Origin of the sequence: Actinomadura sp., from assembly GCF_044508335.1 — a bacterium.
Lineage (GTDB): Bacteria > Actinomycetota > Actinomycetes > Streptosporangiales > Streptosporangiaceae > Spirillospora.
In genome coordinates, this window is the sequence record NZ_JBIQHY010000012.1 from 35,995 (window position 1) to 92,741 (window position 56,747).

At 73.4% G+C, this 56,747-nt stretch carries 48 protein-coding genes (1 of these 48 running past the window's edge); 24 read left to right on the top strand and 24 right to left on the bottom strand.

The genetic code is table 11. The features are described from left to right. The 3 genes from ACIWVC_RS07155 to ACIWVC_RS07165 all read right to left on the bottom strand — a co-directional run. The coding region (locus tag ACIWVC_RS07155; protein ID WP_396453930.1) for a hypothetical protein at window positions 1–190 on the bottom strand (190 nt) is incomplete at its 3' end. Between the two features lie 70 nt (window positions 191–260). Further along, the gene (locus tag ACIWVC_RS07160; protein WP_396446510.1) at window positions 261–503 is read right to left on the bottom strand and encodes a hypothetical protein; all 243 of its coding nucleotides are present in this window, start codon (window positions 501–503) and stop codon (window positions 261–263) included. A gap of 141 nt (window positions 504–644) precedes the next feature. Next, window positions 645–1,313 (bottom strand): PaaI family thioesterase, encoded by a 669-nt coding sequence (locus tag ACIWVC_RS07165; RefSeq protein ID WP_396446509.1) that lies wholly within the window; start codon window positions 1,311–1,313, stop codon window positions 645–647. A 104-nt stretch (window positions 1,314–1,417) separates the two neighbouring features. Between ACIWVC_RS07165 and ACIWVC_RS07170 the strand changes: the two genes are divergently transcribed. Both ACIWVC_RS07170 and ACIWVC_RS07175 read left to right on the top strand, forming a co-directional pair. Continuing rightward, a complete protein-coding gene (locus tag ACIWVC_RS07170; RefSeq protein ID WP_396446508.1) occupies window positions 1,418–2,098 on the top strand; it encodes a TetR/AcrR family transcriptional regulator in 681 nt (226 codons plus the stop codon). A 170-nt stretch (window positions 2,099–2,268) separates the two neighbouring features. Then, complete coding sequence (locus ACIWVC_RS07175) at window positions 2,269–3,111, top strand: SAM-dependent methyltransferase (RefSeq protein WP_396446507.1); 843 nt, start codon at window positions 2,269–2,271, stop codon at window positions 3,109–3,111. Window positions 3,112–3,117: 6 nt separating this feature from the next. Here the strand turns inward: ACIWVC_RS07175 and ACIWVC_RS07180 are convergent, their stop codons facing one another. Both ACIWVC_RS07180 and ACIWVC_RS07185 read right to left on the bottom strand, forming a co-directional pair. Continuing rightward, a complete protein-coding gene (locus tag ACIWVC_RS07180; RefSeq protein ID WP_396446506.1) occupies window positions 3,118–4,368 on the bottom strand; it encodes a hypothetical protein in 1,251 nt (416 codons plus the stop codon). A gap of 30 nt (window positions 4,369–4,398) precedes the next feature. Further along, window positions 4,399–5,250, bottom strand: coding sequence for an LLM class F420-dependent oxidoreductase (locus ACIWVC_RS07185; RefSeq protein ID WP_396446505.1), 852 nt, complete (start codon window positions 5,248–5,250; stop codon window positions 4,399–4,401). Window positions 5,251–5,321: 71 nt separating this feature from the next. On the opposite strand from ACIWVC_RS07185, the gene ACIWVC_RS07190 reads away from it, so the two are divergent. Together ACIWVC_RS07190 and ACIWVC_RS07195 are read left to right on the top strand one after the other, a co-directional pair. Further along, a complete protein-coding gene (locus tag ACIWVC_RS07190) occupies window positions 5,322–6,407 on the top strand; it encodes a hypothetical protein (RefSeq protein WP_396446504.1) in 1,086 nt (361 codons plus the stop codon). Between the two features lie 27 nt (window positions 6,408–6,434). Then, complete coding sequence (locus tag ACIWVC_RS07195) at window positions 6,435–7,172, top strand: glucose 1-dehydrogenase (protein WP_396446503.1); 738 nt, start codon at window positions 6,435–6,437, stop codon at window positions 7,170–7,172. Between the two features lie 48 nt (window positions 7,173–7,220). On the opposite strand, the gene ACIWVC_RS07200 is transcribed toward ACIWVC_RS07195, so the two are convergent. The 9 genes from ACIWVC_RS07200 to ACIWVC_RS07240 form a co-directional block, all read right to left on the bottom strand. Beyond that, window positions 7,221–8,765 carry a pectate lyase gene (locus tag ACIWVC_RS07200; protein WP_396446502.1) on the bottom strand — a complete coding sequence of 515 codons (1,545 nt, stop codon included), beginning with the start codon at window positions 8,763–8,765 and terminating at the stop codon, window positions 7,221–7,223. 54 nt (window positions 8,766–8,819) lie between these two features. Continuing rightward, window positions 8,820–10,400: a carbohydrate-binding protein gene (locus ACIWVC_RS07205; RefSeq protein WP_396446501.1), complete on the bottom strand. Its 1,581-nt coding sequence runs from the start codon at window positions 10,398–10,400 to the stop codon at window positions 8,820–8,822. A gap of 309 nt (window positions 10,401–10,709) precedes the next feature. Continuing rightward, entirely contained in the window at window positions 10,710–11,786 is a 1,077-nt protein-coding gene (locus tag ACIWVC_RS07210) for a dienelactone hydrolase family protein (RefSeq protein ID WP_396446500.1), read from the bottom strand. Then, window positions 11,786–13,069 (bottom strand): Gfo/Idh/MocA family protein, encoded by a 1,284-nt coding sequence (locus ACIWVC_RS07215; protein WP_396446499.1) that lies wholly within the window; start codon window positions 13,067–13,069, stop codon window positions 11,786–11,788. The genes ACIWVC_RS07210 and ACIWVC_RS07215 overlap by 1 nt, the downstream gene beginning before the upstream one ends. A 91-nt stretch (window positions 13,070–13,160) precedes the next feature. Continuing rightward, the gene (locus ACIWVC_RS07220; protein WP_396446498.1) at window positions 13,161–14,423 is read right to left on the bottom strand and encodes an ABC transporter substrate-binding protein; all 1,263 of its coding nucleotides are present in this window, start codon (window positions 14,421–14,423) and stop codon (window positions 13,161–13,163) included. A gap of 56 nt (window positions 14,424–14,479) precedes the next feature. After that, a complete protein-coding gene (locus ACIWVC_RS07225) occupies window positions 14,480–15,340 on the bottom strand; it encodes a carbohydrate ABC transporter permease (RefSeq protein ID WP_396446497.1) in 861 nt (286 codons plus the stop codon). Continuing rightward, on the bottom strand, window positions 15,324–16,316 hold the full coding sequence (locus tag ACIWVC_RS07230; RefSeq protein WP_396446496.1) for a carbohydrate ABC transporter permease: 993 nt from the start codon (window positions 16,314–16,316) through the stop codon (window positions 15,324–15,326). Before ACIWVC_RS07230 ends, ACIWVC_RS07225 begins: the two co-directional genes overlap by 17 nt. Window positions 16,317–16,524: 208 nt before the next feature. Continuing rightward, a complete protein-coding gene (locus ACIWVC_RS07235) occupies window positions 16,525–17,487 on the bottom strand; it encodes an aldose epimerase family protein (RefSeq protein ID WP_396446494.1) in 963 nt (320 codons plus the stop codon). After that, window positions 17,484–18,446 carry a LacI family DNA-binding transcriptional regulator gene (locus ACIWVC_RS07240; RefSeq protein WP_396446492.1) on the bottom strand — a complete coding sequence of 321 codons (963 nt, stop codon included), beginning with the start codon at window positions 18,444–18,446 and terminating at the stop codon, window positions 17,484–17,486. Before ACIWVC_RS07240 ends, ACIWVC_RS07235 begins: the two co-directional genes overlap by 4 nt. Before the next feature lie 145 nt (window positions 18,447–18,591). Here ACIWVC_RS07240 and ACIWVC_RS07245 point away from each other — a divergent pair, with 145 nt between their 5' ends. The 3 genes from ACIWVC_RS07245 to ACIWVC_RS07255 are packed head-to-tail and all read left to right on the top strand — an operon-like array spanning window position 18,592 to window position 22,535. Further along, entirely contained in the window at window positions 18,592–19,479 is an 888-nt protein-coding gene (locus ACIWVC_RS07245) for an NAD-dependent epimerase/dehydratase family protein (protein WP_396453931.1), read from the top strand. Window positions 19,480–19,488: 9 nt separating this feature from the next. Beyond that, window positions 19,489–20,535: a mandelate racemase/muconate lactonizing enzyme family protein gene (locus ACIWVC_RS07250; RefSeq protein WP_396446490.1), complete on the top strand. Its 1,047-nt coding sequence runs from the start codon at window positions 19,489–19,491 to the stop codon at window positions 20,533–20,535. Next, a complete protein-coding gene (locus ACIWVC_RS07255; RefSeq protein WP_396453932.1) occupies window positions 20,532–22,535 on the top strand; it encodes a DUF6807 family protein in 2,004 nt (667 codons plus the stop codon). Before ACIWVC_RS07250 ends, ACIWVC_RS07255 begins: the two co-directional genes overlap by 4 nt. Here the strand turns inward: ACIWVC_RS07255 and ACIWVC_RS07260 are convergent. Both ACIWVC_RS07260 and ACIWVC_RS07265 read right to left on the bottom strand, forming a co-directional pair. Next, window positions 22,504–27,969, bottom strand: coding sequence for a carboxyl transferase domain-containing protein (locus tag ACIWVC_RS07260; protein ID WP_396453933.1), 5,466 nt, complete (start codon window positions 27,967–27,969; stop codon window positions 22,504–22,506). The genes ACIWVC_RS07255 and ACIWVC_RS07260 overlap by 32 nt on opposite strands. A 150-nt stretch (window positions 27,970–28,119) precedes the next feature. Continuing rightward, the gene (locus tag ACIWVC_RS07265) at window positions 28,120–30,153 is read right to left on the bottom strand and encodes a SpoIIE family protein phosphatase (RefSeq protein ID WP_396453934.1); all 2,034 of its coding nucleotides are present in this window, start codon (window positions 30,151–30,153) and stop codon (window positions 28,120–28,122) included. Between the two features lie 263 nt (window positions 30,154–30,416). On the opposite strand from ACIWVC_RS07265, the gene ACIWVC_RS07270 reads away from it, so the two are divergent. The 7 genes from ACIWVC_RS07270 to ACIWVC_RS07300 all read left to right on the top strand — a co-directional run bounded on the left by ACIWVC_RS07270 (window position 30,417) and on the right by ACIWVC_RS07300 (window position 40,184). After that, window positions 30,417–33,212 (top strand): LuxR C-terminal-related transcriptional regulator, encoded by a 2,796-nt coding sequence (locus ACIWVC_RS07270; protein WP_396453935.1) that lies wholly within the window; start codon window positions 30,417–30,419, stop codon window positions 33,210–33,212. 208 nt (window positions 33,213–33,420) lie between these two features. Continuing rightward, the gene (locus ACIWVC_RS07275; RefSeq protein WP_396453936.1) at window positions 33,421–35,868 is read left to right on the top strand and encodes a M4 family metallopeptidase; all 2,448 of its coding nucleotides are present in this window, start codon (window positions 33,421–33,423) and stop codon (window positions 35,866–35,868) included. Between the two features lie 80 nt (window positions 35,869–35,948). Beyond that, window positions 35,949–36,473, top strand: a complete 525-nt coding sequence (locus ACIWVC_RS07280) for a DUF488 family protein (RefSeq protein ID WP_396446483.1) — start codon at window positions 35,949–35,951, stop codon at window positions 36,471–36,473. Window positions 36,474–36,664: 191 nt separating this feature from the next. Beyond that, entirely contained in the window at window positions 36,665–37,399 is a 735-nt protein-coding gene (locus tag ACIWVC_RS07285; RefSeq protein WP_396446482.1) for an SDR family oxidoreductase, read from the top strand. Further along, complete coding sequence (locus tag ACIWVC_RS07290) at window positions 37,396–38,157, top strand: class I SAM-dependent methyltransferase (protein ID WP_396446481.1); 762 nt, start codon at window positions 37,396–37,398, stop codon at window positions 38,155–38,157. The genes ACIWVC_RS07285 and ACIWVC_RS07290 overlap by 4 nt, the downstream gene beginning before the upstream one ends. 23 nt (window positions 38,158–38,180) lie before the next feature. After that, a complete protein-coding gene (locus ACIWVC_RS07295) occupies window positions 38,181–39,449 on the top strand; it encodes a low temperature requirement protein A (RefSeq protein ID WP_396446480.1) in 1,269 nt (422 codons plus the stop codon). Between the two features lie 21 nt (window positions 39,450–39,470). Continuing rightward, window positions 39,471–40,184: a TVP38/TMEM64 family protein gene (locus tag ACIWVC_RS07300; protein WP_396453937.1), complete on the top strand. Its 714-nt coding sequence runs from the start codon at window positions 39,471–39,473 to the stop codon at window positions 40,182–40,184. A 76-nt stretch (window positions 40,185–40,260) separates the two neighbouring features. Here ACIWVC_RS07300 and ACIWVC_RS07305 read toward each other — a convergent pair whose 3' ends face one another. From ACIWVC_RS07305 to ACIWVC_RS07315, 3 genes are all read right to left on the bottom strand, one after another. Beyond that, on the bottom strand, window positions 40,261–40,677 hold the full coding sequence (locus tag ACIWVC_RS07305; RefSeq protein ID WP_396446478.1) for a cold shock domain-containing protein: 417 nt from the start codon (window positions 40,675–40,677) through the stop codon (window positions 40,261–40,263). Between the two features lie 106 nt (window positions 40,678–40,783). Beyond that, the gene (locus ACIWVC_RS07310) at window positions 40,784–41,887 is read right to left on the bottom strand and encodes an NAD(P)/FAD-dependent oxidoreductase (protein ID WP_396446477.1); all 1,104 of its coding nucleotides are present in this window, start codon (window positions 41,885–41,887) and stop codon (window positions 40,784–40,786) included. A gap of 31 nt (window positions 41,888–41,918) precedes the next feature. Beyond that, window positions 41,919–42,287, bottom strand: coding sequence for a metal-sulfur cluster assembly factor (locus ACIWVC_RS07315; RefSeq protein WP_396446476.1), 369 nt, complete (start codon window positions 42,285–42,287; stop codon window positions 41,919–41,921). Window positions 42,288–42,442: 155 nt separating this feature from the next. On the opposite strand from ACIWVC_RS07315, the gene ACIWVC_RS07320 reads away from it, so the two are divergent. Continuing rightward, complete coding sequence (locus tag ACIWVC_RS07320) at window positions 42,443–42,916, top strand: hemerythrin domain-containing protein (protein WP_396446474.1); 474 nt, start codon at window positions 42,443–42,445, stop codon at window positions 42,914–42,916. A gap of 44 nt (window positions 42,917–42,960) precedes the next feature. Here ACIWVC_RS07320 and ACIWVC_RS07325 read toward each other — a convergent pair whose 3' ends face one another. Beyond that, window positions 42,961–43,422 (bottom strand): DUF2249 domain-containing protein, encoded by a 462-nt coding sequence (locus ACIWVC_RS07325; protein ID WP_396446473.1) that lies wholly within the window; start codon window positions 43,420–43,422, stop codon window positions 42,961–42,963. Window positions 43,423–43,520: 98 nt separating this feature from the next. Between ACIWVC_RS07325 and fdxA the strand changes: the two genes are divergently transcribed. After that, window positions 43,521–43,862, top strand: a complete 342-nt coding sequence (gene fdxA, locus ACIWVC_RS07330) for a ferredoxin (protein ID WP_396446472.1) — start codon at window positions 43,521–43,523, stop codon at window positions 43,860–43,862. Between the two features lie 137 nt (window positions 43,863–43,999). Here fdxA and ACIWVC_RS07335 read toward each other — a convergent pair whose 3' ends face one another. Further along, on the bottom strand, window positions 44,000–44,431 hold the full coding sequence (locus ACIWVC_RS07335) for an SPW repeat protein (protein WP_396446471.1): 432 nt from the start codon (window positions 44,429–44,431) through the stop codon (window positions 44,000–44,002). Window positions 44,432–44,698: 267 nt separating this feature from the next. Between ACIWVC_RS07335 and ACIWVC_RS07340 the strand changes: the two genes are divergently transcribed. The 4 genes from ACIWVC_RS07340 to ACIWVC_RS07355 all read left to right on the top strand — a co-directional run bounded on the left by ACIWVC_RS07340 (window position 44,699) and on the right by ACIWVC_RS07355 (window position 49,166). Then, window positions 44,699–45,541, top strand: a complete 843-nt coding sequence (locus tag ACIWVC_RS07340; RefSeq protein ID WP_396446470.1) for an SAM-dependent methyltransferase — start codon at window positions 44,699–44,701, stop codon at window positions 45,539–45,541. Window positions 45,542–45,604: 63 nt separating this feature from the next. Continuing rightward, entirely contained in the window at window positions 45,605–48,118 is a 2,514-nt protein-coding gene (locus ACIWVC_RS07345) for a tetratricopeptide repeat protein (RefSeq protein WP_396446469.1), read from the top strand. After that, a complete protein-coding gene (locus ACIWVC_RS07350) occupies window positions 48,115–48,465 on the top strand; it encodes a hypothetical protein (RefSeq protein ID WP_396446468.1) in 351 nt (116 codons plus the stop codon). The genes ACIWVC_RS07345 and ACIWVC_RS07350 overlap by 4 nt, the downstream gene beginning before the upstream one ends. 89 nt (window positions 48,466–48,554) lie before the next feature. Further along, a complete protein-coding gene (locus ACIWVC_RS07355) occupies window positions 48,555–49,166 on the top strand; it encodes a hypothetical protein (protein WP_396446467.1) in 612 nt (203 codons plus the stop codon). A gap of 124 nt (window positions 49,167–49,290) precedes the next feature. Here the strand turns inward: ACIWVC_RS07355 and ACIWVC_RS07360 are convergent, their stop codons facing one another. The 3 genes from ACIWVC_RS07360 to ACIWVC_RS07370 form a co-directional block, all read right to left on the bottom strand. Beyond that, window positions 49,291–50,478, bottom strand: a complete 1,188-nt coding sequence (locus ACIWVC_RS07360) for a hypothetical protein (RefSeq protein ID WP_396446542.1) — start codon at window positions 50,476–50,478, stop codon at window positions 49,291–49,293. Further along, window positions 50,475–51,794, bottom strand: coding sequence for a hypothetical protein (locus ACIWVC_RS07365; protein WP_396446466.1), 1,320 nt, complete (start codon window positions 51,792–51,794; stop codon window positions 50,475–50,477). Before ACIWVC_RS07365 ends, ACIWVC_RS07360 begins: the two co-directional genes overlap by 4 nt. Before the next feature lie 351 nt (window positions 51,795–52,145). Beyond that, window positions 52,146–52,373, bottom strand: a complete 228-nt coding sequence (locus tag ACIWVC_RS07370) for a hypothetical protein (RefSeq protein WP_396446465.1) — start codon at window positions 52,371–52,373, stop codon at window positions 52,146–52,148. A gap of 267 nt (window positions 52,374–52,640) precedes the next feature. On the opposite strand from ACIWVC_RS07370, the gene ACIWVC_RS07375 reads away from it, so the two are divergent. The 4 genes from ACIWVC_RS07375 to ACIWVC_RS07390 form a co-directional block, all read left to right on the top strand. Then, entirely contained in the window at window positions 52,641–52,844 is a 204-nt protein-coding gene (locus ACIWVC_RS07375) for a cold-shock protein (RefSeq protein ID WP_024936225.1), read from the top strand. A 139-nt stretch (window positions 52,845–52,983) separates the two neighbouring features. Continuing rightward, a complete protein-coding gene (locus tag ACIWVC_RS07380; RefSeq protein WP_396453939.1) occupies window positions 52,984–54,375 on the top strand; it encodes a DEAD/DEAH box helicase in 1,392 nt (463 codons plus the stop codon). Window positions 54,376–54,590: 215 nt separating this feature from the next. Next, complete coding sequence (locus ACIWVC_RS07385; RefSeq protein WP_396453940.1) at window positions 54,591–56,339, top strand: ATP-binding protein; 1,749 nt, start codon at window positions 54,591–54,593, stop codon at window positions 56,337–56,339. A 17-nt stretch (window positions 56,340–56,356) separates the two neighbouring features. Beyond that, window positions 56,357–56,747, top strand: partial view of an exonuclease SbcCD subunit D gene (locus ACIWVC_RS07390; RefSeq protein ID WP_396446462.1) — the 5' end (the start) only. It continues 779 nt past the right edge of the window; the window shows 391 of its 1,170 coding nt (coding positions 1–391); its start codon is at window positions 56,357–56,359; the stop codon falls past the right edge of the window.

Sequence of the window (56,747 nt, forward strand, 5' to 3'; positions counted from 1 at the left end):
GGGGCCCGCCATGGGGCCCGCCATGGGGCCCGGCCGCCGCCCCCCGGATCGGCCATGTGCCGTCGGCGGCCGCCCGCAACCGACCCAACTCCGCCGCCGGTGCCTTCGGAACACGGGCGCCGACCAGCCGCATCGCCGCGGCGACCGGCCCGGCCAGCTCTTCGACCACCTCATCGGGAACCTCGACCACAGCACCCCCGCGACCGCCGGCACTTGCAAGACGGACAAGACCCTAGCCGCCGGCCGGGACATGTTCTCCGCTATCCGACGTCCTCGGAGGCTTCGCCGGGGCCGTGGAGGTCGGCGAGCGCGACGTGTTCGGCCACCTCTTCGATGTCGCGGCAGTACGCGACGAGCCGTCCCCGCCGAGTCACCACGAACCATGCCTCGCCTTGCCGTGCGTCGCGATGCTGGGCTTGAGCGAGGGTCAGGTCTCCGTCGTCGAGGGCGACCACTTCGACGCGTATCCCGTCCGGCCCTACCAGGTGCCGCGGATTGGCCATGGCTCGCAGTGTGCACCTGTCGAGGGGCGGGGTCCATAGGTCGCCGTGTGCCGGCGGCAACTGATGGGACGCGGGCGGACCAGGCGGCCGTGAACGTGGGGCATAGCGGGTTCTATGCGATTTTCGGCGCCCGCCGGAGTGTCAGATCTCGGCCGCCGGCGCGCCCGCCGGCTGGATGAACACCCCGTCCGCCTCCACGGTCACGCCTTCGGCGTCGGAGATCGACGCGACCACGAAGACCTTGCGGCCCTCTTCGCGGACGATGCTCGCCTCCAGGTGCAGCGGCCCGAGGGGAGTGCCGCGCCGGTAGCGCATGGTGAGCGTCCCGGTGAAGGTCGTGCGGCGCATCGCGGACGCCGTCACGCCCATGATGTGGTCGAGGAGCATCGCCGACACCCCGCCGTGCACCAGACCCGGCGGCCCCTCGTACGCCGCGCCCAGGACCACGTCGGCGTGGCACCCCGACGAGTCGTGGACGACGTTCAGGGGCGGGGCGATCGCGTTCGCCGCGCCCACGACGGCGTTGCCCCAGTTCCAGGCCCGCAGCTCGCCGTTGTACCTGACGCCGGCGGGGCCGGGCAGCTGGGAGGCCCGCAGCCGGCCGACGAGCGCGGCGACCTCCTCGCGGACCCGGTGGACCTCGTCGTCGTCGACCGTCGTGCGGATCGCCGCGTCGACCAGTTCGCGGACGGTTCCGGCCAGCGACGCCAGCACCGCCTCCCGGCGGTCGACCTCGGGGGTCGGCGTGTCGTCGCGGACGAACCCGCCCACGCCCACCGCGCCTGCATCGGGGAAACGGCCGCTCGTCATGCGCAGACCGTATACCGCGCGGACGCCGGCCGACAAACTTCACATAGATGTTTCTATGTGTCGATCGGGGGTCTCGCCGGGCCGCCCCGACCTACAATCGGCCCGTGACTGAGCCCTCGTCCGCCCGGGGCGCGGAGCCGGAGGACCCGGCCGGCGCCGGCCCCCGGCTGAACGCGCGGGGCGCCCGGCTCAACCGGCGCGGCCTGGAGACCCGCGCCCGCGTCATCGGGACCGCGATCGACATGCTCGCCGACAGCGAGCACGGCGGCGGGGTCAGCGCCAACCTCGTCGCGAAGCGCGCCGGGGTCACCTGGGGCACGGTCCAGCACCAGTTCGGCGGCGTCGACGGGCTCTGGGCCGCCGTCCTCGAAGAGCTGGGGGACCAGGGCGACATGCTGCCGTGGACGGAGGCGGACGACGGCTCCGTCCACGAGCGGATGAGCCGCATCGTCGACGCCCTCTGGTCGGGCCTCGACTCGCCGGCCGGCCGGGCGGTGGCGGCGCTGCGGAGCCTGCTGCCCCGCAACACGGCCGAGTTCACCGAGGCGTACCCGCGGACGGCCGAGCAGCTCGGCCGCTGGGAGCGCCGCTGGCGGCGCGCCTACGCGCGGGCGTTCCGCGGGCTCGTCGTCGACGCGTACCGGCTGGAGCGCGTCCGCCACCTCCTGCCGGCCGCCGTCCACGGCCTCTATCTGGAGCAGCGCCTGAGCACCTGGACCGACATCGACGACGCGCGCGCCGTGCTGGCCGAGTCGATCGCGGGCTACCTCGACCGCCGGGACTGACGGGCCGGGGGCGCCGGGCACACCACCGCCCGCGGCCGCCCCGGTTCGAGGCGCGCCGAAATATGGAGCTTCTTCACGAATTGGTATTGCCGGAGAGTGGAACGGGATAATCTAATGATCTTCGATCCCGCACGATTCGATCCCGCACGATGTCCGGAGACAGGGGCACCATGACCGAACAGCAGCCTCCCGTCCAGATCCCGACGGACGTTCCCGCCTCCGCGCGCATCTACGGATGGACGCTCGGCGGCAAGGACAACTACGAGATCGACCGGCAGTTCGCGCTCCAGCACCTCCCCGCGTTCCCCGAGATCCTGGACATCGCGCGGGAGAACCGCCTGTTCCTCTACCGGGCGGTGCGCTACCTGGCCGAGGAGGCCGGCGTCCGGCAGTTCATCGACATGGGCTGCGGGCTGCCGACGGAGAACAACGTCCACCAGGTCGCCCAGCGGTTCGCGGACGACCCGCGGGTCGTCTACGTCGACATCGACCCGATCGTCCTGGTGCACGGGCGGGCGCTGCTGGCCGACAACGGGACCACGACCGTGATCAACGTGGACATGTGCGACCCCGAGGCGGTGCTCACCCACCCCGACACCCGGCGGCTGATCGACTTCTCCGAGCCGCTCGCGGTGCTCTACCTGTCGGTCGGGCACCACCTGTTCGACCAGGACGACCCGCGCAAGGTGGTGCACAGCGTCTTCGACCGCGCGGTCCCCGGCAGCCATCTGGTCTTCACCCAGATCGTCTCGGACGACCCCGAGCGCAGGGCGGCGATCGACGCCGCCGCGAACGGCGCGGGCATGCCGTGGCGGACCCGCAGCCGCGCGGAGGTCGGCGCGCTGCTGGCCGGCCCGACCCCCGTCGAGCCCGGCCTGGTCGACATCCGGCGGTGGCGGCCCGACCCCGACCAGCCGCCGCTGGCCCCGGTTCCCGCCGAGCTCGCCCAGTTCGTCGGCGCCTCCGAGAAGCACGGCGACCTCTGCGAGTACGGGGGCGTCCTGGTCAAGTGACGCCGGTCAGACGGGCGTGATCGGCAGCGCGCGGCGGGGCTCGAACGCGAAGCCGGCGCCCGTGCTGAACCGCACGACCGCGACCTCGCCGGCCTCCGGGGCCGGCCGGTCGCGGCGGACGACGGCCAGCCGCCATCCCTCGGCGGTGCCCGCGGCCTCGACGTCCAGATGGGCGTCGGCGGCGCGGACGATCGCCTGGAGCGGGGCCGTCCAGCCGGGGCCGCACAGCGAGATCCAGGCGCCGTCCTCGTGCGCGGGGGACGGCCGGACGACGATCTCCGCGCCGTCGGCCTCGGCGTCGACGTAGGCCGCGGGATTGAGGAGCGGGTGGAGCGCCAGCAGCCGGGCCGCCCCCTCCGCGTCGCCGGGCAGGTCCAGCGCGCGGGCGAGCCGTTCGGCGGCGATGCCGGCGATGCCCACCAGCTGCTTGCGGCGGATCCGGAGCAGTTCGTCGGCGCCGGCGGCCCGTTCCGCCACGGCGAGGGCGAAGGCGTGGTCGAGCAGGTGCATCTGCAGGCACACCTCGTCGGCGATCCGGGCCAGCGCGGAGCGGGAGAAGGCGGCGAAGTCCAGATCGGACAGCAGCGGGCCCGAGTAGTCGGCGAGGCCCTCGTCCGCCGGGTCGATCGGGGCCAGGTCGAGGTTCGCGGCCCGGGAGCGCTCGTTGACCGCGAGCAGGGGGATGCCCTTCGCCTCCGGGTGGGACTCGTCGATGGTGACCGTCCAGGCGCAGTGGGGGCGCCGGTCGGCGGGCGTGCGCGGCGGCCGGTGGATCGGCCGCACCCGGGCCTTCGGGTTGGTGGCGACGGCGGTCGCGTCGAAGGTGGGGTCCTCGATGTCGTGGCACATGGACCGGACGTAGTCCTCACCCATCGGCTCGACGTCCATGAGCGCGCCGCAGTGGTCGAGGTGGAACTCGCCGTGCCGCCGGTCGTGGACGGTGTAGCGGAAGTCCATGAACTGGGGCGGCGCCCCGATGTCGAGCTGGAGTCCCTTGAAGATGGTCGGGACGTCGCCCTTGCCCGGCACCTCGGGGGCGTAGCCGAGCGCCCGCTGCATCCGCCGGGTGTAGATCGGGCTCGACGCCGCCCACTCCTGGATCGCGATCCGCGCCATCTCCTCGCGGCCGAACGCGGAGATGCACCACGCCATCCCGGAGCGGTCGATGAGCTGCCCGATCAGCAGCAGTTCGGGCACGAGGACCGCGAGCCGCTCCCGGGGCAGGTCGGCGTAGCGGCTCGGGCGCGGCTGGGGCATCTGCCGGTCTCCTCGGTCGCGGGGGTGCGGTCAGCGGGGGGCCAGGCCGAGCCGTGCGGCCGTCCTGTCGAGGTACTTGAGCACCGTGGCCTCGTCGGCGTCCGGCACCCCCCAGATCAGCTCGGAGGCGCCCGCGGCCTCCCATTCGGCCCGGGCCTCGGGGGTGGGTTTCCTGGTGACCAGGATCCGCACGTCGGGCTCGCCCGCCCGCCCGGCCTCGGACCACTCCTTGCGCAGCAGGTCGGCCCGCGCGGCGATGTCGGTCTCGATCGGGGTGGTCATCCAGCCGTCGGCGTTGCGGGCGATCCACTTCATGGTCTGCGGGCCGCCGCCCGCCCCGATGATCACCGGGATCCGGCCCCGCGGCGGCTTGGGGTAGGCCCAGCTCGGCCCGAACGACACGAACTCGCCGTCGTAGGACGCCTCCTCCTGCGTCCACAGGGCGCGCATGGCCTCCAGGTACTCCTTGAGGACGGTGCGGCGCCGGTCGCCGGGGACGTGGTGGTCGGCCAGCTCGTCGGTGTTCCAACCGAAGCCCGCGCCGACCGTCACCCGGCCGCCCGACAGATGGTCCAGGGTCGCGAGCGTCTTGGCGAGGGTGATCGGGTCGGACTCCACCGGCAGCGCGACCGCGGTGGCCAGGCCGATCCGCCGGGTCACCGCGGCGGCGGTCGCCAGCGACACCCACGGGTCGAGGGTGCGCAGGTAGCGGTCGTCGGGCAGGTCCTTGCCGCCGGTGGGGTGCGAGGCGTCCCGGCGGACCGGGATGTGGGTGTGCTCGGGGACGTAGAAGGTGTCGAAGCCGCGCTCTTCGGCGGCCTTGGCGAGGGCGGCGGGGGCGATGCCCCGGTCGGAGGTGAAGAGCACGATTCCGTTGCGCATGGCGCCATAGTAGAACGTGTTCTACATACTCTGGAATACTGACTGGACAGCTGTCTATCCGGAGGAGCAGCATGGCCGTCCGCGTCCTGCACGTGGCGACCGGCAACGTCGGCCGCATCGCCCTGGCGCAGCTGATCGAGGATCCCCGCTTCGAGCTGGCCGGGCTCGTGGTGTCCAGCCCGGAGAAGGTCGGCCGCGACGCCGGTGAGCTGGCCGGGCTCGACGTGGTCACGGGCGTGGCGGCCACCGGCGACCTCGGCGCGGCGCTGGCCGCCCGGCCGGACTGCACCGTCTACTGCGCGCTCTCGGAGACCCGGCTGTCCGAGGCGCTCGACGACGTCCGGCGGATCCTCGCCGCCGGCAGCAACGTCGTCGCCTCCTCGCCGGTGCCGCTGATCTACCCCTGGGGCCTCCTCCCGGACCGCATGATCGACCCCATCGAGAACGCCTGCCGCGAGAGCGGGGTGAGCGTCTTCGTCACCGGAGTGGACCCCGGCTGGGTCAACGACCTGCTGCCCTTCGCGATCGCCAGCACCTGCCAGCGGGTCGAGCAGGTGCGCTGCTCGGAGATCGCCGACTACGCGACCTACGACGGCGGCCCCGTCATGTTCGACTTCATGGGGTTCGGCAGGCCCGTGGGCGACCTGCCGAAGATGTTCAAGCCGGGGATGCTGGCGGCGTCCTGGGGCGTCAGCCTCCGGATGATGGCCCGCGGGTTCGGTTTCGAGCTGGACGACATCACCGAGTGGTTCGAGCAGGAGCCGGCGCCGGAGGCGTTCGACGTGGCCGCCGGGCACATCCCCGCGGGCGGAGTGGCCGCGATGCGCTTCCAGATCCGCGGGATCGCCGCCGGCCGGGAGGTGCTCGTCATCGACCACACCACCAGGCTGCGCGGCGACCTGCGCCCCGACTGGCCGCAGCCGGCGCAGGACGGCGGCTCCTACCGGCTGGAGATCGCCGGCGAGCCCTCCTACCGCGTGGACGTCTGCCCGTCCAGCGCGAGGGGCGACCACAACTACGCCGCGATCGCCGCCGGAGCCGGGCGCATCGTCAACTCGATCCCGGACGTCGTCGCGGCGCCGCCGGGCCTGCGTACCCCGCTCGACCTGCCCTTCAACACCGGCCGCGGCGTCTTCGCGACGGCGCCGGCCGACTGAGACCCCGCCGGAGAGAGGAGACCAGTGATGGGACGCGTGGCCGGGAAGGTCGCCCTGATCAGCGGAGGCGCGCGCGGCATCGGAGCGGCCGGCGCCCGCGCGCTGGCCGCCGAGGGGGCCAGGGTCGTGATCGGCGACATCCTCGACGACGAGGGCGGGGCCGTCGCGGACGAGCTGGGCGACGCGGCCCGCTACGTGCACCTCGACGTGACGCGCCCCGAGGACTGGGCGGCCGCGGTCGAGACGGCCGTCGGCGAGTTCGGCCGCCTGAACGTCCTCTTCAACAACGCGGGGATCGCCAACGGCGCCGCCATCAACCGGTTCAAGCTGGAGAAATGGCAGCGGATCATCGACGTGAACCTCACCGGCCCGTTCCTCGGCATCCGCGCGGCCACCGACGCGCTGATCGCGGCCGGCGGCGGCTCGATCATCAACAACTCCTCCATCGAGGGCCTCCGCGGCACGTCCTGGGCGCACGGCTACGTGGCCTCGAAATGGGGCCTGCGCGGCCTGACCAAGTCGGTCGCCGTCGAACTCGCCCCGTACGGGATCCGGGTCAACTCGCTGCACCCGGGACTGATCCGCACCCCGATCACCGAGGGCATCCCGGACGACATGGTCCCGATCCCGCTCGGACGCCCGGGGCAGCCCGAAGACGTCGCCTCCTTCGTGGTCTTCCTCGCCAGCGACGAATCGTCCTTCGCCACCGGCTCCGAATTCGTCATAGACGGGGGCACCGTCAGCCAGATCCCGCACAAGGCCTGACCGCGCCGGGCACCCGGGAGAGGGGAGGCCGGGTGCCCGGCGACGGTGTCAGGCGGCGTAGGTCTCGAACTCGGCGACCCTGGGGGTGCCGTTCGAGCCGGTGATGTTGAAGGTGATCTTCCGCAGCGAGACCGGGGAGAAGGCGATGACGCCCGCGCCGCTGCCGGAGGCCAGGACGGCGCCGGTGTCGTGGTCGAGGACCTGCCAGGAGCCGATGTTGCCCACGGCGTCGGCCGCCTCCCGGATGTTGATCTTGGACACCGTGGTGGCGGAGCCCCACTTGATCGAAATGGAGCCGGTCGAGCCGTTCGGCGACCAGTAGGTGCTCATGTCACCGTCCCGGACGTTGCCGTAGCTCGTCCCGCTTGCCTTGCTCGATCCATCCGAGCCCGCGCCGATGCTGAGGTTCGTCCCGCTGGGCGGATCGGTCGGCGTGGGGTCGGTGGGCGTGGGGTCGGTAGGCGTCGGCGTCGGGTCCGGCGACTGAGGTGTGCAGTTGCCGTCCGACACCCGCAGGCCCTTGTTGGCGCCGGCCGTCTGGCTCACGATGTCCGGCACGCAGGAGGCTCCGTCGAGGCTGTAGGAGTACGGAATGCTGACCGAGGTGTTGGACTGCACGTTGGGGCCGGCCGGGTGGTTCTCCTCGCCGGGCCGGCTCCAGGTCACGTTGTCGAAGATGTTGCCGCTGACCTGCCAGTAGCCGAGCTCGTCGGTGTAGAAGGTGCCGAGGACGTCCTTGGAGTCCTCGAAGTAGTTGTTCTCCACCTTCACGTGCGCGCCGACCCGGGAGTTGATGCCCGACTTGCTGAGGCCCACGAAGTGGTTGTCGTAGGTGTGGGCGGTGCCGGCGCGCAGCAGCGGCGTGCGCGAGTCGATGTTCTGGTACAGGTTGTGGTGGAAGGTCACGAAGCCGTTCGACGTGTCGCTCTCGCTGGACCCGATGAGCCCGCCGCGGCCGGAGTTGCGCAGGATGCTGTAGGACAGCGTCACGTACCGGGTGTTGTTCTTCATGTCGAAGAGCCCGTCGAACCCTTCGTCCTCGCCGCCCGACGCCTCCAGGGTGACGTGGTCGACCCAGACGTTGCGGACGTCGCTCTCCATGCCGATGGCGTCGCCGCCGTTGGACGTGGGCGAGCCCGACTTCTTGACGTTCCGGACGGTCACGTTCTGGATGACGATGTTGCTGGACTGGCGGATGTGGATGCCCAGCTGGTCGAAGACGGCGCCGCCGCCGACCCCGACGATGGTGACGTTGCTGATGTCCTTGAGCTCGATCTTGTCGTCGGCGGTGTTGCAGCTGTCGCCCGACACCTTGCTGGTGTTGCCGTGGTTGATCGTGCCCTCGACCTGGATGGTGATCGGGGTGCTGCTGCTGGCCCGGTTGCACAGCGCCGCGTGGATCGCGGTGCCCGTGGTGGCGCGGACGGTCTGCCCGCCCGCGCCGCCGGTGGTCCCGCCGTTCTGCGTCGCGTAGCCGGTCGCGCCCCCGGCCGCCGCCGACGTCTGCGGCGTCGACAGGACCACGCCGGCGGTCGCCGCGAGGGCCGCCGCGGCCGACGCCGCGGAGAGTCTCAGTGCCGATTTCCGTCTCATGCTCGCCTTTCCTTCCGTGTGTGCCGGTTCTGTGCGCTGGTCCCGGCGGCTGGGCTACGGCGTGGCCGTCCGGCCGCCGAAGGTGACGACGAGGTGCCCGTCCGAGGCGAAGTACCAGCCGAGGGAGCCGGCGTAGGACCCGCAGCGGGAGCCGTTGGAGCCGGTCCAGAACTGGTTGGAGCCGTCCGCGTTGCCGGCGGTCTTGTCGTTCGACCCGTCGCCGTCGAAGCGGCAGGAGGTGTTGTTCCGGAAGACGGAGCTGCCCGCGTCGAAGGAGAAGTTGCGTTCCTCGTTGTCGATGCTGACGTTGTCCGAGATCGTCATCGAGCCGGGGTTCCGGTTGTAGGTGAACCCGTGGTGGCCGTTGCCGACGGCGAAGGACCGCCGGACGACGTGGTCGACCGGGATGTCCTCGCCGCCGAGCTTGTAGCCGTTGCGGTCGCCGTTCCCGGCCTGTCCGCCGTTGCTGAGCGTGCCGTTGCCGAAGGACAGGGAGTCCTCGATGGTGACGGCGCCGATCGGGCCCGTCTCGTCCTTGGTGTAGAGGTCCCAGCCGTCGTCGATGTTGTTGTGGGACACGTCGTAGCGGAAGACGTTCCCGGGGCCGGAGGTCAGCTTGGCGGCGAACCCGTCGGCGTCCTCGCCGTCGGAGTCGGCGTTGTCGTGCGACTCCGAGCTCAGGATGAGGTTGTTGGACGGCCACTGGCTCTGCGGGGTGTCGGAGCTTCTGCGCGAGAGCTGGAGCCCGGTGTCGCGGTTGAAGCGCGTCACCGCGCGCTCGATGACGTTGTTGCTGCCGCTGACGAAGATGCCGTTGTCGCCGGCGTGCTCGACGACGATGCCGTACACGTGCCAGTACGACCCGTTGACCGCGAGCCCGCGGTTGGCGGAGTCCTCGCTCATGGCCGAGAAGTTCAGGACGGGCGTCTCGCCCGGGTAGGCCGACAGCCGCGTGCGGGCGCCGGAGGTGCCGCCGCTGCCCTGCGGGATGGTGATCGTCTGCGAGTAGCGGTACGTCCCGCCGCGCATGTAGATGGTGCCGCCGGGGGCGATCCGGCCGATCGCCGAGGTGAGCGTCGTCGGGTCCGACTGCGTCCCGGACGCTCCGTCGCTGCCGTTGGGCGCCACGTAGAGCACGTCGCCGCCGGGCGGCTGGGTGTCGCCGCCGTCCGTCTCGGCGTCGATGTAGTCGATGTTGGGCAGCCCGTTCGCGGTGGTGGGCGTGAACCGGACGGTGTTGCCGCCCGCGTGCACCGGCACCGTGAGGGTCTTCGTCGCCCAGGTGTCCCACGAGCCGGTGCTCTCGAACGACGCGGACCCGGTCGCGGACCCGTTCACCGTGACGTCCGCGGGCCGCGCGGTGCCGGTGCCGTTGGCGAACCGGACCCTTAAGGTCGCCGTGCCCGCGGCCGGGGCGTTCACTGTGAACTGGGCGTAGGCGCCGACCTCGTTGTCGCCGTTGCAGAACCCGCGGCCGGAGTAGCCGCCGTGGTCGGAGTCGATGGTCCCGCTGCACACCGCCGGGGGCTCCCCGGCCTCGTACCGGACGGTGTCGGCCTGCGCCGCGTTTCCGGTCAGCGCGACGAGCGCGCCCGCCAGCAGGGTGCCGCAGGCGATGAAGGATGTCCTTTGCATTGTCGTCTCCAAGCTCGGTCGGCTTGGCCGACCCAGATTTCGGGGGAAAGGCGCGGCGGAGAACTCGCGGGGGCGGCGATGGTCGGGTCACCGGCGCATTCCGCCGCATCGGATCGCTGTTCCTGGGTGGTTTCCGGCGGGGGCGGCGGGGCTCGCCGGCGGGGGAGCGGGCGCATGGCTGGGGCCCTTCTGTGGCGGCTGCGGCTGCGGCGATGCGGCCGCTTCGTGGCGGGGGGCGGACCGGACGGGTCGGCGGTCCGGTGCTAAAGAAAGCGCTTTCTCACACGGTAGGCGTTCACCCGGAACGCGTCAATGAACCTGCCGTTCTTTCATATGGCCGGCGGGGGAGAATTGCGCGGCGGTTTCGCTGAGCCAGCTGAAGGCCGCGTCCTGCATGGGCCGGTCGAATTGGTGGGCGGTGTCGAAGAATGCGCCGGTGTAATGGCCGGGCGCATTCCGGTAGGCCGCGGTGATCTGGCGGTGGGCGCGCCGCATGCCCTCGGCGGGGAAGAGGGGGTCCGCGGTCGCGTAGAGGACCATGAGCGGTGCGGGGGCGCGGGCCGCGACCACGCCGGGCCAGTCGGCCAGGCGGGTCAGGCCGGGCGGGAACAGCATCCAGGAGTGCGCGGCCACGTGCTCGTCGCGGAAGTCCCGGAAGGACGCGACCATCGCCGCCACCGCGACCGCGGCGATCCCGGGGTCGAGCGCGCCCAGCAGCGCGGCGCGCGCCCCGCCGCCCGACAGGCCGATCGCGCTGACGGACCCGATGTCGGGCCGGGAGCGCAGGTAGGCGGCGGCCGCGAGGTCCTCCGAGGCGAGGACGCCCGCGAACGAGGTGCCCAGCAGCGCGCAGGACTTCGCCAGGACGTGCTCGTGGTCGCGGGCGGCCCGGTCGTAGCGGTCCGGGTCGCCGCCGGTCCCGGCCAGCGGGAAGCGGCGGCTGCCCCAGGCGAACACGTCGTGGGCGAGCACCGCGAAGCCGCGGCGGGCCAGCTCGCCCGCGTAGGCGCGGCGGCCGTAGAGCGCGGCGCGCAGCCGGACGATCTCCGCGACCGGCGGCTCCGGCCCGTCGGCGATCTTGTCCTTGCCCGCCCACTTCATCCCCGCGTGGCAGTGCATCGCGACGACCCCCGGCAGCGGGCCCGCGGCGTCCTCCGGGCGGAGCAGGTAGGCGCGGGTGCGCGGGCCGAACCCGACCGTCCAGGACAGCTCCTCTCCAGCCAGCCCCGCATCGGTCCAGCGGCGCTCGACCCGGACGTCGCGGGCGCTCAGCTCCAGGACGCCCAGCGCGTCGCGGAGCCGCTCGGGCAGGCCGGGCCCCGGCGGCGGGAACAGGCCCAGGTCGCGTGCGGCGATCTCCGCCAGGCCTGCGAACTCGCCGAGCATCAGCCCGCCCTCCTGGTCCCGCCGGCGGTGAGGGCGACGGGGGCGCCGGTCGCCGCCGACAGGTTCGCGGACACGCCGATCATCACGCTCGCGACCCCCGCGCGGTACCCGGCCCGGCGGGCCAGCGGATCCTCCGAGGGGCCGCGGAACACGTCGTCGAGCAGCAGCGCGTCGCCGCCGCCGTGCGCTCCGGCGCCCCGCTCGACCGGGACCTCCTCCGGCCTCTCCCAGTGCCGCTGCAGCACCAGCCGCTCGGACGCGCCCTCGGCGTGCTCCTTCCCCGACGCGGTCGGGTCGATCGCGGCGTGCGGCGGTGTCCACGCCCGCTCGACGACGTCCAGCTCCAGCCGTCCCGCGGTGCCGTTGAACAGCACCCGGTACCCTTCGGCGGGCGCGTGGGCGTTGAGCGAGTAGGTGAGCAGCGCGCCGCGCTCGTACCGGACGAGGACCGCCATGTTGTCGTCGATCGTCACGCCCTCGCCGAACACGTCCTGGTCGCGGATGTAGCCGTCCTCGTGCTCGGCGTCCAGGTAGAGGCGCTTCAGCCGGGGGTCGGCGGACATGTCCAGCAGGAACGGGTCCGTGCCGAGCCCCGGAGCGTCGAACGCCCGCGCGGGACGGGCGGCGAGCCCGCGCGCCCGGGCGTTGCCGGCGCCGTAGAAGCGCAGGGACGCCTGGGCGTAGACGGACGCGGCCGCGTCGTCGATCCACCAGTTGACCAGGTCGAAGTGGTGGGTGGCCTTGTGCACCAGCAGGCCGCCCGAGTTCGCCCTGTCCCGGTGCCAGCGGCGGAAGTAGTCGGCGCCGTGGATGGTGTCGAGCGCCCACGAGAAGTGCACGGAGGTGACGTCGCCGATCGCGCCGTTCATGATGAGCCGGCGGACGGCGCTGTTGCGGGGCGAGTAGCGGTAGTTGAAGGTGACGATCAGCCTGCCGGCGCTCCGCTCGGCCGCGGCGGCGATCGCCGCGCAGTCCTCGGCGGTGGTGCACAGCGGCTTCTCGACGATGACGTCCTTGCCCGCGTCGAGGGCCTCGACCACGTAGCGGGCGTGCGCGGCGTCGACGGTGGCGACCACGACCGCGTCGGCGAGCCCGAGCATCGCGCCGAAGTCCTCGGGCGCGAAGCACGGCACCTCGCGGCCGATCAGGTCCAGGTAGTAGCGCAGCCGCGTCCGGTTGGGGTCGCAGAGCGCGGCGATCTCGCCGGTGTCGCTCCACGCGCCGAGCAGCGCGTCGACGTACATCTGCGCCCGGTGGCCGAGCCCGACGAAGGCGTATCGCATGGGGGACTCCTGAGAGCGGGGGTGGCGCCGTGCGGCCCGGCCGTCTTCACGGGCCGCACGGCTCGTCGCGGGTTCGCCTGCGACGGGGCCTCTACTGGGACAGCGCGCCGTTGGCCTCGGTCAGGAAGGTCTTGGCCGCCTCGTCGGGCTGCGCCTTGCCGAACAGCACCGAGTCGGTGGCGCGCTTGAGGATGTCCTCCATCTCCATCGCGCCCTTCGGCGGGACGACGATCGGGCTGAGGTCGCTCTTGATCGAGTCCATGAACTCCAGCACCTTCTGGTCGGCCGGGGACAGCTTGCCCTTGATCGCGGCGATGACCTCGGCGTTGGTCGGCAGGCCCCGGTCGCTGAGCAGGATCGCGCCGGCGGCGGGGTCGTTGACCAGGAAGTCGACGAACTTCTGGGCGGCCTCCGCCCGCTCGGTCTTGGCCGAGATCGTGTAGTACATGGCCGGCTGCAGGAACATGCCGGAGGCGGTGGCGCCCGGCGCCTTCGGCATGCGCAGCAGGTCGAGGTCCTGGCCGGAGCCCTTGGTCAGCGCGTCGAGCTGGTTGCTCCACCAGCTCCCGAAAGCGCTTTCGTTGGTGGCGAGCAGCGCCTGGTCGACCTTGGTGCCGGTCTCCAGCATCTCGGCCGCGCTGGGCCCCGCCTTGGTGTCGATGATCTTCTGCAGGAGCGCCCACCAGTCCTTGATGGTCTGCTCGGAGAGGGCGACCTTGCCGCCGGAGTAGAACTGCTCACCGCGCTGCGCGGCGTAGATCTGCAGGAACGCGGGGTTCTCGTTGTACTCGGTGCCCCAGACCTTGCCGCCGCTCTTCTCGGTCACCTTCTGGGACGTCTCGATGTAGTCGTCCCACGTCCACGTCTTGTCGTCCGGTACCTTCTGGCCGTACTTCTTCAGGGTCGCCGTGTTGACGATCATCGGGAACGCGTTGACGCCGGTGGGGATCGCGAACTGCTTGCCGTCGACCTGGCCGGCCTTGATGACGCCCTGGTCGAGGCCGGCGGTGTTCACCTTCCCGTTCATGTCGGCGAGCATGCCGCGGCCCGCGTACTCGGCCAGCCCGCGGATCTCGATCGTCATGACGTCCGGCGCGTCGCCCGCGGCGGCCTTGGTGGCCAGCTTCTCGTAGTAGCTGTCCCAGTCGGAGAAGTCGCCTTCGACGTCGATCGAGGGGTTCTTCCGCTCGAACTCGGCGATGGCCGCCTCGGTCAGCTTCTGCCGGGAGTCGCTGCCCCAGTAGGAGAAGACGACCTTCGTCTTGCCGCCCGACTCGCCGTTGTCGCCGCTGCCGCACGCGGTGGCCGACACCGCGAGCAGGGTGGCGGCCGCGGCCGCCAGAATGCGCTTCATCTGTTGTACCTCCGGGGGACGGGAATGGGGGAGGAGGGGTTCGGGGGATTCGGTTCCTATTTGAGGCCGGTGGTCGCCACACCGCGGACGAGGTATTTCTGGCCGGCCAGGAAGAAACCGAAGATCGGGCCGAGCGAGATGATCGACATCGCGAACATCGGCCCCCAGGAGGAGTCGCCGCTGGAGTCCATGAACTGGCGCAGCGCGACCGGGGCCGTGAGTTTGTCGGAATTGGTCAGGTAGAGGTTCTGGGTGAAGAAGTCGTTCCACGTCCAGATGAACGTGAAGATCGCCGTGGTGGCCAGCGCCGGGACGCAGAGCGGCATCACCACCTGGAGGAACGTGCGGAAGTGCCCCGCGCCGTCGATGGCCGCCGCCTCGTCCAGCTCCCGGGGGAGGGTGCGGATGAACTGCACCATCAGGAAGATGAAGAACGCGTCGGTCGCCAGGAACTTGGGCACGACGATCGGCCAGATCGTGTTGATCCAGTCGATCTTGCTGAACGCGATGTACTGCGGCACGACCGTCACGTGGTGCGGCAGCATGATCGAGATGAGCATGACGGCGAACCAGAGCCTCTTCAGCGGGAACTCCAGCCGCGCGAACGCGTAGGCCGCGAGCGAGCAGGCGGCCAGGTTGCCGACGACCGCGAGGGACGTGATGACCGCGGAGTTCCACAGGTAGTAGCCGAAGGAGTGCTTGAGCGCGTCCCAGCCGCCGGAGTAGTTCGCGCCGGTCACCTCCGTCGGGACGAGCCCGGGCTCCCGGAAGATCAGCTCCTCCGGCTTGACCGAGCTGGAGACCATCCAGAGCAGCGGGTAGAGCATGAACAGCCCGAACACGATCAGCAGGGCGTGCTTGGTCAGCCGCGAGGCGGGCCGGAACAGCACCGGCACGCGCTTACTTGTCGTCGCCATAGAAGACCCAGAATCGAGACATGAGGAAGTTGACGGCGGTGAGGGCCCCGATGATGAGCAGGAGCACCCACGCCATGGCGGCCGCGTATCCCATCTCGTAGTTCTTGAAGCCCTTGAGGTAGAGGTAGAGCGTGTAGAAGAGGGTCGAGTCGACCGGTCCGCCGTTGCCGCCGCTGACGACGAACGACTGCGTGAACGACTGGAACGACTTGATGACCTCCAGCACCGCGTTGAAGAAGATGATCGGCGTGAGCAGCGGCAGCGTGATCGACCGGAACTGCCGGATCCGGCCGGCGCCGTCCACCCGCGCCGCCTCGTAGAGGTTCTGCGGGATCTGCCGCAGCCCGGCGAGGAAGATGACCATCGGCGCGCCGAACGTCCAGACGTGCAGCACGATCAGCGTCCACAGCGCGGTGTCGGGGCTGGTGACCCAGCCCTGGCCGGTGTAGCCGAACCAGCCGAGGAACGTGTTGACGATCCCGTCCGTACCGAAGATCTTCTTCCACAGGATCGAGATCGCCACGCTGCCGCCGAGCAGCGAGGGCAGGTAGAAGACCGACCGGTAGAACGACAGCCCGCGCAGCCCCTTGTCCAGCGCCAGCGCCAGCCCGAGCGCGAACGCCAGCTGCAGCGGGACCGAGACCACGACGTAGGTGGTCGTGACCTTCAGGGAGTTCATGTAGCGGTCGTCGGCCGTGAACATCTTGTCGTAGTTGTCCAGGCCGACCCAGTGGGCCTCGCTCAGCAGGCTGTAGTCGGTGAACGACAGGTACAGCGAGGCGATCATCGGGCCGAGCGTGATGGCGAACAGGCCGATGAACCAGGGGGCCAGGAACAGGTAGCCGGCCCACGCCTGCGAGCGGGCGCGGGAGCTCTTCCGGCGGGCGGTGCGGCGCGCGGCCGTCCGCACGGGGGGCGCGGCCGCGGGCTCGGCCGTACCCGTCACCGTGTCCGCCGCGGCGGGCCTCGACGTCATCACTGGCCCTTCGGTGAGTGGTAGCTGGTTTGAGATAGCGCTTTCTTAGCGCGAAGCCGGAGATGTCGTCAACCCTTTGCAGTGAGATTCCTCACTGACCGAGGGTGCCCGTTTCCGTGTATTTCGAGGTCAGGGCACGAGTCGAGGCCGGAGCCCAATCTGGCTGGCTCCGGCCCCGCTGCTTGTTACTACAACCGTTTGCAGTCGCTCAGGAGAGGCTGAACCGGTACTCCGTGGTCGAGGCGTACTCCTCGCCGGGGCGCAGGACCGCGGACGGGAAGTCCGGCCGGTTCGGCGCGTCGGGGAAGCGCTGGGTCTCCAGGCACAGCCCCGCGAACGGCCCGTACGGGGTGGCGCCGGCGTCCAGCATGTGGCCGGTGTAGAACTGGACGCCCGGCTCGGTGGTGGTGACCTCCATCGAGCGCCCGCTGCCGGGATCGGTGACCGTGGCCCGGCCCTGGAGGACGTAGCAGTGGTCGTAGCGGCCGCCGAGCCGCGCGCCGACCTCCGTGGGGACGGTGAAGTCGAACGGCGTCCCGGCGACCGGCGCGAGCTCGCCCGTGGGGATCTTCCCCTCGTCCACCGGCAGGTACCGGTCGGCCTCCAGCATCACCACGTGACCTCGTACGTCGCCGGAGCCGGCCAGGTTGAAGTAGGAGTGGTTGGTCAGGTTGACCACGGTCGGGGCGTCGGTGGTGGCCCGGTACTCCAGCCGCAGCGCGTCGCCGTCCAGCAGGTACCGGACGCTCGCCGTCAGCGTCCCGGGGTAGCCCTCGTCGCCGTCCGGGCTCACCAGGCTCAGCAGCAGCTCCGCCGGGCCGGCCGGCTCGGCCCGCCACACCCGCTTGTCGAAGCCGCGGACGCCGCCGTGCAGGCTGTTCTCGCCGTCGTTGACCGGGAGGCGGTACTCGGTGCCGTCGAGGGTGAACCTGCCGCGGGCGATGCGGTTGCCGTACCTGCCGACGACGGCGCCGAAGTAGCGGCTGCGGGTCAGGTAGTCGTCCAGCGTGTCGAGGCCGAGCACGACGTTCGCGCCGTCGGCCAGCTCCAGCCGCTGGACGGTGGCGCCGTAGGTGAGGACCGCGACGCGCAGCCGCCCGTTGTCGAGCACGTGCCGTTCGACCTTCTCGCCTTCCGGGGTGGCGCCGAACGCGATGTCGGGACTGGTCATGGAAGTCCTTTCGGGGGAGCGGTGGACTCGCGGACCACCAGGTGCGTCTCCAGCACGGTGGCCGCACTCATCGATTTGATGAGCAGATCGACGGCCATGCGCCCGGCGTCGGCGGTGGGCATGGCGACAGTGGTGAGCTTGGGCCGGTACAGGCGCCCGGTGATGGAGCCGTCGATGCCGATCACGCTGATGTCGTCCGGCACCGCGACGCCCATCTCGTCCAGCCCTTCGATGAGGCCGATGGCGACGAGGTCGTTGTAGGCGAGCACGCCGGTCACGCCGGCGGCGGCCACCCGCCCGGCGACGGCGACGCCGCCCTCCTCGGTGGGCGCGTTGGGGCCGATGACGACCGTTTCGAGGCCGGGCACGTCGGTGACGGCCCTGCGGATCTCGCCGCTGGTCCAGGAGCCGGACGGCCCCGACACGAGCGCGACGCGCCGGTGGCCGAGCCCGGCGAGGTGCTCCATCGCGGTGCGCGCGCCGCGGGCGACGTCCATGACGACGGTCGTCACGCCGCGGAGCCGCCGGTTGACCAGCACGAACGGTATCGTCTCGACCAGCCGCTCCAGCGCCTTGTTGGACGATCTGGGACTGCACAGCACGATGCCGTCCACCTGCTTGGAGAAGGCCATGACGAGCTCCTCCTCCTTGGCGGGGTCCTCGTCGGTGTCGGCGACGAACAGGTGGTAGTCCTGGGCGCGGGCGGCGGCCTGCGCCGCCTTGATCAGCGGCGGGAAGAACGGGTTGGCGAGGTCGGCCACGATCAGCCCGAGGTTGTCGGTCCGGCCCGTGGTGAGCGACCGCGCCGCCCGGTTCGGCCGGTAGCCGAGCCGCTCGGCCACCGCCAGCACCCGGGTCCGCGTTTCGGCGTTCACCATGTGCGGCGCGGAGAACGTCCGCGACACCGTGGACACATGCACGCCGCACGCGTGCGCGACGTCCCGGATAGTCACTGCCATGGCGACAAGCTTAACGCAACCGTTTGCACGTTCGGAGTGATCATTCACGTCATTTCTGCTGGTCGTACAAGGCTCACTTGACGGGGCGGGGATGCTGGCGCAATCGTTACTGCAACTGGTTGCAGCGAGCTGAGGAGTCCATGCGGTGAGCAGAGTGCTCGTCACCGGAAGCGCGGGCCGACTGGGCCGGAGCGTCGTCACCACCCTGGCGGCGGCCGGACACGAGGTGATCGGCGTCGACAGCGCCCCCGGCACCCCGCGGGAGGCCGCCGAGGTGCTGCCGGCCGACCTGACCGATCTCGGCGAGGCGCACTCGGCGCTCACCCGGTTCCGGCCGGAGGCGGTGGTGCACCTCGCCGCGATCGCCGTCCCGTTCGGCCGGACGGACGCCACGACCTTCCGGGTCAATACGCAGCTGGCGTTCAACGTCTGCGCGGCCGCGGTGGCGCTGGAGGTGCCGAAGCTGGTCGTCGCGAGCAGCCCGACGGTGCTCGGCTACGGTGCGCCCGGCGGCTGGACGCCCGACTACCTGCCGCTGGACGAGGAGCACCCGCCGCGGCCCTGGAACGTCTACAGCCTGTCGAAGCTCGTCGCCGAGCAGACCGTGCAGACGTTCGCCCGCTCGGCGGCCGGGACGCGGATGGCCGCGTTCCGGCCCTGCTTCGTCATCGCGCCCGAGGAGTGGGAGGGCGCGCCGACCCAGTCGGGGCACACCGTGCGCGAGCGGCTGGACCGGCCCGAGATCGGCGGCGTCTCGCTGTTCAACTACCTCGACGCCCGCGACGCCGGCGAGTTCATCGGCGCCCTCCTCGCCCAGCTCCCGGTGCTGGAGCGCAACGGCGAGGTGTTCTTCGCCGGGGCGGGGGACGCGCTGGCCCGCGAGCCGCTGGCCGAGCTGCTGCCCCGCTTCGTCCCCGGCACCGAGGAGGCCGCCGCCGCGCTCACCGGGACGTCCCCGGCGTTCTCGTCCGCCAAGGCCGAGCGGCTGCTCGGCTGGACCGCCAAGCGCAGCTGGCGCACCGAACTCGCCTGAGGGGCCGCGATGATGATCGAGGATCTGCGGGTGGAGCTGCGGTCGGTGCCGCTGGCGCGGCCGTGGGGGGCGGACGTCCAGCACAACCACGTCCTGCCGGTCACGCTCACGCTGGACGACGGGCGCTCCGGGACCGGGATCTCCTGGACCCCGCAGATCGGGGCGCACGCGGTCAAGGCGCTGCTGGAGCACGACGTCCGCGACGCGGTGATCGGGCTTCCGGCGCACCCGGGCGCCATCTGGGACGAGCTGTCGGCGCATCTCGGCGAGGCGGGGCGGTCCGGGATCGTCCCGATCGCGATGGCCGGGGTGGATCTCGCGCTGTGGGACCTGGAGTGCGGCGACCGCTCCCTGGTGGACGTCCTCGGCGCGAGGCGCGACAGCGTCCCGCTCTACGGCAGCGGCATCAACCTGCACTACCCGCTGGACGAGCTGACCGCCCAGGCGGAGCGGTGGGCCGCCGCCGGGTACCCCGCCGTCAAGATCAAGGTCGGCCGGCCCTCGCTCGCCGAGGACGTCGAGCGGGTCGCGGCCGTCCGGGAGGTCATCGGCCCGGACACGGCGCTGATGATCGACGCCAACCAGCGGTGGGACCTGCACCGGGCCCGGACCGCGCTGCGGGCGCTGGAGCGGTTCGACCTGTTCTGGGTCGAGGAGCCGCTGCCCGCCGACGACCTCGCCGCCCACGTCGAGCTGCGCCGGAGCATCGGCACGCCCGTCGCGGTCGGCGAGAACGTCGCGACCGTGCACGGCTTCCGCGACCTGCTGACGGCCGGGGCGTGCGACGTCGTCCAGCCGAACGTGGTGCGGGTCGGCGGGATCACCCCGTTCCTGCGCGTCGCCGAGCTCGCCCGCGCCTTCGACGTGCCGGTCTACCCGCATCTGCTGACCGAGCTGTCGGGGCAGCTGGCCCTCGCCCTACACCATCCCGCGATGGTGGAGCACCCGGAGGACGCCACGCTCACCGACCTCGGGCTGCTCGCCGATCCGCCCCCGGTCGAGCTGGCCGGCGCGGAGCTGCGGGCGACGGGCGCGCCGACGAGGTGGTCGCGGTGAGGCCGGTGAGGGTCGTGGTCGCCGGGGTGCACGGCTACGGGCGCAACCACCTGGAGAACGTCCGGCGGCTGGCGGCGGCGGGCCGCGCCGAGCTGGCCGGGGTGTGCGACGTCCGGCCGCCGTCCGGGCTGGGCGTGCCCGCCGCGGCGGACCTCCCGTCGCTGATCAGGGAGACCGGCGCGGAGGTCGCGGTGATCGCCACCCCGATCCACACGCACGCGCCGCTGGCCGTGTCCGCGCTCCGGGCCGGGGCGCACGTGCTGCTGGAGAAGCCGCCCGCGCCGTCGGTCGCGGAGTTCGAGGCGATCTCCGCGGCGGCGGCCGAGGCCGGGCTGGCCTGCCAGGTCGGCTTCCAGTCGCTCGGCTCGGCGGCGATCGCGGCCGCGCGGGAGGTGCTCGGCGAGCCGGTCCGCGCCATCGGGGTCGCGGGGGCGTGGACCCGCCCGTTCGGCTACTACACCCGCTCCGCCTGGGCGGGGCGCCGCCGGCTGGACGGCGTCGACGTCATGGACGGGGCCCTCACCAACCCGTTCGCCCACGCCGTGGCCTCCGCCCTGGCCGTCGCCGGAGCGGACACGGTCGACTCGATCGCCGGCGTGGAGCTGGAGCTGTACCGAGCCAACGCGATCGAGTCCGACGACACCTCCAGCGCCCGGCTCCGCCTCGCGGACGGCACCGTCGTCGCGATCACCGTGTCGCTGTGCTCCGGCCGGCGCACCGAGCCCTACCTCCACCTCCACGGCGAGACGCGTTCGGCGCGGCTGTTCTACACCCTCGACGAGATCGAGACCGACGACGGGGTGCGGACCGGCTACGGCCGCGCCGACCTGCTCGCCGACCTCCTCTCGCACGTCCGGGACGGCACGGAGCCGCTGGTGCCGCTCGCGCGCACGGGCGGCTTCACCCGGCTGCTCGACGCGATCCGGCTCGCCCCCGAACCGGAGCCGGTCGGCGGGCGGTTCGTCCGGGCGGAGCCGTCCCGGCTGGTCCTGCCCGGCATCGAGGGCCTGGTCGTCCGCGCGGCCGAAGACCTCAAGACCCTCTCCGAGCTGGGCTTCCCCGAGAGCCTCGGGACGGTGGACGCCCCGTGGCCGGAGACCGTCCTGCGCGCCGGCGCGCGGGAGGTCGCCGCCTACGTCCAGCGCGGGGACCTGCGGGCCACCGACGCGCCGCGGCCGCATCTGCACCCCGTCCGGACCCTCGGCGGGACGGTCGTCACCGAGGTCCAGCCGGACGACCACGTCCACCACTTCGGCGCGGGCGTCGCGATCTCCGACGTCGACGGCGTCAACTTCTGGGGCGGCTCCACCTACGTCCCCGGCGAGGGGCCGAAGATCCTCCCCAACCACGGGCGGCAGCGCCGCCGCGAGCTCCGGCCCGTCGACGGCGGCTACGCGGAGAGCCTCGACTGGATCGGCCCGGACGGCACCGTCCTGGCCGCCGAGGAGCGCACCCTGACCGCGCGTCCCGTCCCGGGCGGGTGGGCGCTGGACTTCGCCTTCACGCTGACCGGCCGGACCGGGCGGCCGCTCGTCATCCAGAGCTCGGCGTGCAAGGGCCGGGCCGGGGCGGGCTACGGCGGGTTCTTCTGGCGCGCGCCCAAGGACTCCTCCGGCCTCGCCGCCTTCACCGGCGAGGCGTCCGGAGAGAAGGCCGTGCACGGCAGCGTCACGCCCTGGCTGGCGCTGACCTCCGACGCTTGGAGCCTGCTGTTCGTCCAGACCGCCGGGCTCGACCCGTGGTTCGTGCGGGTCGCCGAATACCCCGGCGCCGGCCCCGCCCTGGCCTGGGACGAGCCCCTGACCGTCCCGGACCGGCTGCACCGGGCGGTCACGGTGGTCGTCGCCGACGGGCGGCTGACCCCCGACCGGGCGCGCGGCCTCGCCGCCGCGGCGACGGCCCTGCGCGACCGCGAACCCGGCGCGTTCCCCGAAGCCGGGGCGGGACCCTCGTCCCGCCCTGACCCGGTCACGCCAGGCGGGACTCGATGGCCTCGATGATGCGCGGGCGCAGCTCGGCGGCCGGGATGACGGCGTCGACCGAGCCGACCTCGACCGCGCGGCGGATGTCGTGCACGGCGTCGAACTCCGCGGCGACCTCGCCGAGCTTCTCCGCGCGCACCGACGAGCGGAGCTCGTCCAGCTCGGCGAGCAGCGCCGCCCGGTCCGGGCCGGTGGACGCCGCGACGCGGGCCTCCAGCTCGCGGACCCGCGGATCGGCGGCGGTTCGCGCGTCGACGTCCCGGGAGAACACCACCGCCGCGGCCGGGGCGCCGCCGAGCACCGAGGCGAACGACCCCTCCAGCGCCAGGACGGTCATGTTCGGGTTCAGCGCCTTGGAGAACACCACGAACGCGCCGCCGTGGTAGCGCGAGATCACGCAGAACACGATGGGCCCGCGGAAGTTCACGATCGCGCGGCCGATCTCGGCGCCGTACTCCAGCTGCAGCTTGCGCAGCGACTCCGGCGACCCGTCGAAGCCCGACAGGTTCGCCAGCACCACCAGCGGCCGGTTGCCGCTGGCCGCGTTGATCGCCCGCGCGGCCTTCTTGGACGACTGCGGGAACAGCGTCCCGGCGGTGTAGGAGTCGGGGCCGTCGGCGGGCGGGAAGCCGCGCCGCGGCACCGCGCGCGACTCGATGCCGAGCAGGCACACCGGCATGCCGCCGAGGTGGACGTCCTGCACGACCGCGGTCTCCGCGTCCGCCATGCCCGCCCAGCGCTCCAGCACCGGGTGGTCCTGGTCGGACAGCGCCCGCATCACGGTCCGGATGTCGAACGGCTTCTTGCGGTCCGGGTTGGCCTCGGCGGAGAAGATCTCGCCGACGGTGGTGAACTCGCTGCCCTCCACGGTGTGCGGGAAGTCGGAGATGTCGCGGTCGACGGGGTCGGCCGTCTCCGCGCGGCGCGGCGTGTCCTCGCCGGGCGCGACGTAGGTGTGGTCGTAGTGCGCCATCAGGATGTCCCGCGCGGCGACCAGGTTCGGCGCCCAGTACTGCGCCTGCCCGTTCGGGCCCATGACGCGGTCGTAGCCGCCGATGCCGAAGTTGTCCTCGGCCGACACGCCGCCGGAGAAGTCGAGCGACTGCTTGCCGGTGAGCACCATCGCCGAGTCCGGCGTCATCACGAGCACGCCCTTGGTGTGCATGAGCATCGTCGCCTCGGCGTTCCAGTACGGCTGCGCGCCGACGTTGATGCCCGCGACGACGACGTTGATCTCGCCGCCGTCCTGGGTGAACTCGACGATCCGCTTCAGCGCCGCCGCCACCCAGTCCATGTTCTCGGTGCCCGACTCCATCGAGATCCGGGCGCCGGCGGACAGGGCGTACCACTCCAGCGGCACCCCCATCCGCTCGGCCAGGTCCAGCGCGGCGATCACCCGGCGGCACTCCGGCTCCGACAGCGCGCCGAGCGCCTTCGTCGGGTCGCCGAGCAGCACGACCCGGGTGACGCCCTGCGGGTGCCGCCGGGTCCGGGTGGTGACGACGCCCGCGACGATCGCCGCGGTGTTGCGGCCCTTCGGCCGGTCGACCGGCACCAGCCGGCCGTCCTCGTCGAGGTCGTGCTCGGCGAAGTCGCCCAGCACCTCCGTCAGCTCGTACGGGTATACGGTGTTGCGGCTGCGGGCGCGCAGCACCTTCTGCCGGTAGCCGTCGACGGGCTCGACCGGCTCGTCGGACGGCTCCCCGACGCTCAGCGTGGTGCCGCCGGTGGCGTCGAAGGAGACCCGGACGGCGACCTTGGCCAGCTCGCCGGTCCGCGGGTCGCGCCGCCGCGCGATGAACTCGATCTCCTCCAGCCCGGCGCCCGCGGCCGTCGGCAGCATGCGCTCGGCGAGCATCTCCAGCTCCGCGCGGGTCAGGTCGCTCGGCGGCCAGACGTAGATCACGATGCGGTTGGTGGGCAGCCGCTTCTTCGACGGCCGCCGCTCCTGCGCGCGGCGGATCGAGTCCAGGCAGGTGGCGACGGTGAACTCGGCGGTCGGCAGGGTGCGCAGGTTGCCGTCGTGGTCGCGCAGCTCGGTCAGGTCGCGGATCTGCGAGAACGCGACGAGGCGCTCGTCGGACGGGTTGTCCCGCGCGGTGCACTGGTAGAGGTAGACCTCCTCGTCCGACGACGGCAGCCGGGTGAGGTCGAACTCGCGCAGCCGCTCCATCCGCATCCGCTCCGCGATGTGCGGGTGCAGGCCGCGGATCAGCCGCTCCTCGGCCATCCCGGCGGGGGACGGGCGGAACGTGAAGTGGTGGTGCATCACCGCGCCGCTGCTGCCCGCGACGGTGGCGGTGACGCGGCGCACCCGCTCCGGCAGCGGGTGCGCGGCGATGACCCGGTGCAGCGCGGCGGCCATCGCGTCGAAGTCGTCCGGCTGGTTCTCCCAGGAGAGGTAGATGTCGGCGTCGACGGAGTCCTTGCCGTCCGCGAGTTCGGCGAGTCCGCGCAGCGCCCCGCCGAACGCCTCGAAGCTCACCGCGGCGGACGCCAGGCACGAGCCGGCGCGCTCGGCGACGACGAACTCGCAGCCCCCGGCCTCGCGGGTGCGGACGCCGGTCAGGCCCTTGTTGCCGTAGTACCGGCGGGTCAGCACCTCCAGCATGACGGCGTTGTTCCAGTTGCCGCGGAAGAGCCGCTGGCCGAGGAGCCGCACCAGCGGCTCGGTGCTGCGCACCATCTCGGCGATGCGCTCGGCGCGGTCCGGCGCGTCGGGGTGCGCGTCCAGGTGGCGCAGGTGCCGGCGGACGTCGGCGTACACGCGGGCGCGGTTGCGGCGCAGCAGCGGCTGGGCGTACCAGGCGAACACCACGCCGCACGCCAGGTCGTAGACCACTGGGAAGCGGACCTGCGTCGCGGCGATCAGCCGCTCCAGCGCGAGGCCGGCGGGCTCGCGCAGCGCCTCCGCCGGCGGCGGCTCGCGCAGCCACGCGCGCAGCAGCGCGGTGACGACCGCGGCGTCCGCGGACGCGCGCTGCTGGGCGAGGAAGATCCGGAAGAGCGCGGCCTCCAGCTCGGGGGTGCGGTCCAGGCCGGTGACGCCGTAGTGGCCGAGCGCCGTCTCCAGCCTGGCCCGGAACGCCGGCGGCAGCCCGGCCCGCTCGGCGTCCAGGCTCTGCAGGTAGGCGTGGAAGTGCTCGCGGGCGCTGTGCACGTGGCCGTCCGCGCCGTCGCCGCCGTCCCCGGCGCCCGCCGGGCGGTTGCGGCTCAGCTCGGCCAGGTCGGTGAACACCTCGATGAGCGCCAGCTCGGCGGCCAGCGGCCGGTGCCCGTCGGCGGCGGCGGCCTGCCGCGCGGCGAGGTAGTCGTCGAGGACCCGGCGCTCGTCGTGCGGGTCGACGTCGAAGCCGAGCAGCAGGCTGCGCAGATCCTCCTGGCCGCGCGCGGCGCGCCGCCGCGCCGGGACCGCGGCGGGCGCGGCGGGCAGGTCCAGCTCGACCGCGGGGCCGGACGCGGCGTCCTCGGCGCCGTCGTCGGCGAGCGGCTCCAGCCGCAGCAGCGGCGCGCCCGTCTCGACCTGGCTGCCCACCGACACGACGCATTCCTTGAGCCGCGCCCGGAACGGCGCCCGCAGCACCGTCTCCATCTTCATGCTCTCCAGCACCAGCACCGGCGCGCCCGCCTCGACCTCGGCGCCCGCCTCCAGCGGCGTCGCGACGACCAGCGCGGGCGCGGGGGAGCGGACGACGCCGCCCTCGTCCCGGCTGACCCGGTGCGTCACGCCGTCCACCTCGACCAGGTGGACCGGGCCGTGCGTGCCGGTGAGCAGCCGGTACCGGACGCCGTTGACGGTGATCTGCCCGCTGTACCGGTCGAAGCGGTCGAGCTCGACGTCGGCGGTGCGCACGTCCTCGCCCGCCTCGATGGCGACGCGGAACCGCTGCGCGCCGACCCGCGCCACCCGCACCCGGTAGCCGGCGCCGCGCAGCTTCAGGTCCAGCGGCCGTCCGCTCTCGTGCCGCACCTGCGGGCGCCCGCCGGACGCCGTGGCCAGCAGCCGCTGCCGGGCGGCGGCCTCGCCCTCCTCGTACGCCTCGATGGCGGCGGCGGCGAGCGCGACCGCGGAGTGCCGGTGGGAGACGAGGCCGCCCTCGGCGCGGACGCGGTCGATCCAGCCGGTGTCGGCGCTCGCGCCGACCACCTCGGGGCGGTCGAGCAGGTCGAGCACGAAGCTCTTGTTCGTCGCGCCGCCCTCGATGATCACGGTGGTCTGCGCCATCGCCCGGCGCAGCCGGCCGAGCGCCTCGTCCCGGTCCCGGCCGTGCGCGATGATCTTGGCGATCATCGAGTCGAAGTCGGCGGGGATGGTGTCGCCCTCCCGGACCCCGGTGTCCACCCGGATGCCCGGCCCGGCGGGCAGGTCCAGCCGGGCGATGCGGCCGGGTGCGGGCGCGAAGTCGCGGTCGGGGTCCTCGGCGTTCAGCCGGGCCTCGACGGCGTGCCCGCGCTCCACCGGCGGCTCGCCCTCCAGCCGGCCGCCGGCCGCCACGTGCAGCTGCGCCCGGACGAGGTCGAACCCGGTCGTGCACTCGGTGATCGGGTGCTCGACCTGCAGCCGGGTGTTGACCTCAAGGAACGCGAACAGCCGGTCGCCGGGGTGGTAGAGGAACTCGACGGTGGCCGCGCCCCGGTAGCCGACCGCGACGGCGAGCCGCTCGGCCGACGCCTTCAGCTCGGCGGCCTGCGCCGCGCTCAGCACCGGCGACGCCGACTCCTCGATGACCTTCTGGTTGCGGCGCTGCACCGAGCAGTCGCGCACGCCGAGCGCCCACGCGGTCTCGCCGTCCGCGATCACCTGGACCTCGACGTGCCGCGCGCCGGTGACCAGGCGCTCCAGGAACACGACGCCGCTGCCGAACGCCCGCGCGGCCTCCTGGCTGGTGCGCTCGTAGGCGTCCGCCAGCTCGGCCTCGGTGGTGATGACGCGGATGCCGCGCCCGCCGCCGCCCGCGGTCGCCTTCAGCATCAGCGGGTAGCCGATCCGGGCCGCCGCGTCGAGCGCCTCCTCCAGCGTGCCCACCGCGCCGCGGCTCCACGGCGCCACCGGCACGCCGACCTCCTCGGCGATCAGCTTCGCGCCGATCTTGTCGCCGAGCCGGCGCATGGCCTCGGCGCTCGGCCCGACGAACGTGACGCCGGTCTTCTCGCACAGCTCCGCGAACGCCGGGTCCTCGGCGACGAACCCCCAGCCGACCCACGCCGCGTCGGCCCCCGTCTCGGCCAGCGCGCGCTCCAGCACCTCCAGGTCGAGGTACGGCCGCGCCGACGCGGGACCGAGATCGTAGGACAGGTCGGCCTCGCGGACGAAGGTGGCGGTGCGGTCGACGTCGGTGTACAGCGCGACCGTCTCGATCCTCGCGCCGGTCTCGGCGGCGAGGTCCCGTACGGCGTGGATGAGGCGCATGGCGGCCTCACCGCGGTTGACGATGGCGACACGACTGAACACCCGACCGAGCCCTCCTGTAGACCACTGCACACCGCGGGACGGTGCCCCCCGACGGTGCAACCTTTCCGCCTACCGGCCCGTAGCGCCATGTCGCAGACATCGCACGCTGAGCGCCCGCAGTTGTGGGAAACCTGCAAAAGGGGGCCGCGGTCACTCCGGGACGCGCAGGGCGATGACCGCTATGTCGTCGGCGCCGGTGACGGGGAGGCCGGTGAGGACGCCGTCGCAGAAGGCCGCCAGGGGAGCGGTGGCCAGTTCGGCGGCCTTGCGGCAGAGCCGGTCCAGGCCCACGTCCAGGTTCTCGCCGGGGTGCTCGATCAGGCCGTCCGTGTAGAGGAGGAGGGTGGAGCGGGGCGGCAGGGGCTCCACCGCGCTGACGTAGGGCTGGTCGACGAGCAGGCCGAGCAGGGGGTTGACGGCCTCGTCCAGCAGGCGGGCGCCGCCGTCGGCCGTGACCAGGAGCGGCGGCGGGTGGCCGGCCACGCCGAAGTGGAGCCGCCGTCCCTGCGTCCCGGAGCCCTCGACGCGGGCGAGGACGCAGGTGGCGGTGCTGTCGGGCGACAGGATCGCCATCGCGGTGTTCAGCCGGCGCAGGATGTCGCCCGGCGGCTCCTCGCGGTCGACCGCCAGGCCCCGCAGCATGTTCCTGATCTGGCCCATGTCGACGGCGGCGGACAGGTCGTGCCCGGCCACGTCTCCGATGACCAGGACGGTGGTGCCGTCGCGGAGCACGAACGAGTCGTACCAGTCGCCGCCCACCTCGGCGGCGGCCGGGCTGGGCCGGTACCGGGCGGCGATGTCGAGGCCGGGCACCTCGGGCGGCTCGGCCAGGAGGCTGTGCTGGAGGGCGAGGGAGACCCGCTGGGTGCGCTGGAAGCGCATGGCGGTGGTCAGCGCGTCGTGCGCGTGGTCGAACATCTGGCGCACCAGGGCCACGTCGTCCTCGCTCAGCGGCGGCCGGTCGCCGCACCTGGACGCGGTCACCACGGCCGCGACGGCGCCGTCCACGACGACCGGGAGCAGCATCGCGCTGTGGGCGCCCGCCTGGCTCATCCACTGCACGCTGCTCCCGGGCAGCAGGTTCTCGGGGGGCCGCCCGTGCGGGAACGTGAGCCGCATCGGGCGGCGCCGCCGGACCATCCGGACGAACTCGCTGTCGGCGGCGAACCACTCCTCGCCGAGCGTGAGCCGCGTCGGCAGCCCCGGCCGCGCGGCGGTGGCGATGCGGCGGGCGAGGACGGGAGCGCCCTCGGGGCGTTCGCCGATGTCGGGCAGCAGGAACACGCCGCAGCCGTCGGCGAGTTCGGGGACGAGCACGTCCGCCAGCGCGCCGAGCATCTTCCGCAGGTCGCTGTGCTCGGCGATCGCGACGGCCGCGCGGCCGAGGATCTCCTGGCGGCGGCGCCGCGCCCACTCCTTCTCGACGTCGGTGCAGGTGCCGACCCACTCCACGACGGTGCCGTCCTCGTACACCGGCGTGGCGTGGACCTCGAAATGCCGGTACGCGCCCTGCACGGTCCGCAGCCGGTAGACGTGCCGCCACGGCCGGGCCGTGCGCTGCGCCTCGTTCCAGGACCGCAGGGTCGCTTCGCGGTCGTCGGGGTGCACGACCCGCAGCCAGCCCGTGCCCTGGTACTCCTCCCAGGTCTGCCCGGTCACCCGCTCCCATCCGGGGCTCGGCTCGATCGGGCTGCCCTGCGGGCTCGTCACCCACACGATCTCCGCGCTCACCTGGACGAGGCTCTGGAACCGGTGCAGCAGCCGGCGCCGAGTCTCCGCCATCTCCCCCGCCCGGCGGGCCGCCATGACCTGCTCGGTGACGTCGGCGCTGACCGCCAGGACCCCGGGCGTGCCGTCGCCGTACCGGGAGAGGCTGAAGGAGAAGTAGCGCGCCTCGCGGCCGACGCCGGGGAAGACCAGGCTCACCGGCGCCTCGGCGACGTTGATCGGCCTGCCGGTGCTCAGCACGCGGTCGAACAGGTCGAGGTAGTCCCGCTGGACGAGGTCGCCGAACGCCTCCCGGATCGGCCGCCCGAGCGGGCGCTCCCCGAAGGTCTCGCGGTAGGCGGCGTTGGCGTAGACGAGGCGGTGGTCGGGGCCGCGCGTGACCAGGACGCCGACCGGCGCGCGGTCGAAGACCTCAAGCGTCAGCCGGCCGGGCTCCTCCTCCCGGGCGTGATCCATGCTCCCCCCGTCGACCGGCCGTTGTCAGGAGGGCCGTACCCCGGGAACCGGCCGAGTATGTGACCTGCGCTCCTCGTCCGCGCGGCCGCCTTCTCCCCGGCCGCCGGGCGCCGGGCGCGGGGCCGTCCGGCCGGTCCCGGGGCCGGCTCCGGACCCGCCCCGGCGGCCCGCGCCGCACCCCTTCACGGGATCTTGACGGGGGTTGCGGAGAGGTTTACCGTCCGCGGCGGGTTCATCGCCGCACCGGCGTTCGGAGGCCGCACATGACGCATGGGGTCCAGCCGGCCGGGAAGAACGCGATGGGCAGGGCGGACGTGCTGGGCGAGGTGCGCGGCCACCTCGCCGGGGGCGGCGGCGTCCTGCTGCTCGGCCCCGTCGGGATCGGCAAGTCGACGCTGCTGTCGCTGCTGGCGGACGAGCACGCGGCGGCCGGCTACCGGATCTTCGCCTGCTGCCCCGCCGAGACCGAGCGCCACCTGCCGTTCCTCGGCCTCATCGACCTGATCTCGCAGGCGGTCGGCGAGGTCGCGGGCCGCCTGCCCGCACCCGAGCGGGACGCGCTGCGGTCCGCGCTGCTGCTGCACGACGTCCCCACGGGGGAGCGGGACCTGCTGAACCTCCGGCTGGGCGTCCTGCACGCCTTCCGCATGTTATGCGCCGACCGGCCCGGGCTGGTGCTGGTCGACGACGCCCAGTGGCTGGACCGCCCGTCCGGGGAGCTGCTGGCCTTCGTGGCGCGGCGCGCGGCCGGGCTGGCGCCGCGGCTCCGGATCGCCGCCTCCGCCCGGCCCGGACCGGCGGCGGGCGAGGACGGGGGCCGGTGGCGGGACGCGGCCGCGCTGTGCCCGAAGCCGGCGCTGACGGTGCGGGTGCCGCCCATGTCGGCCGCCGAGCTGGGCGTCCTGCTCGGCCACCGGTTCGGCCGGAGCTGGCCGCGGTCGCGGCTCGCCCGGATCCACGAGGTCAGCGGCGGGAACCCGTTCTTCGCGGTGGAGCTCGCCCGCAGCGTCCTGGAGCACCCGGAGGCCGACGACCCGCCCATCCCGCAGAGCCTCTCGACGCTGATCCGCGAACGGGTGGCCGCGCTGCCGCCCGCCACCCGCGAGACGCTCCTCATGGCCAGCGCCGCGTCCCGGCCGTCGGTCGGCCTGCTGCGCCGGACGGGCCGCGCCGACCTCGCCGAGGCCGAGCGGCGGGGCATCGTGGAGGTGGACCCCGCCGGGGCGGTCCGCTTCACCCATCCGCTGCTGTCGGCGGTCATCTACGCGGAGGCCGAGACCACCGAGCGGAAGGCGGTGCACCGGGCGCTGTCCCAGGCGGTGCGCGACCCGGTGGAGCGCGCGCTGCACCTGGCCCGGCTGACCTCCGGCCGCGACCGGCGGATCGCCGGCACGCTGGAGGAGGCCGCGGCCGTGGCGCGCCGCCGCGGCGGGCTGTCCACCGCCGCCCAGCTCGGCGAGCTGGCCGCCGACCACACGCCCGAGGAGGCCGGGGACGCGGCGGTCGGCCGGCGGCTGCGCGCCGCCGAGGACGCCGTGGCGGCGGGCGACTACCCGCTCGCCCGGCGGATCGCCCGCCGCGTCCTGGAGACGACGGCGCGGCCCGCCGAGCGGGTCCGCGCCTGGATCGTCGTCCTGGACTCCTCCGGCCAGGCCCTCGCCGAGGTGGAGGAGGTCTTCCCCAAGGCGATGGAGGACGCGCGCGGCGACCCGTCGCTGCTCGCGCCGCTGCACTACAGGCTGAGCTGGCGGGCGTGGATGGTGCGGGGCTCCGCCGAGGCCGCGCACGTGCACGCCCGCCGCTCCGCCGAGCTGGCCGCGCTCGCGGGGGACCGCGCCACCGAGCTGTTCGCGCTGGCCAAGCAGGCGAACATCGAGCTCTTCCTCGGGCACCCGGACGCCGAGCGGACACTGCGCAGGGCGCTGGCCGACCCGCAGGAACCGCACGTGAGGTGGCACCACAACGGCCCCGTCTACCTCAAGCACCGGCACCACCTGATGCACGACCGGGTGAAGGAGGCGCGGGCCGAGCTGCGGTCGCTGATCTACAGTGTCCGCCAGCGCGGCGTGGTGGAGAGCCTGTGCGTGTGCCTGTACTGCATGACCCAGGTCGAGATCTACCAGGGCCGCTGCCGGCAGGCGCTCGGCGCGGCCCGGCAGAGCCTCGAACTGGCCGAGGACTCGGGGCTCAGCCAGGGGCCCTCGTGGTACGCGATGGCGCTCGCGGAGGCGGCCGGCGGCGATCTCGGGCGGGCGCTCTCCGCCGCGGAGCAGGCCGTCCAGCACAGCGCGGACGACGGCGACCAGCTGTTCCTGCCGCGGGCGCTGCACGCGGAGGGCCTCGTCCGGCTGCAGCTGGGCGACGCGGCCGCGGCGTCGCGGGTGCTGGGGCAGGTCCGGACGATGGAGACCGCGCAGGGCCTCGGCGATCCCTCGCTACGCCGCTGGCACGCCGACCTCGCCGACGCGCTCGTCGCCGTCGGGCGGCCTGGGGAGGCGGCCGCGCTGGTCGCCGAGACCAGGGCGCGGGCCGCCAGGCTGGGGCGCCGCGGCGTCCTCGCCGTCCTGGAGCGCTCGGCCGCGCTCGTCCGCGCCGCCGAAGGTGACCTCGACGCCGCAGAGCGCGGGCTGCTCAGCGCGGTGGAGCTTCTCCAGGCCCTCCCTTATCGGCTGGAGGAGGGCCGGGCGTGGCTGGAGCTGGGCGCGCTGCGCGCCCGGCGGGACGACCCGCGCCGCGCCCGCGCCGACCTGCTGCGGGCGCGCGGCGTCTTCGCCAAGGCGGAGGCGCGGCCCTGGCTGGACCGCGCCCAGGCCGAGCTGCGGCGGCTCGACCACGCCGCGCCGGTGCACCGGGCGGCCGGCGACGACCCGCTCGGCGTGCTCACCGACGTCGAGCGCAGGGTCGCCGTCCTGGTCGCCGAAGGCGCCACCAACCGGGAGATCGCCGCCCGGCTGTTCCTCAGCACCAAGACCGTCGAGGCCGCGCTCACCCGGACGTTCCGCAAGCTCGGCGTCCGCTCCCGGGTGGACGTCGCCCGGCTCGCCGTCTCCGGCCGCTGACGCCCCCCGGATCCCGACGTATAGGGATTTCCCTATACATGCTTAGCCAGGCTTCTTAAACCGCTCCCACCTCCTCACACTCGCGCTTGTCCGGGATGCGCGGTGCAACGGAAAGCGCAGCGAAAGGAGCGGCCCGCCGGCGCGTCCGGACGTCCGCCCCCCCGTCACCACGGGCTCCCTCTTCAGTGGTGAAAGGACATCCACCCCCATGTCCCAACGGACCCTCGCGATCGCCACGTCGGCGGCGGCACTCGTCGCGCTGACCGGCGTCGCAGCAGCCCCGCAGGCCGCGGCCACCCCGCAGGCCCCGCCCCGTCCCCGCCAGCCGGCAGGGCGCTCCGCCTTCACGGACGCGCCCTTCACGCTCGACCCGTCCCCGTCCGTCCGCAAGCGGGCGGTCGGCAAGGCCAAGAAGGCCATCGCGGCGCATCCGGGCCGCGCGCACCGCGTCAGCGGGCACAAGTTCAAGGTCAGGTCGGTGACCGTCGACCGCGACGGCTCCGCCGATGTCCGGTTCGACCGCACCTACCGCGGCCTCCCCGTCTACGGCGGCGACCTCGTCGTCCACCTCAAGCCGGACGGCTCCTACAGCGCGCTGGAGACCGCGTCCGACACCGCCGGCAAGATCAGCACGACGCCCTCGGTGAGCGCGCCGGCCGCCGCCCGGCTCGCGCGCGAGCAGCTCAAGGGCACGGTCTCGGCCGTCTCGAAGCCCAAGCTCGCGATCAGGGCGCAGGGCCGGTCGGCCGCGCTCGTGTGGCAGACCGTCGTCACCGGGGTCCGCGCCGACCAGACGCCCAGCCGGCTGCACGTCATGGTGGACGCGCGGAAGGGCCGGGTGATCCAGAGCACCGACGAGGTCCACACGTTCGCGCCGTCCGGCCTGCGGTCGGCCCCCGCCGCCCCCGTCCGGGCCGCCCTCACCCAGGGCACCGGACACGGCCTCTACGTGGGCACCGTCAACCTCGACCTGACCCAGTCCGCCGGAACCTGGACGATGCGGGACCCCTCGCACGGCAACGGGTTCACGACCAACCTGAACCACCGCACGTCCGGGACCGGCACCACCTTCAGCAACTCCACCGGCGAGTTCGGCAACGGCAGCAACTCCGACCCGGCCTCCGCGGGCGTGGACGCGCACTACGGCGCCGCCATGACGTACGACTACTTCAAGAACGTCCACGACCGGAACGGCATCTTCGGCGACGGCAGCGGCGTCCCCTCCCGCACCCACTACGGCAACGCCTACGTCAACGCCTTCTGGGACGGCGCCCAGATGACCTACGGCGACGGCGAGAACAACGCCAGGCCGCTGGTCGAGATCGACGTCGCCGGGCACGAGATGAGCCACGGCGTGAGCGGCGCCATCGTCGGCTGGGGCGAGAACGGCGAGACCGGCGGGATGAACGAGGGCACCAGCGACATCTTCGGGACGATGGTGGAGTTCTACGCCGACAACCCCGTGGACAAGCCCGACTACACCATGGGCGAGCTCATCGACATCTTCGGGAACGGCGACCCGCTCCGGTACATGTACAACCCGTCGCTGGACGGCCGGTCGCCCAACTGCTGGGACAGCCGCAACGGCGGCCTGGACCCGCACTACTCGATGGGCCCGCTGAACCACTGGTTCTTCCTCACCGCCGTCGGCAGCGGCGACCACGGGTACGGCAACAGCCCCACCTGCAACAACTCCACGGTCACCGGGATCGGCAACGACAAGGCCGCCAAGATCTGGTTCAAGGCCCTCGCGTCCTACGCCAACAGCAACGAGGACTACGGCGACGCCCGCGTCGACTCGCTGAAGGCGGCCGCCGACCTGTACGGCGCGCACTGCGCCGAGTACAACACCGTCATGGCCGCCTGGGCGGCGGTCAACGTCACCGGGTCCGACCCGGTGCCGGGCGAATGCCCCGGCCAGGGCGACAACCCGCGCGTCACCGACCCCGGCGACCAGACGAGCACGGTCGGCACTGCGGTGAACCTGGCTATCCACGCCACCGACCCGAACGGCGGGACCCTCACCTACAGCGCGACCGGGCTGCCGGCCGGGCTGTCGATCAACGCGTCCAGCGGGGTCGTCTCCGGCACCCCGACCACGGCGGGCACCAGCACCGTCACCGTCACCGCGACGAACGCGTCCGGCCTCTCCGGCTCGGCCTCCTTCACCTGGACGGTCAACCCGCCGGGCGGCGGCTGCTCGTCGCCGGGCGACAAGGTGTCCAACGGCGGGTTCGAGAACGGCACCTCACCGTGGAGCACCACGTCCGGCGTCGTGTCGTCCAACAGTGACGGCGAGAGCGCCCGCACCGGGACGCACTACGCCTGGTTCGACGGCTACGGCCGGTCCCACACCGACTCGGCGGCGCAGTCGGTGACGATCCCGGCCGGCTGCACGGCGACGCTGACCTTCTACGTCCACATCGACACGGCGGAGACCACCGCCGTGACGCCCTACGACACCTTCACCGTGAAGCTCGGCGGCGACACCGTCGCGGCCTTCTCCAACCTCGACGCCAACTCCGGCTACGTCCAGAAGAGCATCGACGCCTCCGCCTACGCGGGCAGGACCGTCACGCTCTCGTTCTCCGGCACGGAGGACGTCGCCCTCTACACGAGCTTCGTCGTCGACGACGTGGCCGTGAACGCGAGCTGACCGCCCCTCCTCAAGCCGCCGGCCCCGCCCGGGGCCGGCGGCGCTCGCATCTGCCCGCCCTTCAGGGGAATGCCGGAGATGTGGAGCCGCTGGTCACGTTCGGTCACGGTACGGCGGGGCGCGCGGAGCTGGCGCGCCTGCTGCGCGGGGCCGGGGTGCGGTCGGTCGTGGACGTCCGCACCGCGCCGGGCAGCCGCCGCAACCCCGACGTCCACCGCGGCGCCCTGGAGGAATGGCTTCCGGCCGAGGGCATCGCCTACCGCTGGGAGAAGCGCCTGGGCGGCTTCCGCCGGGTCGCCCCCGACTCGCCCGACACGTTCTGGCGCAACGACTCCTTCCGCGGGTACGCGGGCCACACCCGCAGCCCCGAGTTCGCGGACGCGATGGACGAACTGCTCCGGGAGGCCGGGCGGGCCCGCACGGCCGTCATGTGCAGCGAGTCGGTGTGGTGGCGGTGCCACCGCCGGATCATCGCCGACTTCGCCGTCCTGGCGCGCGGCCGCCCCGTCCTGCACCTCGCCCACGACGGGCGCCTCACCGAGCATCCGCCCACGTCCGGGGCGAGGCTGCGTGACGACGGGCTGCTCGTCTACGACGGACAGTGACGGGCCGCGGGGGTGTTCGCCGCCCTGAGCCGGGGATGAACAGAGCCCAGGGAGGGGGCCAGTGATCCACCCTGGTGCCCCCGGGCCCGCGGACGGTGACAGTTGGGCTGTCACACGGGGCGGCGGGACCGCCCCGTCCTCGACGGCGGCCGGACGGCGCAGGGCGCCCGGCGAACAGAAGGGATCTCGGCATGAAGATCGTGGTAATCGGCGGCACCGGCCTGATCGGCTCGAAGGTCGTGTCGGCGCTGGGCGAGCACGGCCACGAGGCCGTGGCGGCCTCGCCCAACACGGGCGTGAACACGCTGACCGGGGAGGGCCTCGCGGACGTCCTCGCCGGGGCGTCGGCCGTGGTGGACGTGGCGAACTCGCCGTCGTTCGAGGACGCCGCCGTCCTGGACTTCTTCGAGACCTCGACCGGCAACCTGCTCGCCGCGGAGGCGGCCGCGGGCGTCGGCCACCACGTCGGGCTGTCGATCGTCGGGACCGACCGGCCGCCGGAACGCGGCTACTTCCGCGCCAAGCTCGCCCAGGAGAACCTGATCCAGAAGTCGCAGGTCCCGTACTCGATCGTGCACGCCACGCAGTTCTTCGAGTTCACCAGGGCCATCGCCGACGACGCCACCCGGGACAACGCCGTGCACATGGCGCCGGTGCTGTACCAGCCGATGGCCGGCGACGACGTCGCCCGGCAGGTCGCCGCGGCCGCGATGGGCGCGCCGCTGAACGGGCGGGTCGAGATCGCCGGGCCCGAGCGGTTCCGGATGGACGAGTTCTTCCGGGACGCGCTGGCCGCCTGGGACGACCCGCGCGAGGTGGTCACGGACCCGCACGCGCTCTACTTCGGCGCCGAGGTCGAGGAGCGGAGCCTGGTCCCGCTCGGCGACGCCGTCCTCGGCACGGTCCGCTACAGAGACTGGGCGTGACCGCGGCGGCGATGCTCGCCGAGTTCGACGACGTCGCCGGCTGGACGGCGGACGCGGTGGAGGCCCTCGGCGAGCGGCACGCGATCCCGGCCGCCTGCCGGGGCAGCGCGAGCCCGGCGGCGCTGGCCTGGCTGGCGGAGGCGTGCGAGCTGACCGCCGGGGCCGCGCTGCTGGACGTCGGCGCCGGGGCGGGCGGCCCGGCGGCGTGGGCGGCGGAGCGGTTCGGAGTCCGGCCGGTCCTGCTGGAGCGGAGGCCGGTCGCGTGCCGGGCCGCCGCCCGGATGTTCGGGCTCCCGGTCGTCACCGCGGACGCCGCCCGGATCCCGCTCCGGACCGGCTCGGTCGACGCCGCCTGGTGCCTGGGGGTGCTGGACACCGTCCCGGACGAGGGCGCCGTCCTCCGCGAGGTCCACCGGGTCCTGGCGCCCGGCGCGCCGCTGGGGCTGCTGGTGGTCGTCGCCCGGGGCGCGACCGGTTTCGCGGCCCCGGACGGCAACCGCTTCCCCACCCAGGCGGAGCTGTCCGCATCGCTGGACGGCGCGGGGTTCGAGCCGGTCGAACAGATCGACCGGCCCGGCGACGCGCCGCTGGCCTGGTCGCGCCGCGCCGAGCGGGTGGCCGCGGTCGTCGCGGCCCGGCACCGCGGCGACCGCGCCTACCGGCTGGCGGTCCGGCAGAGCGAGCGGCTGTCCCGCCTGTTCGCCTCCGGGCGGCTGTCGATGCAGCTGGTGCACGCCGTCGCCCGCCCGCCGTCCTGATGCCCGTGCACGATGATGGGGGGATGGACCGCGACCCGCCCCCGCCCGCGGCAGGCGCCGGGATCAGGCTCCGCGTGCGGATGAGCGCCCGCCGGATCGACGAGCCGCACCGCGCCGCGAGCCCGCTGGAACTGCTGTTCGACCTGACCTTCGTGATCGCAGTCGCGGCCGTAACGGCGCGATTCGCCCACGACATCGCCGAGGGCCGCGCCGCCGACGGGATCGTCCCGTTCCTCCAGGTCTTCTTCGCGGTGTGGTGGGCCTGGATGAACTTCACCTGGTTCGCCTCGTCCTACGACACCGACGACGTCGCCTACCGGCTGCTGACCATGGTGCAGATGGCCGGGGTGCTGGTCCTCGCCGCCGGGGTGCCGGCCGCCGTCGACCACGACGACTACCGCGGCGTCACGTTCGGATACCTGATCATGAGGATCGGGCTGGGCGCGCAGTGGCTGCGGGCCGGCATCGAGGACCCGGCGGGCCGCCGCACCGCGTTCCGCTACGCCGCGGGCATCTCCCTGCTGCAGGTGGGGTGGCTGCTGCGCCTGCTGTTCGCCGAGATCGGCGTCCTCCCCTCCTCCGCGCTGGTGCCGGTCTTCGCGGGGCTGGTGCTCCTCGAACTGGCGGTGCCGCCATGGGCGGAGCGGGCGGCGCCCACCGCCTGGCACCCGCACCACATCGCCGAGCGCTACGGCCTCTTCACGATCATCCTGCTCGGCGAGAGCGTCCTCGCCGCGACCCGCGGCGTCGAGGGGGCCCTGGAGGAGACGGAGGTCGGCGGCCCGTTCCTCCTGATCGCCGTGTCCGGGCTGGTCGTCCTGTTCGCGCTGTGGTGGCTCTACTTCCTGGCGCCGGCCGGGGACGGGCTCAGGGACCGCCGCCACCGCTCCTACCTGTGGGGGTACGGCCACTACGGCATCTTCACGTCCCTCGCGGCGCTCGGCGCCGGCCTGGAGGTCGCGGTCGAGCAGACCGGGCACGGCGTCGCTGCGTCCCCGGCGGCGATCTGCTACGCCGTCGGGATCCCTCTCAGCGTGTTCCTCTGCCTGCTCTGGCTCGTCCACGCGTCGGTCGTGGCCGAGCCCCTCGCCCATCCCGCCGCGGTCGCGGGCTGCGTCACCGCGATCCTGCTGCTCCCGCTCGGGGCATCGCGTCTGGGGGTCGCCGCGGTGATCGCCGCGTTCGCAGCGATCTGCGTCCTGCTGACCGGGATCACCATCGCGGCCAGGCGCGGCCGGAACCGGTACTTGGGATACGGGCGTGGTTCCGCTGAAATGGGGGAGCACACCTAAAGCGTCTTCGCGGGAGCCCCCATGAGCCACGATCCGTCTGCGGCGCCCCCGGCCGGGCGATCGCGTGGACCGCTCGCGAGGTTGCTGGCCCTGGCCGCGGTGCTGCTCGGGGTCGGCGTGCTGGTGGCGCTGACCGGCGGCGCGCTCTGGGGCCACGTCAGCGACTGGGTCGAGTCGCTCGGCCTGTGGGGGCCGCTGGTGTTCGCGCTGTGCTACGTCCTGGCGGTGGTGGCGCTGGTGCCCGGTTCGGTGCTGAACGCCTCCGCCGGAGCGCTGTTCGGCGTCGGCGTCGGCACGCTCGCGGTGCTCGTGGGGGCGACGGCCGGCGCGGCGCTGTCCTTCGGCCTGGCCCGCCTCCTGGGACGCCCTGCCGTGGCCCGCTACACCGGTTCGGGACGGCTCGCCCGCCTGGACGCCTTCCTGTCGCGCAGGGCCTTCGAGTCCGTCCTCGTCCTGCGCATGGCGTCGGTGTTCCCGTTCGGCGCGGTGAACTACGGGGCCGGGGTGGCCGGGATCCGCTTCGCCCCCTACATCACCGGGACCGCCCTCGGCATCGTGCCCGGCACGCTCGTCTACACCGGCCTCGGCGACGCGCTGCGCGAGCCCGGTTCCCCGCTGGTGTGGATCGCGCCGACCGGTCTCGTGGCCCTCAGCGTCTTCAGCTGGTGGCTGGCCCGCCTCGTCCGCTCCCGCACGGCCGGCGACCCCCCAGCCCCCGAAGACGCCGCAGCCTGAAAGCCCCCTCCCCGCACGGACGGCGAGGAGCCGGGCCGGGGGCGTGGTCGATCCCCGTGGGGCGGGGAGGGCGGGGTTAGTCTTCGCTCCAGCCGTGCTTGCGGGCGAAGCTCAGGAGGCTGTCGCGGAGCTTGAGGAGCTGGGCGCCGGTCAGGTCGGGGGCGCTCTCCAGGATCAGCTCGGTCAGTTCGGCGCGCAGCTCCGTCGTGGTGAGGACGTCGCACAGGCCCTCGTCGTCCGGTGAGGAGGCGGAGGGGCGGCCGGCGGGGGCGAAGGACGGCGCGCGGTCGCCGATGATGCTGACGTCGAACGCCTTCAGGCCGCGCTCGCCGTCGATGAGCTCGTACTCGACGGACGTCCCCGTGGTGATGAGGCTCTTGTCGTCGTTCAGGTCGTTCACGTGCACGAAGACGTCGGGACCGCCCTCGTCGGGGGTGATGAACCCGTATCCGCGAACCTCGTCGAACCGCGCGATCCTGCCCACGTGTACCACGACAACATCCTTCACCGAACGCACCTGCCGAAATTCGCGGAGTGATGGGGACCGCGCCGCGTCGTCCCGGCCTGTCAGTCCCAGAGTAGCCAACCCGGCCCCGGCGTCAGCGGCGGTCGGGCCGGTAGGGCGCGAGCGAAGGCTCGTCCTCGTGGAGGTCGGCGGCGATGAGGTCGGCCAGGTGGGGGCCGAGGGTCATGCCGCTGTGGGTGACGGCGGTGTAGAGGCCCGGAGCGTGGCGTCCGATCAGCGGGCGGCCGTCGGCGGGCAGCGGCCGGACGCAGCGGCGCACCTCTTCGATGCGCGCGGTGAGGGCGGGGATGAGCGCGCGGGCGCGGGCGAGGAGTTCGGCGGCGCGGGCGTCCAGTTCCGAGGGCGGCGTGCCGAGGTCGGTCGCGGCGTCCAGGTCGCCGGCCTCCAGCATCAGCCCGCGACCCGGCGCGGGACGCACGTCGATGCCGGGGGAGTGGACGACGCCGTTGATCAGGCCGGGCGCCGGTCCGGTCGTTGCGGTGAGGCCGGGCGCGTCCGACCCCGGTGCCTCGGCGTCCACCAGGGGGAGGCCGAGGCCGGCGGTGGCGAGCAGGGCGGGGCTGCGCCGGCCCGCCGCGCAGATCGTGAGGTCGGCGCCGAGGTCCTCGCCGGTGCCCAGCCGGACGCCGGTGACGCGGTCGCCGCGCTGGGTGAGCCGGGTCGCGGGCGTTCCGGTGATCAGCCGCGCCCCGTTGCCGCGGGCCCGGCCGACCAGGGCGGCGACCGCGTCCGCGCCGTGCACGTACCCCTCGTCGGGGTAGTGGGCGATAACGGCTCCGGGGGCCGGGCGCACGGCCGGTTCGAGGTCCCGCAGGCGGGCCTCGGTGATCAGCGAGGCGGCGTAGCCGAGGTCGGAGAGCCGCTCGACCCGGTCGGTCAGCTCGGCCTTGGCCCGGTCGGCGACGGCCCAGGCGGTGTTGCCCGTGACGCGGAACCACCCGGGGTCGCCGAACCCGGCGGCCAGGCGGCGCCAGGTCCGCAGCGCCGCGACGCGAAACGCGTGGTAGGCGGGGTCGCCCGGGTCGTTGGCGTTGAGCCAGGCGAAGCTCGCACCGGACGTCCCGGCGCCGGGCCGGTCCTGTTCGACCAGTGTCACCCCGGCCGTACCGGAGTCGCGGGCGAGCCGGTCGGCCAGGGCGGCGCCGATGATCCCCGCGCCGATGATGACGATGCGCACGCCTCCAGAGTCGCAGGTTCCGGACGGGCGGTCACCCGCGCCAGCCGAGCATCTGCTTCGCCTCGTCGGTCATCATGTCCGGCTCCCAGACCGGATCCCACACGATCTGCGTCTCGACGTCGCGGACGCCGGGCGCGCCCCACAGCGCGGCGCGGATCGTGTCCTCGAAGTAGCCGCTGAGCGGGCAGGCGGGCGTGGTCATCGTCATCCGCACCTGCGCCACCCCGTCGGTCACGCCGACGTCGTAGACGAGGCCGAGATCGATGATGTTGACGCCGAGTTCCGGGTCGAGGACCTCCCGCAGCATCTCGCGGAGCAGCTGCGTGTCGGGGGTGTCGGCGAGCCATGCCGTCACCTGGCCGGCCTGGGCGGCCGGCTCGGCGTCGCCGTGCTTGCTCATGGCGCATGTCCTTTCCGTCGGGGACCCGCGCCGCGGCTTCCTCGGCGGCGCTTCGGTTCGGCCGGGGCGGCGGCCGCTCGGACCGGCCGCCCCCATTTTTTACAGATGGTGTTGTATAAAAACGAGGAGAGTCCGGACGAACGAGGGAGACGAGCATGGGGAGCGAGACGCTGTCCGCGGCGCTGGAGCGCGAGCACCGCGAGATCGACGAGGGGATCGAGACCTTCACCGCCGGCCTGGCGGAGGGCGCGCCCGACACCGCGCCGCTCAAGCGGGCGCTGGAGGCGCTGCGCCGCCACATCTACCTCGAAGAGGAGTTCCTGTTCCCGCCGCTGCGCGACGCGGGCCTGATGGCGCCGGTCTTCGTCATGCTGCGCGAGCACGGCGAGCTGTGGCGGGCGATGGACGGGCTGGAGGCCGAGCTCGCCGAGGGGGCGGCCGCCGACGCGGCCGGGCGCCGCTGCGAGGAGCTGCTCGCCATGCTGGACCGGCACAACTCCAAGGAGGAGCCGATCCTCTACCCGCAGGCCGACGCGGTGCTGTCGCCCGAGGCGGCCGAGCACCTGCACGGCTTCCTCGCCGCCGGCCGGACGCCCGACGGCTGGGTGTGCCAGGGCGCGCGGGCCTGACCGGCGGGGAGGGGCGGCCCGGCGACCGGGCCGCCCCGGCCGCGCTAGGCGGCGGCGGTGCGGCCGATGCGGACGCGCCACGTCTCCGGCCCCTGCTCCAGGTAGTCCCAGGTGAACTCCCCGTCGTGCTCGGCGGCGAACTGGTAGTAGAGCGGCTTCGGGTCGTGGTCGTTGATGAGCACGAAGCCCTCCCCGTCGCCCAGCGACTGCCACGTCTCGAAGATGAGCGTGTGGCGGCGCGCGGGGGCCTCGGAGCGGACGTCGAGCGGACGGTCCTCAGCGGTCATGCGGGTCTCCTTCGCAGGGTCGTTCCCGGGCAGGCGGGCCAGGTAGTGCAGGACGCCGTTGAGCCGCTCGGCCTCGCCCGGATGGTCGTGGCGGAGCACCGCCCACCCGTCCGCGGCGAGCCGGCTCGCGTCGACGGGGTGGCCCGCCCGGCCGAGCGCGCGGACCGCGCGCGAGAGCAGCCGGGTCAGCGCCGGCACCGGCTCCTGCGTCGTGCTCACCGAATCCGCCTCCCTGGATTTATCCAGCCTTGGTTTGTTTATACAAGAACAGTAGTGCAAAATAGGGGGCGCCGACAACGCCGCTGAGGAGACCTGCCGTGACCTACGTGATCGGTGAGCCGTGCATCGACGTGATGGACCGCGCCTGCGTCGACGAGTGCCCGGTCGACTGCATCTACGAGGGCGAGCGCTCGCTCTACATCCATCCGGACGAGTGCGTCGACTGCGGTGCCTGCGAACCGGTCTGCCCGGTGGAGGCGATCTACTACGAGGACGACCTGCCCGCGTCCCTGGAGCCCTACCGCGAGGACAACGCGAGGTTCTTCGCCGAGACGCTGCCCGGCCGCGACGAGCCGCTCGGCACTCCCGGCGGCGCCACCAAGCTCGGCGCCCTCGGCGTCGACACGCCCCTCGTGGCCTCCCACCCGCGCCCCGAGTAGCCGCCCGCCCGGTTCGCGCGCGCCTGCGGACGCGCGGCGGCGGGACGGCCGGGCGTCCGTGGACGACCGTGTTGAGACCCCGCGCGAGCATGAGCCGGGGCCGGCGCTCAGGCGCCGGCCCCGACCCCGTCGGACCGTCAGACGTTCTTCCGCATGGCCGCCACGCCCATCGCGGCCGCGCCGAAGACGACGGCGACCGCCCCCGTCACGACGTTGTTCCAGATGGTCGAGGTCGTGGACATGTCACCGGCCACCACCCAGGGGGCGATGATCGTCCAGATCCCGATGATCGGGGCCGTCCAGGTCAGCGTGTGGGTGCGGCCGTAGGCGGACGCGAAGCCCGCGGCGAGCAGGGCCAGCGCCACCCCCATGATCAGGTTGTTGATCGTGAGGTTGCTCAGGCCGCTGAACCCGACGATCCACGGGGACGCCGCCAGGTACAGGCCCGTGAGGGCGATCACACCGGTCACGCCCTGCGCGACGGGAGTCTCCGCCGCCGCCTCGTACCGGGCGCGCATCTCGACGATGTCGGGGTGCTGCTCGATGCTTCCCGCAGGATGAGTGGTCATGGGTTCTCCCCTTCCTCTCGTCGTCCCCACGGCTCTCGGCGATCCCGGCCGCGACCGCGGCCGTTATATCGCTTCACGATATTTATGACCGGGACGATGCGGCCCTAACGTCCTCTGTCAAGATTTTTCCCACCGGCCCCTTGACCGACTCCTCCGCATGCGCTAGTCCGACGTTCTTCCTGATGCGCGGGCGGGACCGGGCGTACCGGGATAGCATGTCGGCAAAGATCACTTATTCGGGTGACATGTAAACAGGGTGGGGTTCTGGTGGCGGAGAACGATCCTTGGCCGGGCGACCACGCGCCGTCCCTCGACCTGCGGACCGACGTCCCGCACTCGGCCCGCATGTACGACTACTACCTCGGCGGCAAGGACAACTTCGCCGCTGACCGCGAGGCCGCCGACAAGGTCCTGCAGATCTTCCCCGACGTCGCCGTCGGCGCGCAGGCCAACCGGCGGTTCCTCGGCCGCGCGGTCAGGCTGGCGGCCTCCATGGGCATCCGCCAGTTCCTCGACATCGGCACCGGCATCCCGGCCGCCGACAACACCCACGAGGTCGCCCAGGCCGTGGCCCCCGAGTCCCGCGTCGTCTACGTCGACAACGACCCGATCGTCCTGACGCACGCCCGCGCCCTGCTGGCCGGCACGCCCGAGGGCCGCACCGCCTACCTGGACGCCGACTACCGCGACCACGAGAAGATCCTCACCGCCTCCGAGACCCGCGCCCTGATCGACTTCACGCGGCCGGTGGCGCTGCTCACCGTCGCCCTCCTGCACTTCGTCCCGGACGAGGACGACCCGGGCGCGATCCTGGAGCACTACAAGGCCGCCATGCCGCCCGGCAGCCTGATGATCTTCTCCCACTCCACCACCGACCTCGCGCCGGACCCGGAGGAGGCCGCGAACGTCGTCCGCACCTACCGCGCGGCCGGCGTGAACCTGACGCCGCGCTCCGAGGAGCGCATCACCGGCTTCTTCGCCGGCTGGGACCTCCTCGACCCCGGCGTCGTCCCGGTCACCGAGTGGCGCCCCGACGGCGACCCCCGCGACGCCGCCCTCGACCGCTCCCAGGCCGGCGCCTTCGGCGGCGTCGCCGTCAAACCCGCCTGACCGGGTTCGGCATACCCGCCGGTTCCGCCCGGGAGGCCGCCGCGCAGCGGCGAGGATGTGCGCATGCACGAGGTGTCGAGGGTCCTCTACCGGGCGTGGACGGAGGCGACGGAGCGTGCGGACGCGCACCGCGCGCTCGCCGGCCTCCGCAGTCCCGGACGGGTCGAGCTGCGGTCGAGGTTCCTGCATCTGCTCGACGAGTCGGCCGTCCTGCCCGCGACGCTCGGCGAGCCGCTCGGCGAGGCGCGCTGGGAGGAGATCCTCCGGCTGGAGCACGAGGGCGACGTCGCCCTGGGCCGCGCCCCGAGCGAGGCCGCCGGGCCGTTCGCCCGGCTGGCCGGCCTGGAGTACTCCACCCGGCTGAGGGTCGTCACCGTCCACGCGTTGATCGGCTTGGGGGACGCCGCCCGGCAACTGGACGACGACAGGTGCCTCGACCTGTTCCGCGAGGGCATCGGCATCGCCCGCGCGGACGGCTACCGCCCCGGCCTGATGCGCGCCCTCGTCTCCTGCGGGTATGCGCTGATGGTCGAGGGGCCGCTGATGGAGGCCGAGTCGCATTTCGAGGAGGCGGCGCGGCTCGCGGAGGAGCTCGGCGACCGGCTCTACCAGGCCAACGCGCTGCTCGGCCTCGGCGAGACCAGGATGCGGCAGCGGGACCTGCCCGCCGCGCGGCGGCACATGTGGGCGGCCCGGCGCGCCTTCGCCCGGCTGGGGTCGCCCATCGGCCTCGGGAACGTCCACGAGCGGCTGGCCTCGGTGTTCAAGAGCGAGGGACGGCTGCGGGACGCGGCCGACATGCTGCGCGAGGCCGAGGTCGCCTTCGACGCGGCCCGAAACGTCATCGGACGGGTCAACGTGCTGGAGCAGCTCGGCGACGTCGCGGTGGCCGCCGCCCGGTACGGCGAGGCCCGGGAGGCGTACCGGCGGGCCGAGCGGGAGGCCGCGCGGCACGGCTACCGGCGCGGCCGGCTCAACGCCCTGGAGGGACTCGCCCGGGCGGCCAGGGAGGAGGGCGACTGGCCGGCCGCCGAGGGCCTCTACCGCGAGGTCCTCGGCGGGTACCGGGAGATGGAGGACGTCGTCGGCACCGTCCGGGCCTTCGACGGGCTCGCCCTGAGCCGCGGGGCCAACGCCGGCCCTGAGGAGGAGACGGCCGAACGCATCAGGTCGATCCAGGAGCTGGAGCGGCTGCGCGCCGGCAGCGACCGCCACGACGTCCAGGTGGAGTACCGGAAGCGGTTCACCGGGATGTACGGCGCGGCCCTGCGCTGCGCGGTCGACTCCGCCGACCTGGACGCCGCCGTCTACGTGCTGGAGAGCCTGGCGGGACGCCGGCTCGCCGGGATGGTGGAGCAGGACGCGCGGGTCCCGGACGACGGGCTCGCCGCCCACATGCTGGCCCGCGCCGACCAGCGGCTGCTGGGCAGGCTCCCCATGCCAGGCGGGACGTCCCGGCAGGAGCGGGTGAAGCGGCTGCTGGGCGCCACCGCCGTGCGCAGCACGCTTCCCGGCCGGGCCGCCGCCGAGGCCGACGACGCGGCCGCCGCCCTGTACCTGCCCGCCGACCCCGCCGAGGCGAGCGACCTGCTGGGCGCGGTGCCGCCCGGCTGCCACGTGCTCTTCTGCGGATACGGCCTGACCGGCACCCCGGAGCCGGAGCTGGCCTGGCTGTGGCGCGACCCGTCCGGCGCCACCGGCTGCGGCAGGGCTCCCGCGAGCGAGCATCTTCGATGGTTGATCGAGCGCGGCGGAGCACCGACCGTCGCCGAACGCCTCGGCCCGTCCGTGCGCGGGCCTTCCTGGGAGGACGTCCTCCCCCCGGGTCTGGCTGAGGCGCTCGACGGTCCCGGCCACGGCGACCTGGTCGTCCTGCCGATCGGTGCGATGTGGCGGCTGCCCTGGCCCGCTGTGCGGCTGCCGTCCGGACGCGTCCTGGCCGGACGGGCCAGGCTCAGGCTCTGCCCGTCGCTGACCGTGCACCGCGCCCTGGTCCGGCGGGCGGCCGAGCCCGTTCCGGACGGCGAGCGGATGGCCTGGCGGAACCCGGACCTGTCCGCCCACGAACTCGCGGCGGCGGCATCGTGGCAGGCGGCGTCCGGGCCGGGCGACGTGAGGACGGCGCTGCTGAAGGGCGGTCCCGGCCTGCTCGCCGTCGTCGCGCACGGCCGCCACAACGACGGCGCCGTCTACCTGGAGCTCGCCCCGGGCGAGGTGCTGCCGCTCGCCGACATGCTGACCGCGCGCCCGCCCCGCCGGCTCGCCCTGGTGTGCTGCTGGGGCGGCGCCCCGCCCGGCGAGATCCCCGCGGACCCCGTGTCGTTCGGCCTGGTGGCGCTGCTGCGCGGCAGCCACGAGGTGCTGTCCTGCCTGGACGAACTCGCCGACACCGATGAGGCGACCATGCTCGTGAACCGGATCCTGCACCAGTTCGGACGCCTTCCCCTGCCCGAAGCGGTGCGTCAAGCGTGCGAAGCCCTGTCCAAGCACCCTGTCCTGCGCGCCCAGGCCCTCTACCACTGGGCGCCGCTCGTCTGCCTGGGCGCCTACACCGCCTCCGAGGGGAGCACTGAATGACGACACCCGAATCCTGGCTCGAGACCGGCGGGTTCGACTACTCGTGGACTCTGAAGGCGTACGACCTGCTCGTCGAGGAGAAGATCAAGGCCGAAGTGAGGATCGTCGACAACGTCGAGGTCAGCGTCGTCAGCGGCCCGTGCCCCCGGTGCGGACACGAGTTCACGGACAGCCAAGTGCACACCGCCGTCACCGAACGCGGCACCCTCGGAGTCGACCCGGTCGAGTCCGAGGTCAGGGAGATCGACCTGTGGTGCGACTGCGGCCGTGAGCACCCGGGCCGGCCGGAGACCGGCAAGGGCTGCGGCATCGCCTACCGGGTCATCGCCACCGTCCAGATGCCATGACCGAGCCGCCGCGACCCGAGTCGCCACCACCGTCCCAGCCGCGACGACCCGAGCTGCCACGGCCCACCCGCGGCCCTGACCCGGCCGCGATGCGCGACGCCGACGACTTCGCGGCGCTGGCCGCCGAGTCGGTCCGGCAGGTCCGGGAGAGCGCCGAGCGCTGGCGCACCGGCATGGCCGCACTGGTCACCCTCGTCACGACCGCGCTCCTGCTGAAGGGACCGGAGAAGGCCGCCGAACTGCCGGTCCGCTGGCGCCTCACGTTGACGATCATGCTCGGTTTCGGCCTCGCGCTGGCCATCGCCGCACTGTGGCGTGCTCTGCAGGCCGCCGCCGGCGAGCCAGGTCTCGTCCGGGCGGCCGACATCCGTGCCCGCTACGTCACCATCGCCGCGTTCCGCGTGGCCCAGGCGCAGCGGGCCGCCGTCCAGCTCAAGCACGCCCGCCGGCTCCTCATCCCGGCCCTGAGCCTGCTGGCGGCCGGCATGCTCGCCTGGTGGTGGGCGCCTCCGGCCCCCGCCGAGGCGCTGATCAGCATCGAGTACCGGCCGCCCGGCGCGTCCGGCACCGTGACCGCCTGCGGCGAACTGGCCTCCGCCGATGCTCAGACCGCCGTCGTGAAGCAATCCGGAACGTCCCGCCCCACCAAGATCCCGTTCGCTCAGATCGAGAACATGCGCGTCCCCGCCACCTGCCCCTGAAGCCGGCGACCCCATGGGACCGCCCAAAGCGCACCGGGCCGCGCGGCGGGAAAGGGACGGGAGGACCACCCCCGCCGCGCGGCGGTCCGAAGGTCAGCGAGTGCGGGACGCCGGAGCCGGGTGGTCAGCGTGTGGCCAGTGCCTCGGCGACCTCTTCTGCCGCTGCGTAGGCGCCTCGGATCGCGTGTGCGCGGCTTAGCGGTTTGCGTTTGTCCCTCGCTTCGTAGGTCACCCGGACGAGCACGTCGCCGTCTCGGAAGACGACCTCGCCGGGGATGACCTCGGGGATCTGCACGGCGAACGCCTGATCGCCCAGGCCGGTCACGGCGCGGAAGTACTTCCTGTCGTGGACGCTGAGCGTCTCCTCCGCGCGGGCGTCGACGTGCCGCATCACGTACTCGCGGGTGGCGAGGCCGGCGCCGTCGATCAGGCCCGAGCCCGGCATGGCCGTCGCGGAGACCGCCAGTTCGCGGTCTTCGGACGTCCAGGAGCAGCCGCCGATCTTGGCGTCCTTGACGGTGCGGGCGCTGCCGGGCGAGTCGGAGGTGCCGGTGATGTCGTCGCCCCTCACCAGCATGTGCAGTGTCCGCTCGGATACGGCGGTGCACAGGTCGGGGAGCGTTCGGGGCGGGGCCGGTCGCGGCGCCGGGGCGATCGCTGGGTGCGCGGGCGTCCGCGCGCCCAGCGCGGCGGCGACCTCGGACGCGGTGGCGAACGCGCCGTCCCGCGCCGTTCCCTCCGGGAGTGCTCCGAAGAGCGAGCGGTACTGGACCGTGACGTTCGCGTTCCCCACCCGCATCACGACCGTCGCGCCAGTGGACGGGGAGACCTGCACGAACGCCTCGTCGCCCAGGCCCGCCACCGCCGTGCTGGACACGCTGGACCATTTCGGGCCCAGGGCCATCATGGCCGCCGCGACCGGCGCCCGCCCGGTCTGCGGCGCTCCCGGACGCAGCGGGGTGCCGGGGAACACGGCGAAACCGACCGACAGGTACCGCTCGGACCTGCGGTCGTCCTTCCGCGACGACCACGTGCAGGTGCCCTGGCCGCCGTCCTTCGCCGTCCGCGTGCCGGGCACCAGCCGGGCGAGGGTGGCGGCGGAGACGCCGCAGCGTTCCGGGTACGCGCTGACGATCGGCCCCTCCGGCACCCGGTCGGGGCCGGCCGGCGGGTCGGGCAGCCGGTCGAGCGGGCCGGGCGACGGGAGCGCCTTCACCAGGACGACGCTGAGCACGATGACGAAGACCGCGGCGAACAGGACGGCTCCGCCGGTCCCGTCCGGCGAAGCGGCGGGGCGCGGGCTCTGCGTCATGACCGCAGCGACCTCTCTACCGCGACGGCGACCGTGTAGGCGCTGTCGATCAGGCGGTTCCCGCTCAAGGGCGTCTCCTCATCGGCGCCCCGGTAGGACACCTCGACCAGCAGGTTGCGTTTCTGGAAGGCCACGAATCCCTCGTCGCCGCCCGACGAGCCGCGTGCGACCCGGGTGACCGCGAACGCCCGGTCGCCGGGGCCGGCCAGAGGCTTGAAGCCGGTGAACCGGTCCGACCCGGGAGTGTTGCCCGCCCGCAGGTTCTCGTAGGCGGCCAGGTACCGGCGCCCGGCCTGGAAGGCCCCGAGCCCCGGGAGGCGGTCGTCCTCCACGATGATCGCCACCGTGAGGGTGCGCGACTGGCCCTCGTCGGCGAACCGGGACGTGCGCGCCTTCCACGCGCAGGCGTCGGTGGACGTCCCCGGCAAGGTGAGGGCCGGGAACAGGGACGCGGTGGCCCGCTCCCGGTACGCGCCGCGCGCCACCTTGTCGACGGTGGCCGCCGGGACGGCGTCGCACGGCTTGGGTACGTGCCGCACCGGCGGCGTGACCGGATGCTTCACCCTGCTCACCACGGGCCGCGCCGCCGTGCCCAGGCTCTTCGCCGTCTCGGACGCCGCCGCGAAGGCGCCGTCCAGCGCGGTCTTCTTCGGGATCGTCCTGCGCTCGCCGCGTACGGCGTCCCAGCCCCGGTAGCGGACCGTCGCGACGGCGTTGCCGACGCGGAACTTGACGATCGCGCCCCCGGTATCGGTCTCCGCCGAGTAGCGGGCGGTGGCCTCCTCGCCCAGCCCCTCGACGATCTCGGGCGGGGCGGAGCCGCGCACGGGCGACGGCGGCTCGTCCATCTGCCGCATCGCCTCGCCGATCGGCGACTGCAGGCGGTTCCCGGCGAGGACGATGTCGACGTTGAGGACGCGCTCGTTGCGGAAGTCGCCGGTGCAGATGCCGCACTTGACCTTGCCGTCGTCCAGCGAGTACCACATGCAGCTCCCGGGGCCGCCCTCGCGGAAGAGGCCGCCCTTCTCGGCGTCGGGGTCGGAACCGGGCGCGAGCCTGGCGGCCGTGCGCTTCGACACCCCGCAGTCGGCGGGCATCTTCTTCACGATCCGGCCGGCCGGCACGGTGTCGGCGGTCGCGGGCGCGGCGGTGAGAGGCCCGTCGGAGATGCCCGCCGGCTCGGACCGCTGCGCGGCGACCGCGGCGACCGTGCCGCCCAGGACGAGCGCGAGCGCCGCGGCCATCGCGCCGACACGCCAGTTGCGGTCCGTCCGCAACCGGCGCACGAGACCGGATTCGTACTGGGAATCGGGCATGCGAACTCCAGGCCGGGGGCGAGTGCCGGTCCTTGGAGGCCCGATCGGGACAGGACGGTTCCCCGGGACCGGCGTCCGGTTTCGGCCATGCCCAATTCCCAGGCCGGTGCAAGGGTCGGCGGACCGCAATGGGGCGGAGCGTCCGGCCGGCTGAAATGAGAACGGCGACGGCCGAAGCGGGGCGACGGCGAACGACGGCATCCGCGCCGGATCACCCGGGGACGCGCGGCGGCGTCCCGCCGCCTCGCCGCCCGCTGACCCGCCCCGGGCCGAGCTCGTGGTGGCGGGCGCACACTTCTGACCAGAAGGCGGAGGTCGGCAAGCTCGCCCGCAAGCCGGGCGAGGCGCGAGTCAGAGCTTGAAGAGCTTGCTGAACGGAGCGGGGATCTTCACCTTCTGGGTCCCGAAGTCGACGAGGACGGACCGGCCCTCGTGGACTTCCAGGATGCGGCCGAGCCCGTACTTGTCGTGGGTGACCCGGTCGTCCGGCTCGAAGGTCTTGGCCGGCGGCGCGGCGGGCGGTGGCTTGAACGGGCTGGTGGGCAGGTGTCGCCGCCTGCCGGGTTCAGTGGACTTCACCTTTGCAGTATGCGCTCCCGCGGGTCGTCCGCGGACTGTGTTCAGCAGGTGATATGGAAAACGTCACAGTAAAATCCGGGTTCCGGCACCGGCCCGCGAACCGTGTGGTAGCGTCGAGGCAGTTGCGGTTCCCAAGACATGTGCATGCGCCTGCGGATCTACTTCGGCAGGCGCATTTTTTGTTGCTCTGGAATTTTCCGGATGGGCCATCGCGGCGCCCCGGCCGCGCACGGTGTGCGGCCGGGACCGATCAGAAGGAGACCGACCATGGCCACCGGTACCGTGAAGTGGTTCAACGCCGAAAAGGGCTTCGGCTTCATCGAGCAGGACGGCGGCGGCGCCGACGTCTTCGCCCACTACTCCAACATCGCCGCCCAGGGCTTCCGCGAGCTCCAGGAGGGCCAGAAGGTGTCGTTCGACATCACCCAGGGCCAGAAGGGCCTGCAGGCGGAGAACATCGTCCCCGCCTGAGCGCACGCCGCGCGGCGGGCGCCCTCCCGGGGCCGCCCGCCCCGCTCCGCCCCGGCGGCCGCGAGTGCCGCCGGTTCCACTCCGGTTCGTATTGAGAGCACCTCCTCGACGCGCACCGCTTTCGAGGAAGGTCTCTCCCATGCCCCGCACCGCCCAGCCCGGCCGACGAGAACGCCGCCGCCCCGCGAAGCGGCGCGACGCCGTTCCCCCGAGGGCGTCCACCGCGCCGGTCCCCGCTGTCGAGTCGTTCTCGGAGCTGCGCATGCCGGCGCCGCTCCTCGCGGAACTGGCCCGCCAAGGGGTGACGGCCCCGTTCCCCATCCAGGCCGCGAGCCTGCCGAACGCCCTCGCCGGACGGGACGTCCTCGGCCGCGGGCGCACCGGCTCCGGCAAGACGCTCGCCTTCGGCCTGGCGGTGCTCTCCCGCATGGCCGGCCACCGCGCGGCGCCGCGCGCCCCCCTCGCCCTGGTCCTCGTCCCCACCCGGGAACTCGCCCAGCAGGTCGAGAGCGCGCTGAGCCCCTACGCGGACGCCGTCGCGGTGCGGCTCGCCACCGTCGTCGGCGGCCTGCCGATCTCCCGCCAGGCGAACGCGCTGAAGAGCGGCGCGGACGTCGTGATCGCCACCCCCGGACGGCTCGCCGACCTGGTCGAGCGCGGCGACTGCCGGCTCGGCGAGGTGCGGATCACCGTGCTGGACGAGGCAGACCAGATGACCGACATGGGGTTCCTGCCGCAGGTCACCCGGCTGCTGGAGCGGACACCGCCCGGCGGCCAGCGGATGCTGTTCTCCGCGACGCTCGACCGCGACGTCGACCGGCTCGTCCGCCGCTTCCTCGGCGACCCGGTCACCCACTCGGTCGACCCGCCGGCCGGCGCGGTCGCGGCGATGGAGCACCACCTGCTGCACGTCGCCGAGGCCGACAAGCACGAGACGACCGCGCACATCGCGTCCCGCACCGGCCGGGTGATCATGTTCGTGGGCAAGAAGCACGCCGCGGACCGCCTGGTCAAGAAGCTGACGGCGCGCGGAGTGCGGGCCGCCGCCCTGCACGGCGGCAAGACGCAGTCGCAGCGCAACCGCGCACTGAACGGCTTCCACGGCGCGGACGTCACCGTGCTCGTCGCCACCAACGTCGCCGCCCGCGGCATCCACATCGACGACCTCGACCTCGTCGTGAACGTCGACCCGCCCGCCGACCACAAGGACTACCTCCACCGCGGCGGCCGCACCGCCCGCGCCGGACGCGCGGGGACGGTGGTCACGCTCGTCCTGCCCGAGCAGCGCCGCGAGATGGACGACCTGATGAGCAAGGCCGGCATCACCCCGCACACCATGCGGGTGCGTCCCGGCGACCCCGAACTGGCCCGCATCACCGGCGCCCGCGCCCCGTCCCGCGCGGCCGCCCCGGCGCCCGCCGCGCAGACCGCGAAGCCCCGGCCCGGTAAGCACCAGGCGGCGAAGGCGGGCAAGCCGCGGACGCCCCGCGACCGCGGGCCGCGCCGCCGCCAGTCCTCGCTGAACACCTGACGCCGCGGGCCGCGGCGCCCGCGGCCGGTCCACGCCGAAGCGGCCGGCCGGCGCGGCGGCGGCGGGACACGGCGGCGGGTTCCTGGCCTGCCGGAGCGCGGAGCGAACGCCGCGGTGGCGGAAAGCGGTCAGTTCGCCGGGTGGCTTTCCGCTGCCGGGATTTCGCGTGGTAAGCCCGTTGGTGACGCGGTGAGCGGTGATGACGGGGTGACGCGATGGGCGAGGCGGGGAAGGCGGGGGAGGTCGTCGGGCGCGTCCTGGGAACGCAGACCGCGACGCCGCTGACGTTCTGGGTGGGGCTGGAACCGGGCACGGTCGTCCAGCTGGACGAGGTGATCGCCGCGCGGCGGGAGGTGCCCGGACGCGGCGAGGTGCTCATCGCCGGCGTCGTGACGAACGTGGAGGCCCGGCACGAGGGCGCCGCCTACGACTCGGACGTCTTCCTGATCGTCCAGGGGGTGCTGCCGGCCGCCGTGGTCGAGTCCGCCGAGGTCACGGTCACGCGGGTCGAGCCCGAGGTGTACGTGCCGCCGCTGCCGGGGACGGAGGCCCGCCGGGCCGGAGAGGACGACCGCCGGCGGGCGCTGTACTTCGACGTCATGGAGCGGCGGGTCCCGGTCGGGCTGGGGCGGGACGGCGAGCCCGTCCACCTGAACATGGACTTCCTGGACGGGACGCGCGGCGCGCACGTGTCGATCTCCGGGATCTCCGGTGTGGCGACCAAGACGTCGTTCGCCACCTTCTTGTTGTATTCGGTGTTCAACTCCGGGGCGCTGGGCGCCGAGGCCCACAACACCAAGGCGCTGATCTTCTCCGTGAAGGGAGAGGACCTGCTCTTCCTCGACCACGCCAACAACCGGCTCGACGAGGACGCGCGCGCCGCGTACCGGAAGCTCGGGCTGACGCCGGGCCCGTTCCAGAGCGTGCACGTCTTCGCGCCGCCCAGGCCGGGCGACCCCAACGGGACGCCGCATGTGTCCGCGCGCACCCAGGACGTCAGCCCGTTCTACTGGACCCTTGCCGAGTTCTGCGAGGAGGAGCTGCTCCGCTACGTCTTCGCGGACGCCGAGGACGAGCGCGCCCAGTACACGATGCTCATCGGGCAGGTCGCGGCCAGGCTGAAGCACGCGGCCGGGGCGGTGGGGGACGGCGGTGCGGTGCGGCTCGGCGACGGGCCGGTCTGCCGCACCTACGAGGACCTCGTCGGCGTCATCGAGGACGCGCTGACCGACGAGGACGCGCGCCGCGAATGGGGCGCCCAGCTGATGGGGCTCGGCACCGTCAACGCGTTCCTGCGCAGGCTCCGATCGTCCGTGCGGGCCCTGTCGCCCCTGCTGCGCGGCGACCTCCCGGCCCGCGCCGACCGGACGATCAGCACGTCCCGCACCCAGGTCACGGTCGTCGACCTGCACAACCTTCCCGAGCGGGCGCAGCGGTTCGTCGTCGGCGTCGTGCTGCGCGGCGAGTTCGCGGACAAGGAGCGCACCGGCAGCGCCCGCCCGCTGCTGTTCGTGGTCCTGGACGAGCTGAACAAGTACGCGCCGCGCGAGGGCGGCTCCCCGATCAAGGAGATCCTCCTGGACGTCGCCGAGCGCGGCCGGTCGCTCGGCGTGATCCTCATCGGCGCCCAGCAGACGGCGTCGGAGGTGGAGCGCCGCATCGTCGCCAACTGCGCGGTCCGGGTGGCGGGGCGGCTGGACGCGGCGGAGGCGGGGCGCGGCGAGTACGGATGGCTGCCGCCGGCGGCGCGGGCGCGGGCCACGATCGCCAGGCCCGGGACGATGTTCGTCGGCCAGCCCGAGATCCCGGTGCCGCTCGCCGTCGAGTTCCCGTTCCCGGCCTGGGCGACCCGCCCGGCGGAGGCGAGCCACCGGGCGCGGCCGCCCGCCGCGGACGGGCGGGCCGCCGACCCGTTCGCGGGCCTGGGCGCCGCGGACGATGACGACGAAGTGCCGCCCTTCTGATCCGCTCGGAGGTGGACGTGAAGATCCTGCATACCGCCGACTGGCACGTCGGCAAGGTGCTCCGGGGCCGGTCCCGGGCCGACGAGCACGCGAAGGTGCTGGACGAGCTGGTCGGCGTCGCCCGGGCGGAGGACGTCGACGCGGTCATCGTCGCCGGCGACGTCTTCGACTCCGCCGTCCCGACGCCGCCCGCGCAGGCGCTGGTGATGAAGACGCTGCTGGCGCTGCGCGAAGGGGGCCGGGAGGTGGTCGTCCTCGCCGGCAACCACGACGACGCGCGCCTGCTCGACGCCGTGTACCGGCCGGTGCTGGGCCGGCTCGGCATCCGGGTCGTGGGGCGGTTCCGCCCGCCGGGGGACGGCGGGGTCCTGACGTGGACGAGCAGGGCCGGCGAACCCGTCAGGCTCG

Bases quoted from the DNA above. Each gene is read 5' to 3' on its own strand.
- ACIWVC_RS07250 (WP_396446490.1), top strand. From the start codon at position 19,489: ATGATGATCGAGGATCTGCGGGTGGAGCTGCGGTCGGTGCCGCTGGCG.
- ACIWVC_RS07335 (WP_396446471.1), bottom strand. From the start codon at position 44,431: ATGACCACTCATCCTGCGGGAAGCATCGAGCAGCACCCCGACATCGTC.
- ACIWVC_RS07285 (WP_396446482.1), top strand. From the start codon at position 36,665: ATGAAGATCGTGGTAATCGGCGGCACCGGCCTGATCGGCTCGAAGGTC.
- ACIWVC_RS07190 (WP_396446504.1), top strand. From the start codon at position 5,322: ATGGCCGTCCGCGTCCTGCACGTGGCGACCGGCAACGTCGGCCGCATC.
- ACIWVC_RS07230 (WP_396446496.1), bottom strand. From the start codon at position 16,316: ATGACGTCGAGGCCCGCCGCGGCGGACACGGTGACGGGTACGGCCGAG.
- ACIWVC_RS07300 (WP_396453937.1), top strand. From the start codon at position 39,471: ATGAGCCACGATCCGTCTGCGGCGCCCCCGGCCGGGCGATCGCGTGGA.
- ACIWVC_RS07275 (WP_396453936.1), top strand. From the start codon at position 33,421: ATGTCCCAACGGACCCTCGCGATCGCCACGTCGGCGGCGGCACTCGTC.
- ACIWVC_RS07385 (WP_396453940.1), top strand. From the start codon at position 54,591: ATGGGCGAGGCGGGGAAGGCGGGGGAGGTCGTCGGGCGCGTCCTGGGA.
- ACIWVC_RS07350 (WP_396446468.1), top strand. From the start codon at position 48,115: ATGACGACACCCGAATCCTGGCTCGAGACCGGCGGGTTCGACTACTCG.
- ACIWVC_RS07160 (WP_396446510.1), bottom strand. From the start codon at position 503: ATGGCCAATCCGCGGCACCTGGTAGGGCCGGACGGGATACGCGTCGAA.
- ACIWVC_RS07265 (WP_396453934.1), bottom strand. From the start codon at position 30,153: ATGGATCACGCCCGGGAGGAGGAGCCCGGCCGGCTGACGCTTGAGGTC.
- ACIWVC_RS07270 (WP_396453935.1), top strand. From the start codon at position 30,417: ATGACGCATGGGGTCCAGCCGGCCGGGAAGAACGCGATGGGCAGGGCG.
- ACIWVC_RS07180 (WP_396446506.1), bottom strand. From the start codon at position 4,368: ATGCCCCAGCCGCGCCCGAGCCGCTACGCCGACCTGCCCCGGGAGCGG.
- ACIWVC_RS07210 (WP_396446500.1), bottom strand. From the start codon at position 11,786: ATGCTCGGCGAGTTCGCAGGCCTGGCGGAGATCGCCGCACGCGACCTG.
- ACIWVC_RS07205 (WP_396446501.1), bottom strand. From the start codon at position 10,400: ATGCAAAGGACATCCTTCATCGCCTGCGGCACCCTGCTGGCGGGCGCG.
- ACIWVC_RS07375 (WP_024936225.1), top strand. From the start codon at position 52,641: ATGGCCACCGGTACCGTGAAGTGGTTCAACGCCGAAAAGGGCTTCGGC.
- ACIWVC_RS07235 (WP_396446494.1), bottom strand. From the start codon at position 17,487: ATGACCAGTCCCGACATCGCGTTCGGCGCCACCCCGGAAGGCGAGAAG.
- ACIWVC_RS07380 (WP_396453939.1), top strand. From the start codon at position 52,984: ATGCCCCGCACCGCCCAGCCCGGCCGACGAGAACGCCGCCGCCCCGCG.
- ACIWVC_RS07345 (WP_396446469.1), top strand. From the start codon at position 45,605: ATGCACGAGGTGTCGAGGGTCCTCTACCGGGCGTGGACGGAGGCGACG.
- ACIWVC_RS07365 (WP_396446466.1), bottom strand. From the start codon at position 51,794: ATGCCCGATTCCCAGTACGAATCCGGTCTCGTGCGCCGGTTGCGGACG.
- ACIWVC_RS07240 (WP_396446492.1), bottom strand. From the start codon at position 18,446: ATGGCAGTGACTATCCGGGACGTCGCGCACGCGTGCGGCGTGCATGTG.
- ACIWVC_RS07215 (WP_396446499.1), bottom strand. From the start codon at position 13,069: ATGCGATACGCCTTCGTCGGGCTCGGCCACCGGGCGCAGATGTACGTC.
- ACIWVC_RS07355 (WP_396446467.1), top strand. From the start codon at position 48,555: ATGCGCGACGCCGACGACTTCGCGGCGCTGGCCGCCGAGTCGGTCCGG.
- ACIWVC_RS07175 (WP_396446507.1), top strand. From the start codon at position 2,269: ATGACCGAACAGCAGCCTCCCGTCCAGATCCCGACGGACGTTCCCGCC.
- ACIWVC_RS07165 (WP_396446509.1), bottom strand. From the start codon at position 1,313: ATGACGAGCGGCCGTTTCCCCGATGCAGGCGCGGTGGGCGTGGGCGGG.
- ACIWVC_RS07200 (WP_396446502.1), bottom strand. From the start codon at position 8,765: ATGAGACGGAAATCGGCACTGAGACTCTCCGCGGCGTCGGCCGCGGCG.
- ACIWVC_RS07185 (WP_396446505.1), bottom strand. From the start codon at position 5,250: ATGCGCAACGGAATCGTGCTCTTCACCTCCGACCGGGGCATCGCCCCC.
- ACIWVC_RS07225 (WP_396446497.1), bottom strand. From the start codon at position 15,340: ATGGCGACGACAAGTAAGCGCGTGCCGGTGCTGTTCCGGCCCGCCTCG.
- ACIWVC_RS07315 (WP_396446476.1), bottom strand. From the start codon at position 42,287: ATGAGCAAGCACGGCGACGCCGAGCCGGCCGCCCAGGCCGGCCAGGTG.
- ACIWVC_RS07220 (WP_396446498.1), bottom strand. From the start codon at position 14,423: ATGAAGCGCATTCTGGCGGCCGCGGCCGCCACCCTGCTCGCGGTGTCG.
- ACIWVC_RS07320 (WP_396446474.1), top strand. From the start codon at position 42,443: ATGGGGAGCGAGACGCTGTCCGCGGCGCTGGAGCGCGAGCACCGCGAG.
- ACIWVC_RS07360 (WP_396446542.1), bottom strand. From the start codon at position 50,478: ATGACGCAGAGCCCGCGCCCCGCCGCTTCGCCGGACGGGACCGGCGGA.
- ACIWVC_RS07195 (WP_396446503.1), top strand. From the start codon at position 6,435: ATGGGACGCGTGGCCGGGAAGGTCGCCCTGATCAGCGGAGGCGCGCGC.
- ACIWVC_RS07295 (WP_396446480.1), top strand. From the start codon at position 38,181: ATGGACCGCGACCCGCCCCCGCCCGCGGCAGGCGCCGGGATCAGGCTC.